This window comes from Streptomyces sp. NPDC051567 (assembly GCF_044454165.1).
Lineage (GTDB): Bacteria > Actinomycetota > Actinomycetes > Streptomycetales > Streptomycetaceae > Streptomyces.
Window position 1 is genome coordinate 127,205 of record NZ_JBITDK010000001.1, and the last position, 55,352, is coordinate 182,556.

Sequence of the window (55,352 nt, forward strand, 5' to 3'; positions counted from 1 at the left end):
GCCGGGAGGCCTCTGACCAGGTTGTATGCGATCCTGCCATCGGGCGGAGGTACGCGATGGAGTCCGATGAGCGCGTTCTCGTCCCCGTGGGACCCGACGCGGCGCGCTGGCGGACCTTCGGCGGCGACCGGACGCTGGTGGTGGCCGCGAGGACCGTGACCTCGCTGGTGCGCGTACTGGACGTCGTACCCGAGGTGGTGCACGACGATCCACGGATCACCGTGGTGTTCGCCTACGATCCGACGTCCGCCTTCAACAACGGCGTGCTCGACCTGCTCAGGTCGCTGGGCTGCCGCACCCTGCCGTGGCCCCAGCTCTCGGAGGTCGCACCCGATCTGCTGATCTCCGCCTCCGAGAACATCCAGGTGCCGCCCGGCGACTGTCCGGTGCTCGTACTGCCGCACGGGGTCGGGTTCCAGAAGCGGGTCCCCGATTCGGCCGGTCCCGGTACCCGGCTCTCCGGGCTGGTCTCCGAGGAGCTGCTGGCGGCCCGGCGGGCCTGGCTCGCGGTGTCGCACCCCGACCAGGCCGCACAGCTGGCTGCCGCCCATCCCGGTACGGTCGGGAGGACGGTCCTGGTCGGCGACCCCTGCTACGACCGGCTCCGGGCCAGTTCCCGCTGGCGGGACCGTTACCGGTCCGCCCTCGGTGTGCTCCCCGGCCAGCGACTGGTCATGGTGAGTTCGACCTGGGGCGAGGGGTCCCTGGCCGGTTCCTGTCCGGGGCTCCCCACGGAGCTGCTGGCCCAGCTGCCGGCCGACGAGTTCCGCGTGGCGCTCGTCCTGCACCCGAACGTCTGGTCCGGCCACGGCGCCTGGCAGGTCCGGATCGTGCAGCAGTCCGCGCTGGAGGCCGGCCTGATCACCGTCGACCCCACGGACGGCTGGCAGCAGACCTTGGTGGCATCGGACCTGGTGATCGGGGACCACGGTTCGGTGACGCTGTACGGGGCCGCGACCGGCCGGCCCGTGCTGCTCGGCGCCTTCGGGTCCGAGGCGGTTCCGGGGACGGCGGGATACGCGCTCCGCACCGCCGCGAAGCGGCTGGAAGCAGGGCGGCCGCTCCGTGCGCAGCTTGAGGCCGCGATGGCCGGGCACCGGCCCGACCGCTTCGCGGAGGTCGCCGCCGGCGCCTTCGCGGAGCCCGGCGAGGCCATGTCACGTCTGCGGGAGCTGGTCTACGGCCTCCTCGGCCTCGCCCGGCCCGAGCACCCGCCGGGCCGCGGCGCCCTCGCGTTCCCCCTCCCTCCCCAGAACACCGCGCGCGCCCGGTCGCTGATGGTGCACACGTCCGTCGCACGGGACACCGCGGGCGAGCTGTGCGTGGACGTCCGGCGCTTCCCGGCCGCCCTGGCCGGGGAGACGGCCGAGAACGACGCCTCGTTCTGGCACCTGGCCTGCGATGTCGACGAGCCGGACACCCGGCTGGTGGAGAGCGCCGCCGTCGTGTGCTCCGCATCGGGCGTCTTCGCCCCGGAGGCGGGACGGCAGGGCCTCGCGCGTCTGCTGGCCGAGTTTCCCGGGGCCCGGGTCGCCGCGCTGCACGGGGAGGACGGTTGTCTGGTCGGGCTGCGCGACGGACGGACGGTGGACGTCAGGACCCCGCACGGAGCGGGCCTGGACCCCGGTACCGCCGCGGCCGCGGTGTACGTCTGTCTACGCCTCGGCACTCCGCTCGACGGCACGGCACTGGTCCTTCGCCACGGCTCGCGCCGGCAGCGGCTCGTACTCCGGATGCCGCGCCCACCTGCGGATCAGCCGGCGGTCAGCCGGGCCAGGACCACCGCTGCCCGCGGGCTGCCGCCTTCCTCGTAGACGGCGAGGGCCCGGCGCAGGCACGCCCGGACCTCCTCCGGTCCGTCCAGGAGGTCCGCCAGGTCCTCCATGGCCCGGGCCTCGTAGTGGAAGGCCTTGCAGTCACGCAGGTCGGCGGCGGCCTTCGACAGGTCGGCGGCGGCCCCGGCGGGGTCACCGAGCCGTGCCCGTGTCCGGCCGACGTCGGCCAGGGACCGCGCCGCCATCCGCCCGTCGCCCAGCGCGAGGAAGGTGGCCCGGGCCTCCGAGAGGGCCGCCAGGGCGGTGGTGTGATCACCGGTGGCGCTCTGCGAGCAGCCCAGGAAGTAGCGGGCCAGGGCCTCGCCGCGGTCCTCCCCGGCCTCGGCGTTGAGCGCGAGCGAGGTGCGGTACGCGTCCACGGCACGGGCGGGGTCGTGCCGGTCCCAGTACCGGCCGAGGAACTCCTGCACGGAGGCCTGGAGGACCAGGTGGCCGGACTCCACGGCGAGCCGCTCGGCGATGTCGAGGTGGGCCTTGGCCTGCGCGTCCTGCTTCAGGTCGAGCAGCGGCCTGGACAACAGGCTCCGCAGCCTGGCCTCGGCCGCGGCGTTGCCGTCGCGTTCGGCGGCGGTGGAGCCCAGTTCGAGCGACTCGCGCCAGTCGGCGAGGTGCCGGTGGTGGAGGAACAGGACGGTGAAGACCTCCGCCAGCTGCCACGCCGGACGGTCGAAGCCGAGCCGGGACGCGGCCCGGAGGACCGCCAGGATGTTGGCGCGTTCGGCCTCCAGCCAGCAGATCGCGTCGCGACCGGGTTCGTCCGAGCCGGCGAACGGGTCATGGGACGGGGCGGCGAGGGCGGCCGGGACGGAACCGGACGTCCCGAGGACGTCTTGCGTCCTCGTGATGCGGAGCCGGTCGGCGCGGACGGCGAGGTCGGCCAGGACGGTCAGCGCGAGGTAGTGGCCGGTGACCCTGCCGGCTGTCTCCCGTGCGGTGCCGGGCGGGTCCTGGGCCTTGGACGTCTCCTGCGCGTGAAGGCGTACCAGGCCGTGCAGGGCGTACCGGCGGTCTTCCAGAACGGAGAGCAGGCTGGCCTCTTCCAGCACACCCAGCGCTTCCTGGGCCTCCCGCGCCGAGTCCAGTCCGGCGGCTGCGGCGGCGACGGCGGCGTCGAAGCTGAGGCCCGGCAGATGGCCGAGCGCCCGGTACATGTGCGCGGCGGCAGCGGGCAGGTCGCGGTAGGCCAGTTCGAGGGCTGCGGACACGGTGCGCTCCTCGTGGGCTGAGGACACGGTGATACGGCTGAGGCGGCTCTGTTCGTCGGACAACTCGTCGACCAGCGCGCTGATCGTCAGGTGTTTCTGTGTCAGCAGTCGGGCGGCGCAGATGCGCACGGCGATCGGCAGGCCGCCGCAGAGCGCGACCAGCCGGGCGGCGGCGTCGGGTTCGTCCGCGATCCGCCGCGGGCCGCACAGGGCCGACAGCAGTTCCACGGCGCTCTCCGTGTCGAGGACGTCGAGCGGGAGCAGGGCCGCGCCGTCGAGGACGAGCTCACCGAGCTGCCAGGTGCTGGTCGCCAGCACGGCGCTGCCCGGCCCCTGGGGCAGCAGAGCGGTCACCTGAGCCGGGCGCGTGACGTCGTCCAGCACCACCAGCACCCGCCGCTCGGCGGACAGGTCCCGGTAGAGGGCCGTCCGCTCGGCGAAGCCTGCGGGAAGGTACTGGTCGTGCACTCCCAGGGCTCTGAGGCAGGTGGCGAGTGCCTCCGAGACGTCCCCACCGGCCCCACCGGCCCCGGAACGGAGCGTGGCGAAGTCGACGAAGATCTGTCCGCCCGGGAACCGCTGCTGGTTGTTGTGGGCCCACTGGCTGGCCGCGGCCGTCTTCCCGATGCCGGGAAGACCGCTGAACACGCCGATCGGGCACCCGACGGCATCCTCGTCCCCGAGTAACCCGTCGAGCGCGGCCAGCGCCCTGCGGCGGTCGACGAAACCCCGGGGCGGTCTCGGAACCTGGTTGGGACGGCGGTGGCCCACCGGCTCCGGCACTCGCGCGGCGTGGTAGTTGAAGGTGATCGGACCGTGGGCAATGCCCACTTGGGCCAGCTGCCCCTCGACGCTGCCCGGGAGGCTGTTCATGATCCCGGGCGCCGCGGGATTCTCCGGATCACCATGCGTGCTCATGGGCCACCACCTCTCCGGACCGCCGACCAAGGTCACCGTACTGGACACCGGACGAGGAGGCAGGTGTTCCGCGGACGCCACCATCAGATCATGTCGTACCGGGCTCGCGGGAACGGCCCCGGACCGGTCGGCGAGTACGTGCCCGCCCGTCCACGGGCCCCCTTGCGGTAGGGGTATGCAGTAGAGGTGACGGCGCTCGGGTTCGCGAGGTCAGCCGTGCGCGCCATGGGTGCGGTGGATGCCGTGGATGCGGTGGATGCGGTGGATGCGGTGGAATCGATGCTTCACGCCGTGGACCCGACCTAAGGTGTGAAGATTCAGACATCGATCGAGGGAGTCCTGGCATGGACCCGATCACGGCAGCAGCACTCGCGGCACTGGCCGGAGGCGTCGGCGGCGAATTCGGCCGCCAGACGTGGCATGGACTCACCGCACTCGTGAGGCGTCCGTTCCGGCGAGGTGGGGCACCGGAGCCGGAAGGAGGCGAATCGCCCGGGATCAGCTCGGGCGAGCTGGAGATCGCCGCCCTGGAGAACGACCCCGCCGACCCGTTGCGCGCCCAGGCGCTGGCGACGGCGCTGGGCGTACGGGCTGCCCTGGACGGGGAGTTCCGCGCACGGCTGGAGGAGTGGTGGCAGCGGGCACAGACCACTTCGGGCGGCGACGTGCACAACACCATCAGCGGCGGAACCCAGAACGGCCCCGTGTTCCAAGGCCGGGAGTTCTCCGGCCTCACCTTCAACATGACGCAGGCGTCGACCACTGACGAGCGCGCGTAGGACGCCTTGAGGATCAGCCCGGCCGTCCGGACCTGTTCCCCCCTCGACCGTGCCCCTGGCGCCGCAGGGCGTGGGCGAGGGGGTTCGGTAGGTTGGGACGTCTTCTTCCCCCGGTGGCAGGTTGTTCCAGGAGGTTCTCCGCATGGGCGGCTCGGTGCGGCACCAGTTGTTCTCCTACGGCACGTTGCAGTTGCGTGAGGTCCAGCTCGCGCGGTTCGGCAGGCTGTTGGAGGGGGCGCCCGACGCGCTGCCCGGGTACCGGACGACCTACATCGAGATCACCGATCCCGAGGTGATCGCGGCCAGCGGAACGGACCGGCATCCCCTCCTGGTCGCCTCGTCCGGTGAGGGCGAGGCCGTCGAGGGCACGGTCTTCTCGATCACCGACGAGGAGCTGGCCTCGGCGGACGGCTACGAGGTCGACGACTACGCCAGGGTCCGGGTCGTCCTGCGCTCGGGCACGAAGGCATGGGCCTACCTCGGCGCGCGGCCGGGGTGGACGGGGTAGGCGGGGTAGACGGGGTGGGGGTCCGCGTCACGCCAGGTCGAGCAGCTGCTCGTGGAAACCGCCGAAGCCGTGCCGCTCGTCGACGAGGTGGATCTCCAGAATCCAGTGGCAGCGCCGGCCCGTGCGGTCGGTGCGGCGCATCGGGTGGTCGTTGTCGGGGGTGACGTACGACTCAACCTTGGCGCCGTCGATGGTCTCGTGCGGGAACTCGCCGACGAGGTGGCCCGCGTGCCAGCCGCCCAGGGTCCAGCCCCGCGCGCTGGCGAGGCGTTCGACTTCCGCGTGCAGCCGCCGGCCGGTGATCTGCGGGTCGGCCCGGAAAACGTGGCGGCCTGCGGCGAAGACGGTCGCGAGGTCGTCGCGGAGACGGTGCTTGACGGGGTCGTCGCCGAAGACGAAGGTGCGGCCGAAGTCCGCCTCGTACTCCTCGAAGATCGGGCCGAAGTCGGCGAAGGCGATGTCGTCCTCGCCGATGATCCGGTCCGGCGGGTTCTCCTTGTACGGGAACATCGTGTGCGGGCCGGAGCGGACGATCCGCTTGTGCCAGTGCTTGGTCGTGCCGAACATCTCGTTCGCGAGGTCCCGAATCCGGTCGCTGACCTCCCGCTCACCGGCTCCGGGGGCGACCAGGCCCCGGGCCTCGATCTCGGCGAAGAGGTGTTCGGCCTTGCGCTGCGCCTCGACGAGACCCAGGGCGCGCAGTTCCTCGCCCGTACGGCCGGATGCTCCCATGGCGCGGTTCCTCTTCCCTCTTCCTCGTCACGTGCCACACGGCATCTACCACGTGTCACGTGCCACATGCCACGTGTCGTCCTCGGCCTCACCTCGACATCCTGCTGTCCATGGGGGCGCTTCCGTGAACCGGGCGGCAGATGCTTGTCAGCTCGACCGGCTCAACCGGCTCAACCGGCCCGACCGTCCCGGCCTGCGGGCTCGCCGATACGGTCTCCGCTTGTGTCTCCGCCTGGCCGCGCCATGGGGCCCTGGTGGTTCGCCCCGCCGGGCGGGGCGGGCGGGGCGGGCGGGGCCTTCGGCGGAACGCTCCGCCCGGGGCGGGCCAATATCTGTGGTGGCCGGATGAGAAATTGATGTGACGCGCGGTGAGAATGTCTCGCGCGACAGGCGGAGTGAAATAACCGACCCCGCCGACCCGGCCTCGGCGTGCTACTGTCGATACCAGTTGCAGTTGTGGTTCCCAAAACTTCAAGCACTTCGGTCGGCTTCCGAGCCGATGGTTGCGCTTATGTATTTCCGGTCTTTCTCCGGTGGGCTAATCATCGCGGCGACACGGCGTCCGCACAGTGTGGACCGCCGGCGCACTGCCCCAAAGGAGATATGACATGGCTGCTGGTACCGTGAAGTGGTTCAACGCGGAAAAGGGCTTCGGCTTCATCGAGCAGGAGGGTGGCGGTCCTGACGTGTTCGCCCACTACTCGAACATCGCCGCCCAGGGCTTCCGCGAGCTGCAGGAAGGCCAGAAGGTCACCTTCGACATCGCGCAGGGCCAGAAGGGCCCGACCGCCGAGAACATCGTTCCGGCCTAATCGCTGACGCGTACTTCGCAGCTGGGGCCCGCATCCTTCGGGGTGCGGGCCCCAGCTGTACGCGTTCCGGGGCGCGGCCCTCCCGTCCTCACCGCCGCCCCCACCGCCGTCCTCACCGCAGCTCTCCCCTCCGCCGCCCCGCAGTGGTTCCACCTGCGGGACGATTCCCGGGAATCCGCGGCCCCGCGTACGGCAGATGCCCCAGGGCTCCGGACGTATTCCGCCGGAGACACACCCCGCCGACCGTACCGGATAATATTTCCGCGCCGCGTCGGGCATTTCAGTAACATCTGATCCATTTCAGCACCCGTGCCCTCAGGAATCTTCCGGCGGCCGGGTTCGCTTTCGCATTTCATTCGGCCCGTTCTCGCGATTCTCCGCGCCGCTCACCGCTGCGGGAATTCCTTGATATGCGCCGCATCGAGGAAGGTTCCGCATGAACCGCACACGTACGAACGACCGTTTCGGCCGCACCCGCAGCAGCAGTGCCGGCTACAACTCCGGCTCCGGATCGGGCTCCGGATCGGGGCAGAGCGGCAGCCGTTTCGGCTCGTCGGGCTCCAGCCGCTCCGGTGCCCCCGCCCGTTCCGGCGGGCAGGGCCGCTCCGGTGGCTACGGGCGCCGGTCCACCGCGCTCCAGGGTGAGTTCGCGCTCCCCAAGACGGTCACCCCCGCGCTGCCCGCCGTCGAGGCGTTCGCCGACCTGGAGATGCCCGGGCAGCTGCTGGCGGCGCTCACCGCCCAGGGCGTGAGCGTGCCGTTCCCGATCCAGGGCGCGACCCTGCCGAACACCCTCGCGGGCCGTGACGTGCTCGGCCGCGGACGGACCGGCTCCGGCAAGACCCTGGCCTTCGGGCTGGCCCTGCTGGCCCGGACGGCCGGACAGCGCGCCGAGTCCTGCCAGCCGCTGGCCCTGGTCCTCGTACCGACCCGCGAGCTCGCCCAGCAGGTCACCGACGCGCTCACCCCCTACGCCCGCTCCCTCAAACTGCGGCTGGCCACGGTCGTCGGCGGGATGCCGATCGGCAGGCAGGCCAGCGCCCTGCGCGGCGGGGCCGAGGTCGTCGTCGCCACGCCCGGACGGCTCAAGGACCTCATCGACCGCGGTGACTGCCGGCTGAACCAGGTGGGCATCACCGTGCTGGACGAGGCCGACCAGATGGCCGACATGGGCTTCATGCCGCAGGTCACCGCGCTGCTCGACCAGGTCCGGCCGGAGGGGCAGCGGATGCTGTTCTCCGCCACCCTGGACCGCAACGTCGACCTGCTGGTCCGCCGCTACCTGACCGACCCGGTGGTCCACTCCGTCGACCCGTCCGCGGGCGCGGTCACCACCATGGAGCACCACGTCCTCCACGTGCACGGCGCGGACAAGCACCGGACGACGACGGAGATCGCGGCGCGCGACGGCCGGGTGATCATGTTCCTGGACACCAAGCACGCCGTCGACCGGCTGACCCAGGACCTGCTCGACAGCGGGGTACGGGCCGCCGCGCTGCACGGCGGGAAGTCGCAGCCGCAGCGCACGCGCACGCTGGCGCAGTTCAAGACCGGGCACGTCACGGTCCTCGTCGCCACGAATGTCGCCGCCCGCGGCATCCACGTCGACAACCTCGACCTCGTCGTCAACGTGGACCCGCCGACCGACCACAAGGACTACCTGCACCGCGGCGGCCGTACCGCCCGCGCGGGCGAGTCCGGCAGCGTGGTCACGCTGGTCACGCCGAACCAGCGCCGCGACATGGTCCGGCTCATGGCCGCCGCCGGCATCACCCCGCAGACCACCCAGGTCCGCGCGGGCGAAGCGGCCCTGCACCGCATCACCGGCGCCCAGGCCCCGTCGGGCGTCCCGGTCGTCATCACCGCCCCGGTGACCGAACGCCCCAAGCGCGCCGGTGTCCCCCGTGCCCGGCGCCGCACCGGCACCGGGCCCCGGCGCACGTCCGTACGGCACTCCGCCTCCGACGCGGCCGCCTGAGGACCGAGACCCGTCCCCACCTCTTCTCTTCCCTGGAGGCACCATGCGCTGCGTCATCGCCCGATTCCCGTTCGACCTGACCAAGAGCGGGGTGCTGGCGTCGATGAAGGACGTCAAGCCCGAGCCGGTCGTGGGTGAGTCCGTGATCATCGGACGCCGTCAGTACCCCGTCAAGCAGGTCGGGCAGGTCATCACCCGCCAGGACCGCCGCGACTTCAGCGCGGGCGAAGTCGTCCGGGCCATGACCCTCCTCGGCTTCACCTGCCGCGGCCTTCCCCAGGCCGCCCCCGAGCCCGCGCGGACCCTCACCCCGGTGCAGAGGGCTTCCGCGCTGCTCGGCAACTCGGTGTCCGCCTGACGGACGGGACGGACGTACGCGTCGTACGGGATGTACGAGGCGTACGAGGCGTACGAGGCGTACGAGGACTGAAGAAGACTGAGGAGGGCCCGACCGGCACACGCCGGCCGGGCCCTCCTCGCGTGTGCGGAGCGGGCCGGCACACCGGGCACCGCACCGGGCCATCGCACCTGGCCCGGGTGCGGGAACAGGGGGTCACGGAAGGTCACGGAAGGTCTGCGCGGTGCTACGGCCGGGGGATGGTGTTGAATTTCCTCCGGGGCCTTGGTGCCGTACGGCACCAAGGCCCCTCGGCACGTTCCCAAGAAGAGGTGCAGATGACAGCGGACGATTCGCTCGGCGGGCGGCTGGACGACGATGACTATCCCGCCTACACGATGGGCCGGGCCGCCGAACTGCTCGGCACCACGCCAGGCTTCCTCCGTGCCATCGGGGAGGCCCGGCTGATCACCCCACTCCGCTCCGAGGGCGGCCACCGCCGCTACTCCCGCTACCAGCTGCGGATCGCGGCCCGCGCCCGGGAACTCGTCGACCAGGGCACCCAGGTCGAGGCCGCCTGCCGCATCGTCATCCTTGAGGACCAGCTCGAAGAGGCCCAGCGCATCAACGCCGAATTCCGCCGCGCCGCCGCCACCTCGCCCGGCGCCTCGCCCGACGGCCCGTCCGACAGCCCTCGCTGACCCCGTCGGGACCGGTCCCGTCAGGGCTGGACCGGTCCCGGGGGGGTACCAGGGTGGCCGGGGTGCCCCGCCGCGGCGCGGGACGGGGCGGCCGGTCGTCGCGGCGGTAGCGGGTGCGTGGGGGACCGGACCGGGGCACACCCTCCGGTTTCGGCCATGGACGCCGTCCGCAAGAGCGTCCAACCAGCCGTCCAGACATCTGAATCCGGCCTTTGTGCGGTCCGGAATCGCTGATCGTTCCATGGTCATTTACGTTGTGTCGACAGACGGCTCCCCAACGTGACCACCATCGAAGGCCCTGGCCAGGACGCCCTTGGCCTGCGGATTCGATGGGCTCAGAGCGGGTGGACGAACGCGACAGGGGGGCGGGATGGTTTTCACGCAGGAGGACTTACCCACCGGAGCGGCCTGGGCGCTGCCCCGGCCGTACGAAGGCGGTACGGGAGAAGGCGGCACGGGAGAAGGTCCGCCGGGGGAAAGCGCGGACGAGGGCGCGGGCGGGGTCCCGCTCACGGGTGCCCGGCTCCTCGCGGTACGGGCCGCCGGGTACGCGGACGTCTGCGTGATCGGCGTGCTCACCGCCGACGCCACCGGCACCTCCTGCGACCTCGCGGTGCGGGCGCCGGACGCCGAGAGCCTGCCGGACGGGGCCCGGCCAGTGATCCTCCGGGGCACCACCGCCTACGGAGCCGCCCTTGCCGACGGCCACGCCGACTGGCTGCCGCTGCGGCGGATCACCGTCGCAGCGGCCGACGGCACCCGCCACGACCTGGCCGGACTCGAAGAGGCGCGGCGCGTGGAGGTGCTCACGCGGGCCGGGCTCGACACCGTCGAGCAGTACGCCGACACCCGCGCGCGGGGACGTACGACCCGCACCGGGGGCTCCCTCCTCACACCCGGGCAGCGCGGCCTGGTGCGCGCGGCCGAACGGGAGACGCTGGTCCCCCTGGCCAAGGGCTGCGGCCTCCTCGCGGCGACCCTCGCCCAGCCGCTCGGCGCCGATGTGGCGGCGCTGCGGCAGCTCCAGGAGCGGTGCCTCGGCCTCTACGGCCGACTGGAGCCGGAACGTGCCCTGGCCTGGGCGCTGGAGGAACTGGGCGAGCTGTCGCAGGCCATGCGGCGCGGTGAGTCGAGCGTACGGCTGGAGGAGGAGCTCGGGCAGGTCCTCGTCTGGGCGCTGTGCCTGGCCAACATCACCCGTACCGACTCCGCGCACGCCTTCGCCAAGGCGTTCTCCTCGGAGCGCGACCGGCAGGTGCGCACGCACGGGGCGGTACGTCCCTACCGCCGGGAGGTGCTCCCGTGCTGAAGCTCGGGCTGCCCAAGGGGCGGCTGCTGGGCCGTTCGCGGGCCGCGGTGGAAGCCTTCGCCGGAGCCGCCGCGGAAACCTTCGGCGGCGCCGCGCCGGGGGGCCGCCCGTACCCCCGGTTCCTGCGGATGCCGGACATCCCCGACCTGGTCGCCGAGGGGCTCCTCGACGTGGGGATCGCGGGCGGGGAGTGGCTGGCGGAGAGCGGCGCGGACGTGGTCCGGGTGGCCCCGCTGTGCTGGTACCACGTACGGATCTGCGCGCTGAGCCCGCCGGGCGGGATACCGGAGGGCGACGGTCCGGTGCGGGTGGTCTCGGAGTACCCGCGCGTCGCCGCCGGGTTCGCCTCCGGACGCTGGGGCTCCGGGTTCACCCAGCGGACCGTGCGCGGGTCGGTGGAGCACTACCTTCCGGATCTCGCCGATGTCGCCGTCGAGTGCGTGGAGACGGGCGAGAGCATGCGCCGCAGGGGGCTGATCGCCGCGCACGTCCTGTTCGCGGCGGACGTCTGGCTGGTCTGCTCACGTGCGGCTGCCTCGGACGCCGGGACCTCGGCGCTGCTGAACCGCTGGGCCGAGGCCATCGCCACGCCCTCACCGGACTGCCCCGAGCAGGACCGTCCCCCGCAGGGCCGTCCCGCACCCGGCTGTTCCGTACCCCACGGACCTTCCGGACCTTCCGGACGACCCGAACACCACGAACTCACCGAACTCACCGAACTCACCGAACTCACCGAACTCACCGAACTGTCCGGACGAACCGCGAAAGGCGGTGACCGTGGAGCCCACCACAGTCTTGCGTGACCTTCCGCCGCACCTGCGGCTGCTGGCCTGGCCCGCGCTCAACGGACGGAGTCCGCTGTCCGGGGTGACCGTGACCGTGCCCGCCGCGCTGGCGGACGGTCCCGTCTCCCTCGCCTGCTACAGCCCGGACACGGCCGTCGCGTTCGCCCCGGGCCACAGGGGCGGGGCCGGGGCGGCGGCGCTGCTGACGGCGCCGGAGTCCGAGGAGCCGCTGGCCGAGCCGCTGCGGCTGGTGGGCACGCTGGCCCTGTGGGACGAGGTCGTCCGGGAGGCCGGCGTGTACGGCGGCAACATCTACCTGGCCGCCGAGGGCTCCGTGGCCCGTCTGCTGCGCACCGCGCACGGCGACGACCTGCCCGGGTCGGTGGAGCCGGCCGAGCTGCTGGAGCAGTTGCACGCCCTGGAGCTCCTCTACCGCTTCCCCGTCGCCTACAAGTTCCGGGGCGCGCACGGGCGGGAACGGCAGTGCCGCGTCAACGGCTGGGGCCGGCTGCTCTTCCGGACGCTCGACGCCACGGACACCGACCCGTACGGGTTCACGGCCGCCCGTGAACGGCTGGTCCGGCACCTCGACACCCATCGGGACGCCTACCTGCGCGGGGTCCGGGCCGCGTCCGCCGCGGCGGACCACGACGGGGCCCGGGTCTGGGAGGACATCCACGCCGAGCAGCCGATACCCGTACTGATCTGAGCCCCGCGCCCCCGCGCCCCCGCGACGACACCGCCGCCGCCGACACCGCCGCCGCCGACGCAGCCGGCAACACCGCTGACGTCACCTCACCGTCGGCATCCGCCCCGCAGAAGGAGTACAGACGTGATACGCGAGACGAACAACCCGGAGTCCCTCTCCGCGATCGGTTACGGGGCCTGGGAGGCGGGCGGCGGCGGGACCTGGGGGCCGAACCCCTCCGACGACCAGGTGGTGCGGTCGATCCACGCCGCCTTCGACGCCGGGGTGAACTGGATCGACACCGCCGAGGTCTACGGCGGAGGCGGCGGCTCCGAGCGGATGGTGGGGGAGGCCGTCGCCGGGCGGCCCGAGGTGAAGGTGTGCACGAAGGTCGCCCCCGAGCAGGAGGAACACTTCACCGACAAGGGGATGCGGGCCGCACTGGAGGAGTCCCTCACCCGGCTGGGCCGCGACCGGGTCGACGTCTACCTGCTGCACTGGCCCTCCGAGTCCCTTCCGGTGGACCGGCCCTGGAAGACGCTGGTCGACCTCAAGGCGGAGGGGCTGGTCGGTGCGATCGGGCTGTCCAACTTCCCGGCGGCCGACGTCGAGCAGTGCGCGGCCACCGGCGAGCTGGACTACCTCCAGATCCAGGCGTCGCTCCTGCACCGCACGGAACTCGCCGAGTTCGGGCCCCTGTGCCGGCGGTACGGGGTCGGTCTGATGGCTTACGGCCCGCTCGCCTACGGCCTGCTCACCGGCGCGATGGACCCGCGGCAGGAACTGACCGACTGGCGCGGCGGCGTGGTCGGCGCGGACGACTTCTTCTGCGTCGAGAACTACGCCCGCTTCTTCGAGCCCACCGCCCGCGCCCGCCACGAGCGCACCGTGGAGGCCCTGCGTCCGCTCGCCGCGGCCAGCGGTCAGGGGCTCTCCCTGCCCGGCATGGCGCTCGCGTGGCTCCTGGCCCAGTCCGGGGTGACCTCCGCGATCGCCGGTACCCGCAACCCCGTGCACGCCGCCGCCAACGCGGCCTCGGCGCACCACACGCTCACCGAGGACGAACTCGCGCGGATCTCCGCACTGCTCGATACGGTTCACACCGTTCACTGACCCCCACCCCCACCGGCCCGTCTCACCGACTTGTCTCACCGGCCTGTCCCACCCGCCCGCCTCACCGGCCCGGCGCCGCCCCGGAGGAGTGCTTGCCATGACCGAACAGCTGCCGGCCGCGACGGCGGTGCGCTCCACCTGGGCACAGCTCCCGGCGCCGGTACGGTCCGCCGTCGAGGACCGGCTCGGCGCCCGGGTCCTCGGCGCGGCGAGCCAGGGCAGCGGTTTCACCGACGGGGTCGCCGCCCGGCTGACCCTCGCCGGTGGCCGCAGGGCGTTCGTCAAGGCACTGGCCACGGGCCACGAGCTGACGCCCGACTACCGCCGTGAGGCGCGGATCGCGGCGGCCCTCCCCGCCCCGGTGCCCGCCTCCCGGCTGAGGTTCAGCCTGGAGACCGCCGGATGGCACGTTCTCGCGTACGAGGACATCGAGGGCCGCCACCCCGACCTGGGCAGGGCCGGGGATCTGGCCGCGGTCCTCACCTGCGTGGAGGAACTGGGCCGGACCCTGACCCCCAACCCGCTCCCCTGGGCGCCGTCCATCGGCGAACAGCTGGGCGGCCTGTACCAGGGGTGGCGGCTGCTGCTGGAAGAGGAGGAGCCCGGGAGCGAGGGCGGTTCCACAACCAGAACCGGAATCAGTAATTCCGATTCTCCCGGCACCGCTACCGGCGCTCCTACCGGCCTCGACCCATGGTCGGCACGGCACCTCCACCGGCTCGCCGAGCTGGAGAGCCGGTGGCCGGTGGCCGCGACCGGCGACACCCTGCTCCACGCCGACCTGCGCCAGGACAACCTGCTGCTCACCGCCGACGGGAGGGCCGTCGCCGTGGACTGGGCCTGGGCGTGCGTGGGGGCGGACTGGGTCGAACTCGTCTTCCTGCTGCCCGCGGTCGCGGCGGCGGGCGGCGACCCGCAGGAGATCGTGACCACCCACCCGGTGACCCGCGGGGCCGATCCCGCCGCCATCGACGCCTTCGTCTGCGCCCTGGCCGGCTTCTACACCCACAGCGGACGCCAGCCGTCACCCTTGTGGTCCCCCCACCTCCGCACCTTCGAACGTCGGTACGGAGAACTGTGCCGCGCCTGGCTGGCCCGCCGCACCGGCTGGTCCTGACGGGCCCCTCCGCCGCCGTACCGCGCACCCACTTCAGGAGAAACACCCCCGATGACCTTCCGCTACCCCGTGATCGCTTTCGATCTCGACGGGACCCTGCTGCGCTCCACCACCACCTCCCTCGTCCTGGCCGAGGCGATGGGCCACAGCGCGGCCGTCGAGGAGCTCGAAGAGCTCTACAGCGCCTACCGCATCGACAACTACGAGTTCGCGACCCGGGAAGCCGCCCTCTTCACCGGCGCCAGTCCCCGGGAGATCCGCGAGCACCTGCGGGGCGCGCCCTGGATCAACGGCCTGAAGGAGACCCTCACCGCCCTCACCGAAGGCGGCTGCACGCTCCTCCTGGCGACCCTGGCCTGGCAGTTCGCCGCCGACGAACTCGAATACCGGCCCTGGTTCGCCGCCGTCTCGGGCGCCGGGATGGATCTCTCCGCCGGGGTGCTCTCCGGGAAGGTGGCCCGGCACATCGACGAGGACGGCAAGCTCGCCTTCGTCGAGTCCTGGTGCCGGGAGCACGGCGTCGACCTCGCCGACGTGGCGGCCGTCGGCGACTCCCGCTCCGACGTCCCGCTCTTCCGCCGGGCGGGAACCGCCATCGCGCTGAACGCCACGGCGGACGCCCGGTCGGTGGCGGACCACGTCCTCGACACGGACGACCTCCGCGACCTCCTGCCGCTGCTGCGGTAGGGCAGGGCCCGCGCCGGGCAGGCGTCGGACGGGCGTCGGACGGGCGTCGGACGGGCGTCGGACGGGCGTCGGACGGGCGTGATCAGTCCGCCCCGGCGGAGCCGGGTGCGGGTGCCGGTGCGGATGTGGGCGCCGGTGTGGGTGCCGGTGTGGGCGCGATGAGGATCTGTGTGGCCTGGGTGATGTTGTCGGCACGGACCGCCTGGGCCATCGCCTCGCGGGCGGCGGTGGCCGTGGTGCCCGGGGGGACCACCAGCAGCGCGAAGTGGTCGTTGTCGCCGCGGGTGACGAGCACGGTGTCGTCGCCCACCGGGAAGGAGTCGAGGTGCACGACCTGGCCCTCGACCAGCAGGCGCGTCGGGAGTCCGTTCCAGGCGCCGGCGTCCAGACCGACCCGGGTGATGGGGCCGAGGTGCCTGGTGAGAGCGGTGATCAGGCCGGGCAGCTCGGTGGCGATGTCCCGGGAGCGGGGCCACCACGCACCGTCGAGGGCCCCTTCCCGGGACCGTGTCGTCTCCAGCCGGAGCAGGGCCGTGCCGGGTTCGACCGCTCGGTGGAGCGCGTCCGGGAGGAGCCTCGGAGGAGTGGAGGCGGAAGCGGAGGCGGAAGGGGAGGCGGAAGGGGAAGGGGAGGGGGGAAGCGGAACGTCGGATGCGGCCATGAGGGGTTCGCCCGTCTGCGCGGTACGGCGACGCCTCCTGCGGCGTCGGTCGCGGCGTACGGCGTCGGGTGGATGGCCGACGTCAGGGCAATGGCTGGCCGGTGACCGGGGAGACACCGCCGTCATTTCACGGTACTCCGTCTGCGCGTGACGGGGTTCGGGGCGGTCTCCGTCCGCCGGTACCGGGGAAATGCGCTGGTCGGAACGGGCTCCGGGACCGGGTACCGGAGTACGGTGAAGGGACCGGGAGTATTTCGCACACCCGCTCCCATGCGGACGTCGTTTCCGGCGATCACTGCACCGGGTCGTTCGCGGACGGCCCGGGGACGGGTTCGCGACATGACCACGATCATGACCCTTGACCGTGCTGCCCCCGGTCTCCTCGCTCCCCCTCGCCCTGTACGTCTGTCCCTCACTCCCGGGACCGCGCTCGCGGGCCAGCTGGACGGCGCCTGGTGGCCGTCCTCCCGGGACCTCGCAGCCGAGCTCCCCGCGCTGGCCGCCGCTCTGGACGAACCCTGGGGACGCATCACCCGTGTCACGGTGAACCCCGCCCCCTGGCCCGTCATCCCGCACAAGGTGCCCGTCGAAGGGCGCTGGGTGCACGTGGGCTGGTTCACCGAACAGGACCCCGACAAGCTGATCCTGCTCTCCGGAACCGTCGGCCGTTGGGACCTCCTGGTCGTCCCGCCCGAGACCGCCCCCGCGCCCGCGGCCCGGCTGATGGCCGCCGCCGCGATCCCGGGAAGCGTCCTCACCGCCCGCGCGCTGATGGCCGCCGAGGCCGTCATCGGCCGCGGCATACGGAACGCCCGGACCAGGGAGGACGACTGGGAGAGCGAAGGCGGGGCCTGCATGTCCCCCTTCGGGGGCCCGGTCGGGCGCCGGTCCCGCCCCGCGCCCGGCGGGACCTGGAGATGAGTGCCGTGGAGCCCCGCACCGTGCCGTCGCTCGGATACGCCGAGGTCAGGATCGTGGCGACCTCACCCGAGGCGGCCCGCGCGGTCGCGGAGGTCCTGCGCCTCCACTTCGCCGGTACGGAGCAGCGCAGCTACCCCGCCCCGGGGTGCGGCACCAGACTCCACCTCACCGTGGACACCGAGGCAGCGGCCGTCCCCGCCCGCTCCTGGCTGACCGCCAGCCGGTCCCCCGTCGGCGCCGGCGCCCACACCGACGAGGTCTGACGGCCCGGAGCCCGGGGCCATCCTCGTCGTGACCAGGAGAGGACGCGGTCATGGCGACACTGCGTGAACGCAAGACCTACCGCGAGCAGGTGCTCCAGGTCCTCTACGAAGCCGTCGAGGGCAACCGCCTGCTCGGGATCACCGGGGCGAAACTGGGGCACGACCTGCGCATGCCGGAACAGGATCTGGCCGCCGCCTGCACCTACCTGGCGGGCGAGGGCCTGATCACCGTCGACTGGGAACCGGGCAACACCCCCGCGATGGTCACGCTGACCCATGAGGGAATCCGGCGCATGGAGGCCGACGAGGAAGAGCGCGGCTGAGTCCCCGGGGTTCCGGAGCGGCCCCACCCGCTGTCCTTGAGGAGGACGGCGCGTTCACCTCGGGTGGACCCGGGTGGACCCGGGTCGCGTCGTGGGGCACGGCGGAGCCCCGGGCCGGTGGCCCGGGGCTCTGCCGTACGGGGTGCGAGGGGCGGGGCGCGGTCAGGACAGGAGTCTCTGCTTCGCCTGGGCGAACTCCTCCGGGGTGATGTCGCCCTTGTCCTTCAGGGCCGAGAGCTTGCTCAGTTCCTCGGCCGCGCTCGGGCCTGCCGGACCGGCCGCGTTCCGGACGTAGTGGCGGAACGCCTCGTCGTTCTCCTTGGCCTGCTTCACGTCCCGTTCGCCCATGCTCCGGCCCCGGGCGATGAGGTAGATGAGGACGCCGATGTACGGGAGGAGCAGGACCAGGACCAGCCAGCCCGCCTTGCCCCAGCCGCCGAGGCTGTGGTCCCTGAAGATGTCCGTGATCACCTTGAAGAGCAGGAAGAACCACAGCACCCAGAGGAAGAGCCACAGCATCGTCCAGAAGAGGTTGAGCAGCGGATATTCGTCCATGCCCGACTCCGATCAGTGGTGCGGGACTTCCATTCATACCGGCGCCCCGGCGAATCCGCATTCCGAACGTAACCGGGATGTACCAGGACAGACGGCCGGACGGACGGACGGGCAAACGTATGGACGTACGGACCGCCCGCCGGCCGCCGCGATGCGGGCCCGGACCGTGGGTGCTGCAATGGCGCCATGAGCGAGGACGGGGGCGGAACCGGGGCCAGGGCCGGGACCGAGGCCGGAACCGGGGCCGGGGTCGAGCGGGCGCGCCGTCGTCGCTTGCTGGCCGTCCACCTGCTCCGCGCCGGAGGCTCCGCCGTCCTGCTGACGGCGCTGTACTTCGCGGTTCCGCTCGACCGTGGCTTCGGCGCGGCCACCGTCGCCGTGCTGGCGGTGGGGCTGCTGCTCTTCGGCGGGCTGATCGCGTGGCAGTTCGCCGCCATCACCCGTTCGGAGTACCCGCGGCTGCGCGCGCTGGAGGCGATGGCCACCGCCGTGCCGGTCTTCCTGCTGCTCTTCTCGGCCGTGTACTTCCTGCTGTCCCTGAACCGGCCGGAGACCTTCACGGAGCCGCTGAGCCGGACCGACGCGCTCTACTTCACCGTCACCGTCTTCGCGACCGTGGGGTTCGGGGACATCGTGCCGGTCACCGAGACCGGGCGCGTGCTGGCCACGGTGCAGATGGCGGCCGACCTGATCGTGGTGGGGATCGTCGTCAAGGTCCTCTTCGGCGCGGCGGAGATCGGGCTGAGCCGCCGCCACGGGGACGGTCCGTGACCCGTTGGCCGGACCGGCCGGACCCGGCGGGGCCGCGTGGGTGAACCCCAGGCCCCGGCCCCCGGGGAGAGCTGTGCGCTCTCCCCGGGAGACGAATGCCCGAGGGATGTTCCTCAGCCGGGTGGCTGTGTCAGATCTTTGTGCGGATGACGCGGCGGACGGGGTTCCTTCAGGGAGATCACCTCCCGCCGCTGTCTCGCTGATCGGCGCGACACCGACAGCGAAGTTGTCCGTGATGGTCCGGCCCCTCACCGGGCTCAGATCTCGTGGCGGACGACGCGGCGCACATTTTTGATCATGGGGATCACCTCCTTCGGTGGGCGGGGCGCGGTCCGTACGGGACGCCGGTGGCGCCGGCGGTGTCGATGGCGCTGATGGTGCTGGTGCCGTACGGACGGCGCGGTACAGGTGGTGCGGGTGGTGCGGGTGGTGCGGGACGGCACGGCTGGGCCGTGCCCTCCGGACCGGGGAGGCCGCCGCCTCCCCCGGCCCGTCAGGGGGTCCGGTCTCCGGGCGCGGCCACTCGGGGCGCGGCTCCGGCCGGGGGGCGACGGTCCCTGCGGACCGCCGCCGTGCGGGGAAGGGCGCGTCCGGGGGAGACGGTGAGGAGCGCGGCGGGTTCTCCGGCCGGGAAGGGTTCAGGGTTCTCGAATTCCCCGGTACGGCGGTGAACGGTCTTCCGCGCGGTGGCGGTCGTGGCGCCGCTCAGCGGCTGCCGACGCGGACCTTCCGACACGGGAACGATTCTGGGCATGCCCTGCCTCCCTTCCAGTCCTTCGACCCTTCCGACTCCTCCGGCCCTTCCGACTCCTCCGGCCTTTCCCGTGGCCGGTCTTCGTCGTGTGGCCAGATTGCCGCTCCCGGGGAGAGAGCGGTGAGCACCGGAGACATGCTGGATCAGGTCGCGTCCGGAAACCCACCGAAACCCGGACCCAAGAAGCCCCTACGGCCCCCTCAGCCCCACCGCGGTCCCACCAGGGCCCGCCAGGGACCGGGTCCGGGGGGGTGCGGTGGGTGAGTTTCGGCCGGACCCCGGCATTCCCACCGGCCGGACCCTTGTGCCGGAGGCCTCGTCCCAGGAGGCTGTGGAGCCGACGAACCGACGGCGAGGGGACCGGTGGGAGATGCCGACGGCGATCCGGGAATGGCGTGGCTGGACGGGCGCGGCCCCGCTCTGGCTGAACGCGTTCCTGCTGCTCCTGGCCCCCTTCACCACGATCACCCTGTTCGCCCAGGCCGGTGTCATCACCGCGCTGGCGGCGCTGGGCGGGCTGGCCCGGCACCTCTGGTCCGGGGACTACGGGCACCCGGCCGTCCACCTCGCCGGCGCCGGAACGGGCGCGGTGGTGGCGGTGCTGATCGTGGCGTGAACGGCCCCGGGCGCGGCCTTTCCACCCGTTCGGCCGTACGGGCCCGGGTACCGGGACCCGGCAGGTGGACCGGCCGTCAACTGCGACGACGCGCAGATCCCGGCCCGACACACCCGTGACGCACCCTCAGCCTCTCGTGTTGCACACGACGGAGGCGGGCAGAGGAGATCCACTGCTCATATGACCCGGCCGTCCGGGCCGGACCAGGAGGGAATCCCATGTCCCGCGCCAAGTGGGTCGTCGGTGCGCTGACGGTGGCTCTGCTCTTCACCGGCATGGGGGTGCTGCACCACTCCGAAGGTGCCCGGCCCTCGGCCACCACCCCCGACGACGCCTTGCCCTCGCGGGCGCTGGGGCTCTCCGGGCACCGCCGTCTCGTCAGGGAGCTGGAGCACTCCGGGGAACACGCGCCCGTCGCGGGCGCCAGGCCCGCGCGGGGCGCGCTCGCGCCCCTGCGGGCCGCACGGCCGCTGCGGCTGCGCATCCCGGCGCTGGGCGTGGACCTGCCGTTGACGGGAGACCGGGAGGGGGCCGTCTGGGACACCGGGAGCCCGGCGCCGGGCGCGGCCGGGACCGCCGTGGTCACCACCGGGTCGGGTCCGCGCCTCGACGGGCTGCGGCGCGGGCAGAGCGTCGAGATCACCCGGGCCGACGGCCGTACCGCCGTCTTCAGCGTCCTGCGGGTCTCCTCCGGCGAGGCGGGCGGACGGGGGAGCCGGGCCGGGCGGGCGCAACTGCGCCTCGTCAGCGGTGAGACCACCGTCCTGGCCCGGCTGACGGGCCAGCGCCGGACCCGCTGACCGGGCGGCGCCGGGCCCCGCCCGCCGGTCGGCCCTCACCTGCCGGTCCGGCGGCGCCGACCCGTCCGCCCTCGTCGGCCGGGCCGTCCCGTATCCACCGGTTCGACCCCCACGTGTCAACCAAATACGTACACAGGCGCTCTTTTCGGTCACTTGTCAGCCGAGGGGGTGTCTCTTCATCCCCCGGTCGGGGGCTTCTTGGGCTCTGCGGGGGAGCCGCCCGGCGTGTCGGGGCAGACCCCCCGCATGAGCGGGACACGGCGCGCACGAACGGCACTGACCAGGGCCCTCACGGTGTCCTGCGTCGTGCTGCTGTGCGTGTTCGGTGCCGGTCCGGCCGCCGCGACGGCCGCCGAGTCCCGCCCGCCCTCCGCCTCCGGCGCCTCGGCCCCCGCTCCCGCTCCCGGGGACCCCGTCGAGGGTCAGTCCGAACCGGCCGCCGATCCGGAAGTGCGCGTCGGGGTACGGACGGTCACGCGCGGGATGCCGGACGGGCGACGCCCGGTTCCGGTCATGTTTCACGTGAAACAGCCCGACGAGCCGGAGTCCGGAACGGTGTCCTGGAGGACCGTCGAACCGGTCCTGTCATCGCGGGCGGTGCGCAGTGTGGTCCTGCGCTGCTGAGCGGGCCGAGCAGCGGCGAGTCCCCCCACACACCCTGAAACACCGCGAGGTTCCGCCATGCCCATCGACCCGTACGCCGCACTGAACGCCATGCTCCGCGCCGAGGCCGCCCGCTTCACCCCGCCGGCCCGCAAGGCAGAGCCTCCGGCTCCGAAGACCCCGCCCGCCGAAACCGATCCCGAAACCGGTCCCGCGAACGCCCCGCAGGAACCCGCCACCGCGGAATCGACGGCGTAACGGCCCCTGCGGACACGGACGGGCGCCGGTTCCCGAGCCCTCGGCCACGCGAGACGCCCACGCGCCGTGCGGCCGAGGCCCGGGGACCGGCGCCCGCGCCGCCCTCGTGCGTTCATGCGTTCGTGCGGCGCCCGTACCGGCCTCGTGCGTGCGGTGCCCGTACCGGCCTCGTGCGTGCGGTGCCCGTTCACTCCTCGTGCGTGTAGTAGCGGTAGAACATCACCACCCCCACACCGGCGGCGACCGCGAGTCCGATACCGGCCGAGCGGAGCACGCTGCCGTTGGTGAGGCTGTGCAGGTAGCCGACGGCGACGCCCGCGAAGACGCCGTACGAGGCGGCGTGGACCTCCCGCTTCAGCCGGGGTCCGACCCGGGCGAGGGCGACCATGCAGACGGCGAAGACCGCGCCGCACAGGATGCCGTAGAAGACGTTGCCCACGTCGACCGGGCCCATGTGGCGGTGGATGAACGCCGCCCAGACGCCGTAGACGAGCCCCAGCAGCAGGGGGGCGGCGAGTGCGCCCCCGCTCAGGTGCCGCGTGTGGGGGGTCCTCCCGTGCCGCGTGGGGACGGTGGGTGCCGCATGTGCCATGACGGGCTCCTCTCTCCCATCCTCCAGGGCACACCCGCCTCCCCCGGCAGGCAAGTGGATCAACCGCCGGGCCCCGCACCACCCGACCGCAGCAACACCGGTCGCGCCCCGCGCCCGCCCGGCTTTCCCTGGTGACGTGCGCACCTTCCTGTCGTCGGTACTGATCGTCCTGGTGGCCCTGCTCGTGCCCGCGAGCGCCGTCGCGTACTGGGCCGACCGCGAACTGGGTGACGCCGACCGCTACACCGCCGCCATGGCCCCGCTCGCCGGGAACCCGGCCGTGCGGGGGGTCGTCGTCGCCCGGGCGACCCGTGCCCTCGCCGGGCAGATCGACGCGGGCCCCTTCCAGGGCGGGGTGGACGCCCTGCTCGGCGAGGCCGTGCGCTCCTTCACCGGCACCCCGGCCTACCGGACCGCCTGGGACGCGGCCAACCGCGCCGCCCACGCCGCGTTCATCGAGGCGCTCACCACCGGGCAGGGCGACGCCGTCACCATCGACCTCGCACCCGTCATCGCCCAGGTCAAGGGGGAACTCGTCGCCGACGGGGTGCCCTTCGCCGACCGCATCCCGGAGACCCACCTCTCCGTGAAGGTCATGGAGTACGACAATCTCGGCGCCCTCCGGAAGGGTTTCCGCATGCTCCAGATCGCCGGTGTCTGGCTCCCCCTGCTCACTCTGGTCCTGGCCGCGACGGCCATCGCCGTCGCCGTCCACCGGCGGCGGGCCGTCATCGCCACCGGGCTCGGGCTCGCGATCGGGGCCGCACTGCTCTGGCTCGCGGTGGACGTCTGCCGCCACCTCACCCTGAACGACCTCCCGGCCGACATCGACCGGCCCGCCGCCGGAGCGGTGTACGACGCCCTCACCGCGTTCCTGCGCACCACGGCCTGGGTGGTGCTGACGCTCGGGCTCGTGGCCGCGCTGGCCGCCTGGCTGACGGGCCGGCTCCGGCGCCGCACCCCGTGAGCGCCGTCCCGCCAGGGATGACGGGACTGCCCTTAGGCTCGGAAGGCAGCGGCGCACGCCGGCCGGGCCGACGCGGTCCCGGCCGGGGGAACCGATTCGCGAGCGACGGCACGGAAGCGGGAATGAGCACCGAACGCACCGACCCCCTACCGTCCGGGCGGGCCCGGAGCCACACACCGGCCCCGCCCTCCTGGCTCCTCAACGGGCTGCGGCCCAGCAGCGCCCCCGTCCCGTGGGCCGCCGTGCTGCGCGCCGCCGTCGCCCTCTCGGTCCCCCTCGCCGTCGGCTTCGCCCTGGACGAGCCCGAGTACGGCGCGCTCGCCTCGATGGGCGCCCTCTCCGGGGTCATCGGCGACACCGCCGACGCCTACCGGATGCGGGTCCTGAACATCGCCGTCCCCCAGCTCTTCGGCGCGGTCGGGGTGACCCTGGGCACCCTGGTCTTCGGGCACGGCTGGCTGGCCGTCGGCGTCCTCACCCTCATCGCCCTGGTCTCCGGGATGATCTCCTCGATCGGTACGGTCGCCTCCGTCTCCGGGCTGCTGCTCCTGCTCAACGCCGTGGTCGGCGCCGGGCTCCCGATGCCCCAGCCCTGGTGGACGGCGCCGCTGCTGATGAGCGCGGGCGGGCTCTTCGTCCTCGTGCTGTCCCTGCTGGGCTGGCCGCTGCGCGGACGGCGGCCGGAACGGGACGCCGTCGCGGTCACCTACCGGGCCCTGGCCGACACCCTGGAGGCCGCGGGCGGTCCCGCGTACGAGGAACGCCGCCAGCAGGTCACCAAGGCCCTGAACGAGGCGTACGACCTCGTCCTGGGCCGCCGGGCCCGGGTGCACGGGCGCAGCCCCTCGCTGGTGCGGATGCTGGCCCAGCTGAACGCGGTGATCCCCCTGGTCGAGGCCGCACCCGCCGCGCACCTGTGCGGGCGGCGCCTGCCCCCGGAGGTTCCGGCCGCCGTACGGGACCTGGCGGCGGCCGTGGCCGAGCGCCGGACCGGAGCGCCCGCCCTCGCCCTGCCCGAGCCGGACGGCCCGGCGGAGCGGGCCATCGACGCGGCCCTGCGCCACGCGGCGGTCACCGTGCACCTGGCCGCGCCGGACCCGGACAACGTCGACGACCGGCTCGGCCGGCCCGCCGCCCTGCGGGTCCGGGCCCGGCGGGCGGTGCGCGACATGGTGCTGTCCGGCGCCTCCTGGCGGTACGGGCTGCGTCTCGCGCTGTGCATCGGGCTCGCGCAGGCCCTCGTCTCGCTGGTGGAGGTCGAGCGGTCCTACTGGGTCGCGCTGACCGTCACCTTCGTCCTGAAACCCGACTTCGGCTCGGTGTTCTCCCGGGCCGTGCTGCGCGCACTGGGCACGGCGGCCGGGCTGGTCGTCGCGGCGGCCGTGCTCGCCGAGGTGGAACGCGGCTGGTGGGACGTGCCGGTGATGATGGTGCTCGCCGCGCTGATCCCGGCCTTCTCCGTCAAGGGGTACGCCTTCCAGACCGCCGCGATCACCCCGGTGATCCTGCTCCTCTCGGACCTCCTCAACCACCAGGGCTTCGACCTGGTCCGTCCCCGGCTGGTGGACAGCCTGATCGGCTGCGCGATCACCCTGGTCGCGGGCTATCTGCTGTGGCCCGAGAGCTGGCGCACGCGGATCGGGGACCGGCTCGCCGACACCGTGGACGACGCCGCCCGCTATGCCGAACGGGCCTTCGCGCCGCCCCCCGAGGAGTCCGCGCTCGCGGCGGCCCGGACGGCCCGGCTCCAGGCCCGGCGGCGGATCTACCGGGACCTGTCGGGTGTCCGGAGCGAGTTCCAGCGGGCGCTGACCGAACCGCCGCCCACCGGGGCGCGGGCCGCCGCGTGGTGGCCGCTGGTGGTCGCCGTCGAGCGGATCGTGGACGCGACCACCGCCGCCCGGGTCCGGGTGGGCCAGGGCGCGGAGCCGCCCGCACCCGCCGAGGTGGAGGCCGTCGCACGGCAGCTCCGTACCCTGGCCGACGGGGTGCGCGGCCTCCCGGCCCCGGCGGAGGCGCAGGCGGTGCCGGAGGACGGCGGTTCGAGCGTGCTGGCCCCGGTCCTCCAGGAGATAGCGGCGGCCCGCGCCGTCACCCGGCCGGACGGCCGTTTCACGTGAAACACAGCACGTGGAACACAGGCGGCTGTTTCACGTGAAACAGCGCCCGGGTGGGCCGTGTTTCACGTGAAACACGGCCCACCCGGTCGTGCGGCCGGTCAGCCGGCCCGGTCAGACACCGATGTCGCGGCCGTCCTTGCGCCACACGGAGACGACCGCCGGCCGGACGATCTTCCCCGGTCCGTCCGGCCAGGAAGACTGCGGCTTCTCGACGGAGGCCCCGTCGACCTCCCCCGGGTGCTGGACGGCGACCAGGACGCGCTTGTCCTGGATCAGCGGCCCGCAGGTCTCGGCGCCGCGCGGAACGGTCAGGAACTGCTTCAGCTCGCCCCGGCGCTCCCCTGCGGTCGCGACGCCGAACAGGCCGTCGTGCGAGCCGAGCTGGTTGCCGTCGGTGGAGATCCACAGGTTGCCGTGCGGGTCGAAGGCCACGTTGTCCGGGCAGGAGATCGGGCTGACCCTGTCCTTCGGGAAGCCCGCGAAGTAGGTGGCCGGGTCGTTCGGGTCACCGGCCACCAGGAAGAGCCGCCAGGCGAACCCGTCGCCCGCCGGGTCGTCGAAGTTCTCGGCGAGTTCGAGGATCTGCCCGTGCTTGTTCACGTTGCGCGGGTTGGCCTCGTCGGCGCCCGGCTTGCCGGGCTTGCCGCGGTCGGAGTTGTTGGTCAGCGCGACGTAGACGCGGCCGGTGCGCGGGGAGGGCTCGACGTCCTCGGGGCGGTCCATCTTCGTCGCGCCCGCCTTGTCGGCGGCGAGCCGGGTGAAGACGTACACCTCCTCGGCGGTCATCCCGGGCACGTGCGAGACGTTGCCGGTGGCCAGCTTGATCCAGCTGCCGGAGCCGTCGAACTCGCCGTCGGCGGGGAGCCTGCCCGCGCCGTCGACCTGCTCGGCGGGGGAGTCGCCGGTGAGCTTGGCGACGTACAGGGTGCCCTCGTCGAGGAGGGTGAGGTTGTGCTCCTTGGCCGCGCGGGAGTCGCCCTTGCGCATCTGCTTGGACGAGACGAACTTGTAGAAGTAGTCGAAGCGCTCGTCGTCGCCCATGTAGACGACCGGGCGGCCGTCCTCGGTGAGGCGGGGCTGCGCAGCCTCGTGCTTGAAGCGGCCGAGCGCGGTGCGCTTGCGCGGGATGGAGTGCGGGTCGTAGGGGTCCAGCTCCACGACCCAGCCGAAGCGGTGCGACTCGTTGGGCTCCCGCACCACGTCGAAGCGCTGGTCGAACCGCTCCCACTTGCGCTCGGTGGCGCCGGACGTCACGCCGTAGCGCTTGAGCCGGGCGGCCCGGACGGGGTCGGTGACCTGGCCCGCGTTGGCGAAGTACTGGTTGAAGTTCTCCTCGCCGTGCAGCGTGGTGCCCCACGGGGTGGTGCCGCCCGCGCAGTTGTTGAGGGTGCCGAGCACCTTGGTGCCGGTGCGGTCGGCCGAGGTCCTGAGGAGTGCGCCACCGGCGGCCGGGCCGGTCATCCGGAACTCGCTGGTGACCGTCAGACGGCGGTTGAGCTGGTGGCGGGAGACCGCGGTGAGCCTGCCGCCGCGGTGGTCCTCCTGGACGACGACCACGGACAGGCCGTGCGCGGCCCAGCCGATCTCGACCTGCGCGCGGGTCGGGTTGGCCGGGTCGTAGCCCTTGAACATGAGGTTCTCGTCCGTGTACTCGTGGTTGGCGACCAGGAGCTGGCGGCGCTCGTAGGCGTCGCCGTACGGGAGAAGGCTCAGGAAGTCGTTGTTGTACCCGAACTGGCCGGCCTGGGCGGCGGCGGTCTGCCGGTCGGGGTGGAAGGCGGGAGCCCCCTTGACGATCGGCTCGCCCCAGCGGATGACCACGTTCTGCTCGTAGCCCTCGGGGACGGTGACCTTGTCGTCGGTGTTCGGCGCGACGGGTCTGAAGCGAAGGCCCCGGGCGCCGTCGCGGAGGGTGCCGGTGGCGGCGCCCTGCGGCTCGGCGGCGGGGACCGCGTTGGCCGGGGAACTGCCCGCGCCGAGGGTGACGGCCGTACCGGCGGCGGAGGCGACCGTGACGACGGCGGCCGTGCGCAGCATCGAACGGCGGGAGTAGGCGCGGGCCATCACATCGCCCGCGTACTCGTTGTCGCTGGTGTTCGGCACCTCCTGGAAGCAGGCGTCCCCGCAGCGGTAGCGGCAGGTGAGAGCGGAACGGCCGCTCCCATGCGGGTTGCCGATGAGCGGCAGGAGCTTGCGCACGAGTGTCCTCCGAATAGCTGCTGGGGCGCCGACACCGTGTCGGGATCAGTCCAGCGGTGACGCTAGGCGCGGGGTGCGCCGCGGCGGCGGCGGGAGGATGAACGGCCGGTGAACCCGGCACGGCGGAGAGGAAGTTCGACGGCCGTACGGGGATCTCCGGAGCCGGACACCACGAAACACGGCCCTGCCGTTGTTCCGGCCAAGGGGCCGATAACCTTACGTGTCCACTCTGGGCAGGGATCTACCCCGCAGCACGGACAAATGACGCACACACTCATGCGAAAGGCCTGGCCCATGGGTATTCGGAGCTTGTTGCGCAAGGTGTTCGGAAAGTCCCCGGAATCGGTTCCGGAAACATCGGAATCCGCTCCGGCGGCGTTCCCGAGCCAGGCGGAACGCACCCCCTTGGACGCGGCGGCCGAACTGGTTGCGGCGTCCTTCGACAACCCGACGGTTCCCTCACAGTCCGCTCCCCGGGACCACGAACCGGGTCCGGTGCTCACCGCCACGCCCCCGGCTCCGGCCCCTGACCCCACCCCGGACCCCACCGTCCCGGAGGCCCGGCGCCCCGCGAAGCCGGAGGACCCGGCCGCCCCCCAGGGCGGAGCCCCGGCCACGACCCCGGCCGCGGCCCCCGCCCCGGAACCGGCCCCGCAGAGCGGGACCGCACCCACCCAGACCGCACCCACCCAGACCGCACCCGCCCAGACCGCACCCGCCGAGGCCGCCGCGCCCACCCTCACCGCGACCGCCACCGAGCCGGAACCCGCGGCCACCGCACCCCGGGCCGAAGCCACCGCACCCGTGGCCGCACCCGAAGCCACCGCCGCGCCGGAGCCCGAGCCCGAAGCCCCGGCCCCCGAGCCGGTGACCGAGCCGCAGCCCGAGCCGGTGACCGCCGAGGCCGCGCCCCCGGCCCCGGCCCCGCAGGACGAGCCCGCCGCCGAGGCCGAGGGCCCCGCGTACGGGCTGGCCCGGGTGAAGCGACGCGCCCCCGCAGTGGCCGGGGCCTACAAGGCCGTCGGACAGGTGCTGCGCGGCAAGGGCAAGGCCGGGGCGCGGGCCAAGGTGTACCTCGTCCTGGACCGGTCCGGGTCGATGCGCGGGTTCTACAAGGACGGCAGCGTCCAGTACCTCGCCGACCACGCCCTCGCACTGGCCGCGCACCTGGACGACGAGGCGACCGTGCACACCGTGTTCTTCTCCACGGACGTGGACGGCGCCGCCGACCTGACCCTCGACAGCCACGAAGACACCTGGATCGAGGCCCGCCACGCCGAGCTGGGCAGGATGGGGCGGACCAGCTACCACCTGGCCGTCGCGGCGGTCGTCGAGCGGTACCGGAAGGACGGCGGCCAGGGCCCGGCCCTCGTCGTCTTCCAGACCGACGGGGCCCCCGACAGCCGGCAGCCCGCCCGGGCGGCCCTGGCCGAGGCCGCCGTCACCGCCCCCGCCCTCCACTGGCAGTTCGTCGCGTTCGGAGACGACGACGCCAAGGCCTTCGACTTCCTGCGCAAGCTGGACGCCGAGAACGCCGGTTTCTTCCACGCCGGACCCGCCCCCCGCACGCTGACCCCGGCCGCCCTGGCCAAGGGCCTGCTCCAGCACTTCTAGACCCTGCCGCCAAAGACCTGCCTGGCCCGTGCCACCCGGCCCACGCCCGGCAGGCGGTACGGCAACGCGAAGGCGGCGCCCCCTTCCACAGGGGGCGCCGCCTTCGTCGTCCGTATCCGGCTCCTAGTCCTGTGACCGGAAAGGTTCACCGGCCCGCGACGCCCGGCACGGCACTAGCCGGCAGCCGGAGCGGCCTTGTTCTCGGACGCCTTCGTCTCCACCGGCTTGCGCAGCGCGATGTTCAGCTCGCGCAGGCGGGACTCCTCCAGCACGGTCGGCGCGCCCATCATCAGGTCCTGCGCGTTGCCGTTCAGCGGGAAGGCGATGGTCTCGCGGATGTTCGGCTCGTCGGCCAGCAGCATCACGATGCGGTCCACGCCCGGGGCGATGCCACCGTGCGGCGGGGCGCCGAGGCGGAAGGCGCGGAGCATTCCCGCGAACTCGCGCTCGACGGTCTCGGCCTCGTAACCGGCGATCTCGAAGGCCTTCAGCATGACCTCGGGCTCGTGGTTGCGGATGGCGCCGGAGGACAGCTCGATGCCGTTGCAGACGATGTCGTACTGCCACGCCAGGATGTCCAGCGGGTCCTTCTCCTCCAGGTCCTTCATCCCGCCCTGCGGCATGGAGAAGGGGTTGTGGGAGAAGTCGATCTTCCCGGTGTCCTCGTCCTTCTCGTACATCGGGAAGTCGACGATCCAGCAGAAGCGGAAGACGTTCTCCTCGAACTGGCCCGCCCGCTTGGCCGCCTCGACGCGCACGCCGGACATGATCTTGGAGACCTCGTCGAACTCGCCCGCGCCGAAGAAGACGGCGTGGCCGGGGACCAGGCCCAGGCGCTCGGTGAGGACCTTGACGTTCTCCTCGGTGAGGAACTTGGCGATCGGGCCGGTCAGGGCACCGTCCTCGCCGACGCGGACCCAGGCCAGGCCCTTCGCGCCCAGCGAGATCGCGTACTCGCCGAGGCCGTCGAAGAACTTGCGCGGCTGGGCGGCGGTGTCCGGGACGGCCAGGGCGCGCACGTGCTTGCCGGCGAACGCCTTGAACTCCGAGCCCGCGAAGACGTCGGTGATGTCGACGAGCTCCAGCTTGGCGCGCAGGTCGGGCTTGTCGTTGCCGTACTTCAGCATCGACTCGCGGAACGGGATGCGCGGGAAGGGGGAGGTGACCGCGCGGCCCTTGCCGAACTCCGTGAAGATCTCGGTCATCAGGCGCTCGATCGGCTGGAAGACGTCCTCCTGCTCGACGAAGGACATCTCCACGTCGAGCTGGTAGAACTCGCCCGGCGAGCGGTCGGCGCGGGCGTCCTCGTCGCGGAAGCAGGGCGCGATCTGGAAGTACCGGTCGAAGCCGGAGATCATCAGCAGCTGCTTGAACTGCTGCGGCGCCTGCGGCAGGGCGTAGAACTTGCCCGGGTTCAGGCGGGACGGCACCACGAAGTCGCGCGCGCCCTCGGGGGAGGTCGCGGTCAGGATCGGGGTCGCCATCTCGTTGAAGCCGAGCGCGACCATCTTGGAGCGGATGGAGGCGATCACGGCCGAGCGCAGCATGATGTTGCGGTGCATGCGCTCGCGGCGCAGGTCGAGGAAGCGGTACTCCAGGCGCCGCTCCTCGTTCACCCCGTCGTCGGTGTTGATGGTGAAGGGCAGCGGGCCCGCCGCGCCGAGCACCTCGACCTCGGAGACCTCGATCTCGATGTCGCCGGTGGGCAGCTCGGAGTTGACGTTGTCCGCGCCGCGCGAGACGACCTTGCCGTCGATGCGGACGACGGTCTCCTTGGTGAGGCTGCTCAGCGCCTCGTTCGCGGCGGTACCGGGACGGGCGACGAGCTGCACGAGACCGTAGTGGTCGCGCAGATCGATGAAGAGGATGCCGCCCAGGTCTCGACGGTTGTGCAGCCAGCCGCTCAGCCGGACGTCGGCGGCGACGTCAGAGGCGCGGAGCTCGCCGCAGGTGTGGGACCTGTACCGATGCATCAGTCATCCAGTTCTTCGCGATATCCAGGGTGGAGTGAACCGTCCCAAGGTTACCGTCCGGGACGGGGCCCGGCCGGGCACGCCCGCCGGGCCCCCGCAGGACAGGCCCGGTGACCCCCGCGGACGGGCACGTCGGGGTGTTCACCTGTAAAGATGACCGGGTGCGCACCGAGGACGTCCTGGCAGCCATCGCGACGGGTCTGTGGCGATGGGACAACGCCTCCGGGACGGTCTCCCTCGACGGCGAGGCCGCCCGGCTGCTCGGGCTGCCCGCCGAGCCCGTGGTCCTGCCGGCGGTCGCCGTGCGCTCCCGGTTCCATCCGGTGGACTGGAACGAGGTCACCGGCATCGTGAACCTCGCCGTGGCCGAGGAGACCCTCGCCGAGGCCCGGCTGCGGATCATGGACGTGGACGGGCGGGTCCTGCGGACCGTACGGAGCCGTTCGAAGCCGCTGGCGAACCGGACGGCGGACGGGCACGTCGACTACGCGCTGGTCGGCACCCTCCAGGAGATCGCCGAGCCGCAGCCCGGGACCACGGCCGTCCACACCCCGATCACCGGTGACTGGCGGCGCTCCCGCGAGGCGTTCCTGCTGGACGCGGGACGGGCGCTGGCGGAGGCCCGGTCCACGGCCGAGGTGCTGCGGGTGGCGGCCTCGCTCTCCATGCCCGGTTTCAGCCCGGACGGGCTGGCCGTCTTCGGGGCCGCCGGGGACCGGCTGAAGGTCATCGGGCACCACGGGCACGGGCCGGGCGCGGAGGCCCCCTTCACGGACATGCGGCTGGAGACGGACTACCCGGCGGCACAGGTCGTCCGGACCGGGCGGGCGATCTACCTGCCGTCCCCCGAGGAGTACCGGCGCAGGTTCCCGGCGACCTGGCCGCTCGCGCAGCGCTTCGGGCGGGAGTCCTGGGCCTTCCTGCCGCTGGTGGTGGCCGGGCGGACGCTGGGCGCGTGGATGGCCGCGTTCAAGCACCCGGTCTCCTTCTCGCCGGACGAGCGGTCCGTGCTGACCACCGTGGCCCGGATGCTGGCGCAGGCGCTCCAGCGCGCCGGGGTGGCGGAGTCCGAGCGGGAGCTGACCACCGGCCTGCAGCGGTCGATGATGCCGCAGCTCGGCCCGGACATCCCGGGCATGACGATCGCCGCGCGGTACGTCCCGACCGGCGGCGGGCTCCAGGTCGGCGGCGACTGGTACGACATGATCCCGCTGCCGTCGGGACGGTTCGCGCTGGTCATCGGGGACGTGCAGGGCCATGACGTGCAGGCCGCCGGGCTGATGGGGCAGTTGCGGATCGCGGTGCGCGCGTACGCCTCGGAGGGCCACCGCCCGGACGCGGTGCTCTCCCGCGCCTCCCGCTTCCTGACCGGCCTCACCGACTCGTACGAGGACTCCGACGTCCGCAGCCCGCGCTTCGCGACCTGCCTGTACGTGGAGTGCGACCCGGCGACCGGGATGCTGGAGGTGGCCCGCGCCGGGCACCCCGACCCGGCCGTCCGGATGACGGACGGCACCGTGCTGATGCGCCCCACCGCGGGCGGGCTGCCGCTGGGGATCGTCCCGGACACCGACTACCCGACCTCCCGGTTCACGCTGGAACCCGGCGAGACGATGATGCTCTGCACCGACGGGCTCATCGAGACCGGCGGCCACGACCTGGACACGGGCTGGGCGCGGCTGCGCGCGATCCTGGAGTCCGACCCGCACCGCCCGCACGACCCCGGAAGCCCGCACGACCCCGGAAGCCCGGAGGGTGCCGAGGGGACTGCGGGTGCCGAGGACCCCGAGAGCCTGGAGAAGCTGGCCGATCTGCTGGTCCAGGCGGTGCACGGGCCCTCCTCGCACCACACCACCGGCCCGCTGGCCGACCGGCGCGAGGACGACATAGCCGTGGTCCTGCTCCGCCGGGAGGGCGCGGGCGGAGCCGGGGCCCTCCCGCGTTCCCCGGCCCGGCGCACCATGCTGACCGTGGCCCAGGCGGAGCCGGAACGGATCGCGGGCGCACGCCGGCAGGTCCGCGAGCTGCTGCACGACTGGGCCGGTGCGGACCAGGTCGACGCGGCGGTGCTGATGGTCTCCGAGATGGTCACCAACGTCCTCACCCACACCGACGGCGACGCCCTGCTGGTCGCGGAGGCCGTGGGGGAACCGGGCGTACGCCGGCTGCGCGTGGAGGTCGCGGACGCCAGCGACGAGCTGCCGCACATGCGCGACCCCGGCGAGATGGCGTCGAGCGGCCGGGGCGTGCTGCTGATGGAGATGCTGGCCGACCGCTGGGGCGTGGACCCGCGCGGCGAGGGCAAGTCGATCTGGTTCGAACTCGACGAACGGACGGAGGACGGACGGGCCGAACCGGGACAGGCCGAACCGGGACCGGGCCCCGGCACGCCTGCCTGAGGCCGAACGGAAGGTACGGAAGGGCCGTGCTCAGGCGGTCCGGGAAGCTCCGGGAAGGGCTCGGGGAGACCGTGTTCGCCCCCGGTCCGGGGCGGCCGTGGTTGGATACAGCGATGTCGACTCCCCTGCTGCCCGAACCCGCGCGGCGACTCGCCGCCTGGTGTGCCGTGATCCTGCTGGTCACGGGTGTGGCCGCGGTAGCCGTATGGCTGTGCATCGTCTTCAAGACCGCCGTCACGCCCGTACTGCTCGCGCTGCTCGGAACGGCCCTGCTCGGGCCCATGCACCGGCGGCTGGTGCGGATGAAGGTGAACCGATCCCTCGCCGCCGCGCTCACCTGCCTCGCCGTCGTGGCCGTCGTCGGCGGCGCCTCGTACGTCGTCGTCCAGGCCCTGATCGGGACCGGCGACCAGATCGTCAGTTCGCTGCGGCGCGCGGGCGAGGACCTCACCGCGCACTTCGGGGCCGCCGGGACCTCGCTGGAGGACCTGGCCGCCAACGCCAAGGACCTGCTCGCCAAGTTCGGTGGTACGGCCGCCTCCGGCGTCATCACCGGGATCAGCGTCGTCGGTCAGATGATCGCCGCCGCCGTCCTCGCGCTCCTGCTGATCTTCTTCTTCCTGCGCGACTCCGACCGCGCCGCCGGCACCCTGCGCGCGCTCGCGCCGCGCACCACCGGGGACACCGTCGAGGCCATGGCCCGCCGGGCCTTCGAGGCGGTCGAGGGGTTCATGCGCGGGACCACCTTCATCGCCGCGATCGACGCCATCTGCATCACGGCCGGTCTGCTGGTGCTCCAGGTCCCGGGCGCGGTCGGGCTCGGCGCGCTCGTCTTCGTCGGCGCCTACATCCCCTATCTGGGCGCCTTCATCTCCGGCGCCGTCGCCGTCCTCGTGGCCTTCGCGGACCGGGGCTGGATCATCGGGCTGTGGGCGCTGGGCGTGGTCCTCGCCGTGCAGGTGCTGGAGGGGCACGTCCTCCAGCCCATGATCCAGAGCCGGACCGTGCAGATGCACCCGGCCGTGGTCATGCTGGCCATCACGGCCGGGGCCGGGGTCGCCGGAATCCTGGGCATGCTGCTCGCCGTGCCGCTGACGGCCGCCGCCTTCGGCGTCCTCTCGGAGCTGCGGGCCCGGTACGGGACGCCGCCCTCCGAGGAGGCCCCGCCCGGGACCCGGGCGGGGACCGGCGCGGAAACGCCGCCCGCCACGGCCGCCGGGGCCTGAGCCCCTGGTCAACCGGCCGGAGCCTGAACGAGGACGGACCCCGCGCGCGAACGGACCCCGCACGCGAACGAGAACGGACCCGGGCGTTTCGCCCGGGTCCGTTCGCCGTCTCCACGCTCGCGCGCGTCCCGCCGCGCTCGCGCGCCGCCCGCCGTTACTTCGTGCGCTCCGTGGTGGGTATGGTCCCCAGCCGGCCCGCCTGGAAGTCGTCGAACGCCTGCTGGAGCTCGTCCTTGCTGTTCATCACGAACGGCCCGTAGTGGGCCATCGGCTCCCGGATCGGGCGTCCGCCGAGGATGACGACTTCCAGGTCCGGGGTGTTCGAGTCCTGGGACTCGTCCGCCCGCACCGTGAGCGAGCCGCCCTCGCCGAAGACGACCGTCTGCCCGGTGTGGACCGGACGCCGGTCCTCGCCGACCGTGCCGCGCCCGGCCATGACGTAGACGAGGGCGTTGAAGTCCTCGCGCCACGGCAGGGTGACCTGCGCACCCGGGGTGACGGTCGCGTGGATCATCGTGATCGGGGTGTGGGTGATGCCCGGACCCTCGTGACCGTCCAGCTCACCGGCGATGACGCGGAGCAGCGCGCCGCCGTCCGGGGTGGTCAGGAGCTGGACCTCGCCGCCACCGATGTCCTGGTAGCGCGGGGGCATCATCTTGTCGGAGGCCGGGAGGTTGACCCACAGCTGGAGGCCGTGGAAGAGCCCGCCGCTGAGGACCAGCGACTCCGGCGGGGCCTCGATGTGCAGGAGGCCCGCCCCGGCGGTCATCCACTGGGTGTCGCCGCCGTTGATGACTCCGCCGCCGCCGTTGCTGTCCTGGTGGACGAAGGTTCCGTCGATCAGGTACGTGACGGTCTCGAAGCCGCGGTGGGGGTGCCACGGGGTGCCCTTGGGCTCGCCCGGGGCGTACTCCACCTCGCCCATCTGGTCCATCATGATGAACGGGTCGAGGTGCTTGTAGTTGATCCCGGCGAACGCTCGGCGCACCGGGAATCCCTCGCCCTCGAATCCGCCGGGAGCGGTCGTGACGGCCAGCACCTTGCGGGGGGCGATCGTCTGCGGCTCGGCCACACGGGGAAGGGTCAACGGGTTCTCAACAGTCACTGCGGGCATGTCGGGCCTCCTTCTGCGTCGAGTTTAGTTGAAAGTCGAACTTTCTGCCACACCCGACAGAACAGCACCCCCACCCGGGACATTCCCGAGCCCTTTCCCGGGCGGTCCCGCAACCCCGACAACCCTCCTGACCGGGCCGTTCCTCCCCGAACCAGCCACAGAACCCGCTCCGCCCGGAATCCTCCTCCGGTATGACAACCCGACGATCCCCGGGAGGGTCTGTCCGGGCATGGAGACCCGCACCCCCTTCAACCCTGACCTCGGCCCGCGCGCCGCGCCCGCCGAGGACACCGCCGAGGACACCGCCGCCGACGCCTCCGGCACCGGCCTCCGCAAGCGGTGGAAGCGGTGGAAGGCACCCACGCCGCTGCGCGTCGCCGGCTGGGCGGCGTTCGTCACCGCCGGGACCGTGGCCCTGGGGTGGGCCGCCCAGCACTGGGCGGCGACGGGCCTGCCGCTGGAACCCCTCCCCGGCTCGCCCTGGCCCTACCTCACCGCCTGGGCCGTCCTGGGCTTCGCCGCCTGCCTGCTGCTGCGCGGGGCGACCCGCCGGATGGAGCTGGAGGATCGCGGCGAGGTCATCGGCGTCCCCCTGTTCTGCGCGATCCGCGTCAGCCTGGCCCACCGCCCGGAGCTGGAACTCCTCTACGCGTACGGAGCCCTGGCCCTGGTACTGGCCGCCCTGGCCCTCGCCGGGTGGGAACTGCGCCACCGCAGGCGCGGCGCCCGCACCGACACCCCGGCCGCCGGCTGAACGCGAAGCGGCGGGCCGGGAATCTCCCCCGGCCCGCCGCGACGCGTCTCCCCGTACACACCTACGTGCGCACACCTACGTACACACCTGCGTGCGCACGGACGAACTCCTAGCCGTACATGCGGCGCATCGCCCAGTCGACCATCTGCTCGACCGCCTTCGCGTCGAAGACCATCCGGTGGTCGCCCTCCATGTCGAGGACGAAGCCGTACCCGGTCGGCAGCAGGTCGATCACCTCGGCGCCGGTGATGACGAAGTACTTGGACTCCTTGCCCGCGTACCGGCGCAGCTCCTTGAGCGTGGTGAACATCGGGATGACCGGGTGCTGCGTGTTGTGCAGCGCCAGGAAGCCGGGGTTCTCACCGCGCGGGCAGTAGACCTTCGAGTTGGCGAAGATCTGCTGGAAGTCCTCGGGCGACAGCGACCCCGTGGTGAAGGCCCGGACCGCGTCGGCGAGCGACGGCGGCGAGGGCTCGGGGTACAGCGGCTGCTCGCCGTACCCGCCGCCCATCTGCTGCGGGGCGGCGTACTGCTGCCCTGCGCTCACGTTCTGGTCGTAGCCGTACATGGACCGAAGCCTACCGAGCGGCTGCCGCCGTGGGGACGGGTACGGGCCACCGCCGTCCGGCGGCGGCCGGGCGCGCACCGGCCGCCATCGGAAAGGACGAGGTCAGCCGCTCAGGTGCCCGGCCTTCAACGCCCCGACGAAGGGAACCCAGGCACCGGCCGTGACGATCACGGCGGGCCCGCCCGCCACCTTGGAGTCCCGGACGGGAACTACCCCGGTGCAACCATCGGCCACCTCGACGCAGTCGCCGCCGCTTGAGTTGCTGTGGCTGCTCTTGCGCCAAGTCGCGGCACTCAAGTCAAATCCGGTGCTTGCCATTTCGGTAGTCCTCTGCCGCAACTTCGAGAAGGGTCAGGGACGCCTCCGGCGGCAAAGCGGCGGCCCTCAGAAGATCGTAAGACCTTCGGTAGTCCTTCACGAGGGCCGGATAGTCGATGAGTTGACCACTGTGGAGGCCTTCCGTGTACGCCAGGGGCGGTGCGCCCGGGAAGGTCATCAACTTGATCATGCCCATCATGAGGGGGTAGGCAGTGGTTTTTTCCGGGAGGATCTGCAAAACCCCCTGAGCCTCTGTGATCAGTTCGATTATGTGGGCCAGCTGGTCGGCCATCTGCTTCGGCGGCAGCAGCGGCCTGCGGATCATGGATTCGTGCAGGATCACCCAGACCGCGGGCGGGCACTCCTTCTCCCACAGCGCGGCACGCTCCATCCGTGCGCTGACCTGCTTCTCCACCGCCGCCGGACGCAGCCAGGGGCTCCCGGTCCGGATCACCGTCTCCGCATACACCTTCGTCTGGAGCAGACCAGGGATGAGCATCGGCGCCCATTCCTCGATGCTCTCGGCCGACGGCTCCATCTCCACGACGTCCGCGAAGTACTCCGCGTGGCCCGACTGCTTCGCCTTGCGCGCGTCCTCGCAGCGGCGCTCGAAGAAGCCGTCCGTCTTCAGCTTCGCGTCCACGTACCTGGCCAGGTCGATCGGCATGCGGCGTTCGCCGCGTTCGATCTGGCTCAGGTGCGCGATGCTCCGGTAGCTGCCTTCCAGGAGCTGCTCCAGCGTGAGCCCGGCGGCTTCCCGCCTGTAGCGCAACTCGGCGCCGTAGAAAGAGGGGACGTTCGCCGACGCGTCGGGTTCTTTGCGAGAGGGCACAACTGATCACCGCCGTTTGTCACTTGGCCAGCACAACCGGAAACCCTTCACACGCTACCCCTGGCGACGCCACGCTGTGAGGAGTTCGTCACACTCCGCACATCAGAAGGACCAGCCCCCCATGAGTGACCACGCCAACGACCGTCTGGCCGCCGAAGCCCTCGGCCGGCTCCGTGACGCGCTCGCCGCGCACGGGATCACCCTCCCCTCGCTCGACCTGCACCTCCCCTCCTACGCGGGCGGCTACGACACCCCGCCGCTGCTCTCCCTCGGCAACTGCAACGTCGCCACCGCGCACCGGCTGGCCGACGTACTGGACGAGGTCTCGAACGGAATTGCGAACAGGGGTGTGGAGCGGTGAAGCCGTTCCGCATCGGGCTGCTCGCCCTGCCCCAGGAGGTCTCCGCGCTGCGGCACGCCGTACGGGCGCATCTGGCCGCGCCCTGCGCCGATCTCGAACTGTGCGTGAGCGAGCTGGTCAGCAATGTGATCGTGCACGTCGGCGAGGGCACCCCCGTCACCCTGGTCATCACCCGCACCGCCGCAGGCCGCACGCGGGTGGAGGTCACCGACCCCGATCCCCGCGTGTGGCCCGTACTGCGGCAGGCCACCGACGAGGACGAGGGCGGCCGGGGGCTCGCGCTGCTCGACGCCGTGGCCGCGCGGTGGGGCGTGTTCCCCGGGCCGTACACCGGCAAGACGGTCTGGGCGGAACTCCCCCACCCCTGACCGGCGGGCGTCAGCGGTCGAGGTGGGCGTTCACCACGGAACGCGGCTCCGTCAGCGGCGTCTCGGCCTGGCGGAGCACCTCGGGCCCCCACCTGGCCTTCGGCGCCGGTCCGCACTTCCGCGTCGGGCGTGCCCTTCCACGCGCTGCGCCTGGCCGGCCCCGGCGGCCTGGTGGGCGGCTGCCGGGGGGGCAACCGGCGCGGCGGCGCTCGGACGGTCCTCAAGCGTTTCTGGCTTGATGCTGGTCACAGTCGCCGAGAAGGGTTGATTCTTATTACCCGTGGGTAGCATCATCAGGGCGTTACCGATTGGTATGTACGAGGAACCTGTCTTCCCGAGCCTTAACGGAGCCGTCGCCATGGGGCACTACAAGTCGAATCTCCGCGACATCGAGTTCAACCTCTTCGAGGTGCTCGGACGCGACAAGCTGTACGGCACCGGCCCGTTCGGTGAGATGGACACCGAGACCGCCAAGAGCATCCTGTCCGAGCTGGCCCGCCTCGCCGAGAACGAGCTGGCCGCCTCCTTCGAGGACGCCGACCGCAACCCGCCGGTCTTCGACCCGGCCACCCACACCGCGCCGGTCCCGGCCTCCTTCAAGAAGAGCTACCAGGCCTTCATGGACTCCGAGTACTGGCGTCTGGGCCTGCCCGAGGAGATCGGCGGCACCACCTCGCCCCGCTCCCTCATCTGGGGTTACGCGGAGCTGCTGCTCGGCGCCAACCCGGCCATCTGGATGTACTCCTCGGGCCCGGCGTTCGCCGGAGTCCTCTTCGAGGAGGGCAACGAGGCGCAGAAGAAGATCGCCGCGCTCGCCGTCGAGAAGCAGTGGGGCTCGACCATGGTCCTCACCGAGCCGGACGCCGGCTCGGACGTCGGCGCGGGCCGCACCAAGGCCGTCCAGCAGGCCGACGGCTCCTGGCACATCGAGGGCGTGAAGCGGTTCATCACGTCCGGCGAGCACGACATGTCGGAGAACATCCTCCACTACGTCCTCGCCCGCCCCGAGGGCCACGGACCGGGCACCAAGGGCCTCTCCCTCTTCCTCGTCCCGAAGTTCCACTTCGACGCGGAGACCGGCGAGCTGGGCGAGCGCAACGGCGTCTACGCCACGAACGTCGAGCACAAGATGGGCCTCAAGGCCTCCAACACCTGCGAGATGACCTTCGGCGACCAGCACCCCGCCAAGGGCTGGCTGATCGGCGACAAGCACGACGGCATCCGCCAGATGTTCATGATCATCGAGTTCGCCCGGATGATGGTCGGCACGAAGGCCATCGCCACCCTCTCCACCGGCTACCTCAACGCGCTGGAGTACGCCAAGGAGCGCGTGCAGGGCCCGGACCTGGCCAACTTCATGGACAAGGCCGCACCCAAGGTCACCATCACGCACCACCCCGACGTGCGCCGCTCGCTCATGACGCAGAAGGCGTACGCCGAGGGCATGCGCGCCCTGGTCCTGTACACCGCCTCCGTCCAGGACGCGATCCAGGTCAAGCAGGCGGCGGGCGAGGACGCCTCCGCCGAGATCGGCCTGAACGACCTGCTGCTGCCGATCGTGAAGGGCTACGGCTCGGAGAAGTCCTACGAGCAGCTCGCCCAGTCCCTGCAGACCTTCGGCGGCTCCGGTTACCTCCAGGAGTACCCGGTCGAGCAGTACATCCGGGACGCCAAGATCGACACCCTCTACGAGGGCACCACGGCCATCCAGGGCCAGGACTTCTTCTTCCGCAAGATCGTCCGCGACCAGGGCGCCTCGCTGAACGTCCTCTCCGAGACGATCAAGAAGTTCCTCGCCGAGGCCGTGGGCGACGACCTGGCCCCCGCCCGCGACGCGCTCGCCAAGGCCGCCGTGGACCTGGAGGCCATCGTCGGCCAGATGATCGTCGACCTCACCGCGACCGGCGAGGACGTCAAGAACATCTACAAGGTCGGCCAGAACACCACCCGCCTGCTGATGGCCTCCGGCGACGTGGTCGTCGGATACCTGCTGCTCAAGGGCGCGGCCGTGGCCGCCGCGAAGCTGGACTCCGCCGCCCCGAAGGACGTGCCGTTCTACACCGGCAAGATCGCCGCCGCGAAGTTCTTCGCCGCGCAGGTCCTGCCGGGCGTCTCGGTCCAGCGCCAGCTGGCCGAGGCCGTCGACAACTCCCTCATGGAGCTGGACGAGGCCGCCTTCTAGGCCGTCCCTTCCGGACCGGGCCCGCAGACGGGGTCCGGACCGCCGGACGGACGGCAGACACCGGACGGGCGGCAGACACCGGACGGACGGCGGACGACGGACGGACGGCGGACGACGTGCGACGGACAGGCAGTGGCCGGGCCCCGGGGCGGGGGTCCGGCCACTGTTGTCGGCGGTTCATGGCACGCTCGTAGGTATGAGCCCACAGGAGCAGCAGCACAGCAGGGGGTACTCCGTCCCGACCGGGCGGCCGTACGCCCTCAAGGAGCTGCAGGCGAACGTGGGCGCGCTCGGCGACCGGGTCACGGACCTGTACGAGGGCGCCCACCCCGCCGAGTACGACGGCGTCGCCGACGCCCTCTACATCGCCTTCCGGACGGCCTCGGCGCTGGCACCCGCCAAGAGCTACACCGGCTGCGCGGAACACCCCAACGGCGCCCTCGACCCCGAGGCGCCCGACGGCTGGGGCCGCTGCCTGATCTGCAACGACCGCCGCCGCCTCGGCGGGCGGCTGCACGGCGCCCGGCCCGCCGCCCCCTCCGCCGCCGCTCAGCGGCGCACCGGCTACCCCGTCCCGGAGCCCCCGTACAGCCTCCAGGTGCTGCGGGAGTACCTGCGCGCCATCGACGAGCAGCGCTTCCACCTCACCCTCGGCTCGGCCGACCAGGACTTCGTACGGATCGCGGACGACCTGCACCGCGCCTTCATCGTGGCCCGCGAACTGTCCCGGCCCCGGGGCGCCTCGGGATGCTCCGAACACCCCGGCGCACCCGTGGACCCCGACGCGCCCGCGGGCGAGGCATGTATCTTCTGCGCCGGACGCAAAAGACGCGCACAGCGCTCCGCGCAGACCCCGGAGATGCTCCCGCGCATCCGCCGCGGCGAGCGCAGACAACTACAGCGCCGCTTCGAACGGCCACCCGGCTGATCCCTGACAAGGCCGCAGACCACACGGGAGCGGCCCCCGGCCCCTCCGGCTGTGCGCCACTGTCCGGAACATGGCGAACACGACCGTCGTTAAGGTGAACCACATGAGCTCTCCCGCCCGCTTCGACCGCGGCCACACCGACGATCTGATGACCTTCCTGACGGCGAGCCCGTCGCCGTACCACGCCGTGGCCAACGCGGCCGAGCGGCTGGAGAAGGCAGGCTTCAGGCAGTTGTCGGAAACGGACGCCTGGGACGCGAGCACCGGGGGCAAGTTCGTGCTCCGCGGCGGCGCGCTCATCGCCTGGTACGTCCCGGAGGGTGCTTCTGCTCACACTCCGTTCCGGATCGTCGGCGCGCACACCGACTCCCCCAACCTGCGGGTCAAGCCGCTCCCGGACACCGGATCGCAGGGCTGGCGCCAGATCGCCGTCGAAATCTACGGCGGCACCCTCCTCAACACCTGGCTCGACCGGGACCTGGGCCTGGCCGGGCGGGTGACCCTGCGCGACGGCAGTGACCGTCTGGTCAACGTGGACCGCCCGCTGCTGCGCGTCCCGCAGCTCGCCGTCCACCTGGACCGCTCGGTCAACACCGAGGGCCTCAAGCTCGACAAGCAGCGGCACATGCAGCCGATCTGGGGCCTGGGCGAGGTCCAGGAGGGCGACCTGATCGCCTTCCTGGAGGAGGAGGAAGGGCTCGCTCCGGGCTCGGTGGCGGGCTGGGACCTGATGGTCCACTCCATCGAACCGCCCGCCTACCTCGGCCGTGACCGCGAGCTGCTCGCCGGTCCCCGGATGGACAACCTGCTGTCGGTCCACGCGGGCATCGCGGCGCTGGCCGCCGTCTCCGCCGTGGGCGCGGCGGACCGGCTCGGCCACATCCCGGTGCTGGCCGCGTTCGACCACGAGGAGAACGGCTCGCAGTCGGACACCGGCGCGGACGGCCCGCTGCTGGGCAACGTGCTGGAGCGTTCCGTCTTCTCGCGCGGCGGCTCGTACGAGGACCGCGCGCGGGCCTTCGCCGGCACCATCTGTCTGTCCTCCGACACCGGCCACGCCGTGCACCCCAACTACGCCGAGCGCCACGACCCCTCGCACCACCCGCGCGCCAACGGCGGCCCGATCCTGAAGGTCAACGTCAACCAGCGGTACGCGACGGACGGCAGCGGGCGCGCGGTGTTCGCGGGCGCCTGCGAGCGGGCCGGCGTGCCGTGGCAGACCTTCGTCTCCAACAACTCGATGCCGTGCGGCACGACGATCGGCCCCATCACGGCCGCCCGCCACGGCATCCAGACCGTGGACATCGGCGTCGCGATCCTCTCGATGCACAGCGCCCGCGAACTGTGCGGCGCGGACGACCCGTACCTCCTCGCGAACGCCCTGGTCGCCTTCCTCGAAGGCTGACCCCTTCCAGGAACTCCAGGAACTCCAGGAACCCCAGGAACCCCAGGTAGGCCGCCCGGTCGCCCGGCCCGCCTACCGGGCCCCCGCCCCTTCGCGGGGCGGGGCCCGGCGGGGCCGGACCGGGAGGAGACGCCCTACCCGGCGTCGAGTCCGGTGTCGCCCGCGCCGAGTCCGGTGTCGAGTCCCGCGTCGAGTCCGGCGAGGACCAGCGGCAGCCGGGTCACGCCCCCGGCGGTGACGCGTACGGGTACGCCCCAGTCCTGCTGGTGGACGTGGCAGGCCGGGTACTCGTTGGCCGGGTCGTCGTCGCAAGACGCCGCCATCGCCGAGACGTGCAGGACCCCCTCGGTCACCCCGGGGGCCAGCTCCAGCTCGCGGAAGAGGTCCGTCCCGGCGCCGTCCCCGGCCGCCAGCAGGCCCGGCGGCGTCGAGGAGACCAGCAGCCGGGTCGAGGGCCCGTACCGGGTGTCCAGCTTCTGGCCCGTGGGCGCCTGGAAGACCACGTCGAGCCGGAGACCGCCGGGCGCCACGTCGGTCGCGGCCCGCCGCGTACGGTGCGCCACGGACTCGACGCGGACCGCCTCCTCCGGCAGCCGCAGCCGGGTCAGCCGGTGCCGGGCCGACTCGACGACCACGATCTCCCCGCCGTCCACCACCGCGTCACTGGGCTCGCGCAGGTCCGTGGCCAGCGTCGAGACCTCCCCGGTGGCCGGGTCGTAGCGGCGCAGCGCGTGGTTGTACGTGTCGCACACCGCCACCGAGCCGTCCGGCAGCGCGGTGACCCCGAGCGGGTGCTGGAGCAGCGCCTGCCCGGCGGGGCCGTCGCGGTGGCCGAAGTCGAACAGGCCGGTCCCGACGGCGGTGCGGATCGCGTAGCCGCCCCCGGGGACGGCCTCCACGTACCGCAGGGCGCTGGTCTCGGAGTCGGCGATCCACAGCCGGTCCCCGGCCGCTTCGAGCCCGGACGGCTGGGCGAACCACGCCTCGGCCGCGGGCCCGTCCAGCAGCCCCTCGTTGGTGGTGCCCGCGGCGACCTCCACGGTGCCCGTCCCCGGGTCCCAGGTCCACAGCTGGTGGACGCCGGCCATGGCGATCCACACCCGGCCCCGCCACCAGGCCACGTCCCACGGCGAGGACAGGTCGACCTCCAGGGCGGGCCCGGAGGTGGGCGACCCCTGCCACCACTGGCGTCCGGTGCCGGCGACGGTCTCCACGGCCCCGGTCTCCAGGTCGAGGACGCGCAGCGCGTGGTTGACGGTGTCCGCGACCACGACCCGCCCGCCCGTGGAGCCCCCGGTTGCCGAAGGGTCCTCCGGCAGCAGGGCCAGGCCCTGGGGCTCGCTGAAACGGTCCGCGGTGAACCCGCGTTCGCCGCTGCCGATCCGGCGCACGACGCTCTCCCCGTCCGCCGCCAGCTCCACCAGCTGGTGCCGCGTCGAGTCCGAGACCAGGAGGTTCCCGGACGGCAGCCGCAGCGCCTTCCCGGGGAAGCGCAGGTCGCCCGCGACCGGTTCGGGCGCCACGTACGGCCCGTCCCCGCGCCGCAGGGTCCCCTTGGCCTCGTGCTCGGCCTCCAGCTCCGCCACGAGCCGCTCGATGGCGTGCGCGTGCCCCTCCCCGGCGTGCTGCGCGACGATATACCCCTCGGGGTCGATCACGACGAGCGTGGGCCAGGCCCGTACGGCGTACTGCTTCCAGGTCACGAGGTCGGGATCGTCCAGCACGGGGTGGTGCACCCCGTACCGCTCGACGGCGTCCACGACGGCCTCGTGGTCGGCCTCGTGCACGAACTTCGGCGAGTGGACACCGACGATCACGACGGTGTCGCGGTGCTTCTCCTCCAGCTCGCGCAGCTCGTCGAGGACGTGCAGGCAGTTCACGCAGCAGAAGGTCCAGAAGTCGAGGATCGTGATCCGTCCCCGCAGGTCGGCGAGGGTGAGTTCCTTCCCGCCGGTGTTCAGCCACCCTCCCCTGCCGATCAGCTCGGGAGCACGGACACGGGCACGTCGGGACACGGGCGCGGCGGTGGGCGCCGGGGCGGCATCGTTCATGCGTCAAGGGTGCCATCCACCCACGAACCCCCTGCCCCGACCGTACGCACCGCACCCCCACCGCGGGCCGCAACGGCACCCGCCCCAGGTGAACCCACAAGGGTGACGACGGGCCCGGACCTGCGTGGGAGCCTGGCCGCAGGCAGCGAAGGAGGCGTCCGACATGACCACCGCGCGCGACTACGGCCAGGGCATCGATCCCGAGCACGCGCTGAAGTACGCCGTTCAGCACCACGGCGGGGACCGTACCGAGATCGTCGAGGGCCGCGTCCGTGACGTGACACCGGGCTGGGACCACGAGAACGCGGCCGAAGAGATCCGTGACCAGATCAGGCCGCGGGTCAAGGCGCTGGGCTGCGTCACCGGCTCCGGCAACCTCGACCTGCCGGGATCGTCGAACTGGTACGTCCCCGACCTCGCCGTCGTCCCGAAGGAGCTGGCGAAGGGCGGCGGAGCCCTCCTTCCGGATCAGGCGCTGCTCGTCGTCGAGATCACCTCCGAGTCCGACGCGGAGACCGACCGCGTCGTCAAGCGCAAGCGGTACGCCGAGTACGGCGCGCCCCTCTACCTCCTGGTCGACCGGATGGAACGGACCGTCACCCTGTTCGCCGGTCCGGGACGGCTCGGGTACACCGAGGTCGACGGTCCCCACCCCTTCGGGGTTCCCGTGCGGCTGCCCGAGCCGTTCGGGGTGCAGCTCGACACCGGGGGACTGTAGGCGCGGCTCGTGGACCGGCACCCGACCCCGGCGCCCCGGTGCCCCGATCAGGTGTGGTCGGGGCCCGTGAGGAGGGCGCTCAGGCGGGGGAGGCGGGAGGTCATCTCCTCGGTGTCGTCGAAGTCGAAGCCCCAGGACGGGTCCAGGGCCGGATACCTGATGGTGAAGGAGCCGTCGGGGAGTTCGCGGCCGGTGGCGGTTTTATAGGCGCTCCAGGCGATGGAGAGGGTCCCCTCGTCCCACAGGTCGAGGCCCTCGGCCGCCGCCGCACGGACCCCGGGGTGGTCCGCGAGGGAGTCCGGGTCGGTCAGGGCCCGGGTGAAGACCTCTTCGCCCTGGACGAGGAGCCAGCCGCGGAAGTAGTCGAAGCCGTCGTCCGAGCAGCCGCCGTTGATCAGGTAGGCGGCGGCCCACAGCGGGCTGCGGTAGGACTCCGCGAGCAGGTCCCACAGCACCTGCTGGGCCTCGGCTATCTCCGCGGGCGGGAACGCGGCGAGCAAGGTGGCGGCGCGCACCGCCACCTCGTCCGGCGGGGTGTCCGTACGGGCGGTCTCGATCAGTTTCCAGAACGTCTGCGTGTCCATGTGACGAGCCTGGCACCCGGGTCTGACATCCGGTCGGGAAGCGGCGGGAGAACCGGTCGGGAACCGGTGGGGGAGACCGGTCGGGAACCGGTGGGAGGACCGCCGGGGAGGCCGGAGCGCGGGGCGCGCCCACGGAAGGGGTACGCGAGGGGTACACATGGTCGGCTGGTCCCCCTGCGACCAGGCATGGTCGCCGTTCGGCGCGGGCAGCGATGACCTCATGAAATACCTTGTCCGGGACAAAATGCTCGCCATCGGGGACGACTACTGGATCGAGGACGAGAACGGCCGGTACGCCTTCCTCGTCGACGGCAAGGCCCTGCGGCTCCGGGACACCCTGGAGCTCAAGGACCCGGACGGGCGCATCCTGATCACCCTGCGCGAGAAGATGTTCAGCTTCCGCGACACGATGACGCTGGAGCGCGACGACCGCCAACTGGCGGTGATCCGCAGGAAACGGCTCTCGCTGCTGCGCAACCACTACCGCGTGACCCTGGTCGAGGGCACGGCGCTCGACGTCAGCGGGCGGCCCCTGGAGCGGGAGTTCAAGGTCGAGTACGACGGGGAACTGCTCGCCCTGGTCTCGCGGCAGTGGTACCGGCTCCGCGAGACCTACGCCGTGGACGTGGTCCGGGAGGACGCGGACGCGGCGCTGCTGATCGCGGTGGCCGTGTGCGTGATCCGGATGACCGAGAAGGAACGGGACGGGGAGCGGGACGAACGGGAGGAGGAGAACAGGGTGGTCCGCGCGGGGGCGTGAGCGCGGAGCCGTAAGGGGGAACGGACGGCGGGGAACGGACGGCGGGGTGGCTGCGGACCGCGCGTGGGGGTGGGAACGCGTTCCGGGCGGGCCTCGCGGCACAGGCATCAAAGGGTCAAAGGGTCAAGGAATCAAGGGATCACGTGGTGGTCACGGCGACCACCCGGCACGGGCTTGAGGAGGCGTCAGCATGCGGGACAGCGACGACGACCGGCGCGACGACGACCAGCGCTTCGAACTGCTCACACCGGAATTCTTCCAGGACCCCTACCCCGCCTACGCGCGGCTGCGGGAGAGGGCCCCCGTCCACTTCCACGAACCGCTCAACGCCTGGCTGCTCAGCCGGTACGAGGACGTCGACCTGCTGCTGCGCGACCGCCGCACCTCCGCCGACCGGGTCGGGCCGCTGCTCGCGCAGGCCCCGGCGGAGCTGCGCGAGGACGCCCTGCTGCTCGGCCGGTTCCTCGGGGACTGGATGCCCTTCACGGACGCCCCCGGGCACACCCGGCTGCGCGGGCTGATGACGCGGACCTTCTCGGCCCGGACCATCGCGGGGCTGCGCGGCTTCATCGAGCGCACCACCGACGAACTGCTCGACGCCGCCGCCCGCAAGGGAGAGTTCGACCTGCTCAAGGACCTGGCGATACCGCTGCCGCTGCGGGTCATCGGGCACGTCCTCGGCATCCGCGACCGCGATCTGGACGACTTCAAGCGGTGGTCGACGGATCTGATGGCCGTGCCGATGATGAGCGGCGACCCGGCCGCGCGGTACGGGCGCGCGATCGCCGCCGTCCGCGCCGTGGAGTCGCTGTGCGGGGAGCTGATCGCCGACCGGCGGGCCCGGCCGGGCGCCTACCCCGACCTGCTGGCGCACCTGGTCGCCGCCGAGGTGGACGGGCAGTCGCTGACCGACGAGGAACTCACCGCGTGCTGCGCGCTGATCATGGTCGGCGGCCACGAGACCACCTCGTACGCCATCACCAACGCGGTGCTCGCCCTCCTCGAACACCCCGAACAGCTGGCGGCGCTGCGGGAGGACCCGGCCGGGCTGGCCGGGGCGGCCGTGGAGGAGTCGCTGCGCTGGAACACCCTCTCAGGGTGGATGGGCCGGATCGCCACCGAGGACCTGGAGATCGGGGGCCAGCCCATCCCGGCGGGCAGCCTGGTCTTCGGACTCACCGGCTCGGCCAACCGCGACGAACGGGCGTACGAGAACCCCGAGCGCTTCGACATCCGCCGCCGGACGGCCGGGGCCCGGCGGCACCTGACCTTCGGGTACGGCCTGCACATGTGCCTGGGCGCCGCGCTGGCCCGGATGGAGGCCGGGATCTGCCTGGAGCGGCTGATCACCCGGATGCCGGAACTGCGGCCGGCCACGGACCGGGTGCGGTGGATCGAGGGGATCGCGCTGCGCGGCCCGGTGACGTTCCCGGTGCACTGCGGGCGGGAGCGGTAGCGGGAGTACGGGAGACGGGAGTAACAGCCGGAGCGGTAGCGGAGCAGTAGCGGAATCAGAAACGGAGGGACGGGAGCGGCCCGTGTCAGGGCCGCTCCCGTCCCGCTTCCCGCTTCCCGCTTCCCGCTTCCCGCTCAGGCTCCGGCGGGCACCCCGCCCGTGCCCAGGCGGCGGTCCTTGAGGGCCGGGAACTGCTCCCGGGTCTCGGCGACCTTGGCCGGGTCCAGGTCCACGGTGAGAACGGTCTCCCCCGGACCCGCCTCCGCCAGGACCTCGCCCCACGGGTCGATCACCAGGCTGTGCCCGGCCTGCTCGACGCCCGCGTGGGTACCGGCCAGGCCGCACGCGAGGACGTACGCCTGGTCCTCCACGGCCCGCGCCCGGTTCAGCAGGTTCCAGTGGGCGCGGCGGCGGGCCGGCCAGCCCGCCGAGACGACCAGCGTGGTCGCCCCGGCGTCGACCAGGCCCCGGAACAGCTCCGGGAAGCGCAGGTCGTAGCAGGTGGCGAGGCCGAGGGTCTGTTCCGGCAGGGTCACCGTGGTCAGGGAGTCGCCGGCCGACATCAGCACCGCCTCGCCCTGGTCGAAGCCGAAGCGGTGGATCTTGCGGTAGGTGGCGGCGAGTTCGCCCGCCGGGGAGAGGACGAGGGCGGTGTTGTAGAGCGAGCCGTCCCCGGCGCGCTCCACGAACGAGCCCGCGTGGAGCCAGACCCCGGCCTCACGCGCCGCCCGGGACATGGCCGCGTAGGTCGGGCCGTCCAGCGGCTCGGCCTCGGTCTCGAACTGCTCGTAGGAGAAGGCCCCCACGGTCCACAGCTCGGGCAGGACGACGAGATCCGACCCGGCCTGTTCCCGTACGAGACCGGCCGCCCGGGAGCGCCGGGAGTCGACCGACTCCCCTTCGTTCACCGCGAATTGGATCAGAGAGGCGCGCACACTACCACCGTTCTGGCGTTCAAGCCGTCAACTCGGACCTACGATCGTCACACGAAAGCACTGCCGGGGTGTTCACCGGCAGCGTAGTTTTGGAGTCCAGTCCCACACCTTCCAGAACGCGCCATCGAACAGCACGCGAGGGGTCCCGTTGACCGTCCATCCACATCCCAGTCTCCAGCCTCATGCCGACGCGTGGACGCACTCCATCGAGGCGGTGTCCGAGCTGGTCGCGGATCTGACGGAGCGTGAGTGGAACCGGGCGACCCCGTGCCCGGCCTGGTCGGTCCGTGACGTCGTGTCACACATCATCGGGATAGAGACCGAGCAGCTCGGCGATCCCCGGCCGATCCACACCCTGCCGAGGGACCTGCGGCACGTGGTGGACGAGTTCACCCGGTACATGGAAGTCCAGGTTGACGTCCGGCGCCACCACACCGCCGCCGAGATGACCTCGGAGCTGGAGTACACCGTCATCCGCCGTTCCCGGCAGTTGCGGAACGAGAAGCGGAATCCGGCCACGATGGTGCGCGGCCCGCTGGGCGACCAGGTGACGCTGGAGGACGCGCTGCGGCTGCGCGCGTTCGACGTGTGGATTCACGAGCAGGATCTGCGGGCGGCGCTGGGCGTGCCGGGCAACTGGGACTCCCCGGGCGCGTACGTGGTCCGGGACCTGCTGCTGGCCGGGCTGCCGAAGGTCGTCGCGAAGTCGGCCGGCGCGCCCGCGGGCTCGGCGGTGGTGCTCGACGTGCACGGCGAGGTCGAGTTCATGCGGACGGTACGGGTCGACGCCTCGGGCCGGGCGACCCTGGAGAAGTCCCCGTCGCTGGGCCCGGTGGTGACGCTGGCCATGGACTGGCCGACGTACGTACGCCTCGCGGCGGGGCGGGTCCGCCCGCACGCCGTCGCCGACCGGGTGAAGGCCGAGGGCGACGCGGCGCTGGCGGAGGCCATCCTGGCGCACTTCGCCGTCACCCCGTAGCGACCGGCCGGGCATCGGGCGCGGGCGGGCCCGTGGGCGGGACCACGCCCTGGGCGTGCCGCTCCTGCTCCCGTTCGCGGTCCCGTTCCCGTTCCCGTTCCCGTTCGCGGTCCCGTTCCCGTTCGCGGTCACGCTCCCGCTCGCGGGACAGGGCGTGGGGGCGCAGGCGCAGGATCTGGGTGATGCCCAGGGCCTCCACCACGAAGACCGCCGAGAAGGCGATCCGGTAGTTGCCGTCCGTCGCGTCCAGCAGGACGCCCACCGCCAGCAGGGTCACCATCGTCGCGAGGAAACCGCCCATGTTGGTGCAGCCCGAGGCGGTGCCCTGGCGCTCGGGCGGATTGGCCGGGCGGGCGAAGTCGAAGCCGATCATCGACGCCGGGCCGCAGGTTCCCAGGACCAGGCAGAGGGTGACGAGCAGCCACATCGGCGCCCGGTCCCCCGGGTAGGCCAGGATCGCCGCCCACAGCGTGGCGGTGATCCCGATCGTGCCCAGCGCCAGCGGAATCCGCGCCGACCGGCGGCGGCCGACGAGCTGGCCGTAGACCAGTCCGAGGGCCATGTTCGAGACGACCACCAAGGTCAGCAGGGTGCCCGCGGTGGTCCGTGACAGCCCCTGCGCCTCGACCAGGAACGGCATCCCCCACAGCAGCAGGAAGACCAGCGCCGGGAACTGCGTCGTGAAGTGCACCCAGAGGCCGAGCCGGGTGCCGGGCTCCCGCCAGGAGTCGGCTGTCTGACGGCGGACGAATCCCCGGCCGCGCGCGACGGGCGCGGGCTCGTGCCCCTCGGGATGGTCCCGCAGGAACAACACCAGCGGCACCAGCACCACCAGCCCCGCCACCGCACTGCCCGCGAAGGCCGGGACCCAGCCGACCTCGTGCAGGACGGGCGCGAGGACCAGGGTCGAGACGAGGTTGCCCGCCATGCCGACCAGCGCGGCCAGTTGCGCCATCAGCGGCGCGCGCCGGGCCGGGAACCAGCGGGTGCCCAGGCGCAGTACGGAGATGAAGGTCATCGCGTCGCCGCAGCCCAGCAGCGCGCGGGCCGCCAGGGCCATTCCGTAGGAGGGGGAGAGGGCGAAACAGAGCTGGCCGGCGGTGAAGAGCACCGCCCCCAGGGTCAGCACCTTCTTGGTGCCGAACCGGTCCACCAGCAACCCCACGGGTATCTGCATCCCCGCGTACACCAGCAGTTGCAGAAGGGAGAAGGTCGACAGTGCCGAGGCGTTGACGTGGAAGCGGTCGGCGGCGTCGAGTCCGGCCACGCCCAGGCTGGTGCGGAAGACCACCGCCACGAAGTAGACGGCGACCCCGACGCACCAGACCAGCACGGCCCTCCGCCCGCCCGGCGGGTCCTTGACCAGGCCCCGGTACGTGTCCGGGTCCCCGGCGTCCTTGACTGTGCCCGTGGTGGTGATCGCGGCCGGCATGATGCTCAGGATAGATACCCGGACAGGCGTACGAATAGGTAGGCAGGCGGGCGCGACGGGCGCACGGACAGACGCACGATGACGTCTGCGCGCCTCCCGGTCCACCACCCCGCCCCCCTCGGTCTCCTCACACCGGGCCACTCACACCGGGCCGATGACCGGCCCTTCGTGCCAGCCCGCGCCATCGCGCCAGTAGTGCTGGAGACGGCGGTCGGTGCGCAGGGCGACGACCTCCAGGTTGAAGCCGAAACTGCCCTGGAGCATCCCGGTGACCGTGAGTGCGTCGTGTCCGAAGACCCCGCCCCGGCGCCAGGCCGAGCCGGCCGAGCCCGGCCGCCACCAGTGTTCGATGCGGCCGCCGACCCCGGTCACGCACAGCTCGTAGTTCCCGGCGGTGTCCTCGTCCGAGGCGCCGTGCTGGCTTTCGATCAGGCAGGGCGCGGAGGTGATCCCGCTGCCGAAGACCTCGCCGGGGCGCCAGACGAAGCCGTTCGAGGCGTCGTCGCGCCACCACAACTGCATCCGGGCGTCCGCGCGGGTGGCGACGAGGTCGAGGTGGCGGCCCCGGGTCTGCACGAGCGCGGGGCCGTAGTGGGCGATGCCGGAGGCGAAGCGTCCGCCGTCGTTCCAGGTCCAGGGGGCGCCGTTGATCCGCCACCAGTGGTTGAGGCGGCCGTCCGCCGTCCGGACGACGGCCTCCAGGTTGCCGGGCTTGCCGTAGTCGCTCTGGATCAGGGCAGGGGTCGAGCCGACGGCGGCGTCGCCCGGCCCGAAGGCGCCGCCGTCGCGCCAGGTCCCGCGGGACTGTTCGTAGTACCAGTGGCGCAGCCGCCCGCCGGGGGTGACGTGCAGGGACTCCATGTTCCGGTTGTAGGTGGTGCTCGTGAGGGAGGGCTGACCGGAGGCGTCGCGCGCGAAGACGGCGGCGCGGGACCACCGGAAGGGCGCGTCGCCGTCGCGCCACCAGTGCTGGAGCCGGCTGCCCTGACGGGCGGACACGGACGCGGACACGGACGCCGCGGGAATGGCGGCGGCGGGGGCGAGGGTGGCGCCGGGGCCGGGGCCGGCGCCGTGGACGTGGCTGTGGCCGTTGAGGGAGGCGGCGGTGAGGGGGGCGGCGGGCATGGTCATGGCGGCGGGCGGGATCGCGGCGGCGGTGGCCGTGGCGAGGAGTTCGAAGTTGCGGTGGGCGCGGCCGTTGCCGCTCTCGTAGACGTTGCCCGCGTGCAGGCGGCGCTTGCTCCACGGGTCGATGCTGGTGCCGCTCACCCCGTACTTGGCCCAGTGGTCGACGCCCGCCTCGCCGTAGGCGATCCGGCCGTGGCCGTCGACGTGGTGGCCCGTGCCCCACGAGTTCTTGAAGAGCCAGCACCCGGCCGCGTCGTCGTAGCCGGTGATCAGCACGCAGTGGCCGCCCACGGGCCGGCCGCCGGTCCGGTGGTAGACGCCGGAGCCGAGGCCGAAGAAGTCCTCGTACACGTCGAGGCAGGCGATGAGCGGGCCGACCGCGTCCAGCCACACCTTCTGCTGCCCGGTGTCCCCGAGCCGGACGTGGCCGGTGATCCGGACGGTCCGGCCCGAGCGGTCCCAGCTCGGCGTGTACTCGGCGCGCCACGCCTCGCGGCGCTCGGCGGGCAGTCCAGCGGGCGGGGGCGAGTACGGCCAGCAGCCCGGGTCGGCGAGCCCGCCGCTGTCCCTGATCCAGTCGAGCGCGGCCTCGGGGTCCGAGCCCTGGCCGCAGGCGGACTTCAGCCCGTCGTGCACGTCCCCTTCGGACCGTTTCGCCCAGACGCCGTGTTCGATGCGGGCCATGGACTCGACCAGCCCGGCGGCGGCGAAGGCCCAGGAGGCCGCGCAGGGGTTCTGGTCCTTCACCTTGGTGATCCAAGGCCGCCCCCAGCGACTGCGCCAGTCGACGGCGACGAGCCCTCCGGGGGTGGGGGCGGCCGGGGCGGCGGGAGCTTCGGCGGCGGCCTGGGTGGCGGGCCGGACCCGGGTGGCGGGGGCGGCCTGCGGGTACGGGTCCCCGGGCCGCCGGTACGGGGTCTCCGACCGGTACGGGTCCCCGGGCCGGCCGGGCCGCTGGGCGCCGGGCGGCAGCAGCCCGTGCGCGGCCCTGCGCCGGGTCAGGTGCGGGTTGGCGCTCTCCCGGCCGACGAGCGCCCGCAGATCGACGAGTCCCGCCTCGGCGGCGGTGACCGGACGGGCCCCGGCGGCCAGGCCGAGCGCGGGCCTCGGCAGCGGGTCCTCGTCGGCCAGGTGCTCAAGGACCGACCACCGCGCCCGGCACCGCGCGAGCCGCGCCCGCAGCTCCCCCGCCGACTGGACATAGTCCTCCGGCATACCGTCCCCCAGGTGCCACCGTCGTTCTTGTGCGAGCGCCGGGAGCGTCTCCTTTGCCGCCGAACCGGGTCAAGGGGGTCCGCCCGGTCGCGCGGAGGCACGGGGGGCTCGTGCGGCTCGGTACCAGGCCCGGGACGAGGGGGGA

Annotated in this window: 51 protein-coding genes; 35 read left to right on the plus strand and 16 right to left on the minus strand. The window is 72.6% G+C overall.

Annotated elements, in window-relative coordinates:
- Positions 1-56 precede the first annotated feature (56 nt).
- Entirely contained in the window at positions 57-1,814 is a 1,758-nt protein-coding gene (locus ACIA5F_RS00540) for a hypothetical protein (protein WP_399347564.1), read from the plus strand.
- Here the strand turns inward: ACIA5F_RS00540 and ACIA5F_RS00545 are convergent.
- A complete protein-coding gene (locus ACIA5F_RS00545; protein WP_399347566.1) occupies positions 1,754-3,958 on the minus strand; it encodes an NB-ARC domain-containing protein in 2,205 nt (734 codons plus the stop codon). The two genes, ACIA5F_RS00540 and ACIA5F_RS00545, sit on opposite strands and share 61 nt — an antisense overlap.
- Before the next feature lie 344 nt (positions 3,959-4,302).
- On the opposite strand from ACIA5F_RS00545, the gene ACIA5F_RS00550 reads away from it, so the two are divergent.
- Positions 4,303-4,737, plus strand: coding sequence for a hypothetical protein (locus ACIA5F_RS00550; protein ID WP_399347568.1), 435 nt, complete (start codon positions 4,303-4,305; stop codon positions 4,735-4,737).
- Positions 4,738-4,879: 142 nt separating this feature from the next.
- Positions 4,880-5,245 (plus strand): gamma-glutamylcyclotransferase family protein, encoded by a 366-nt coding sequence (locus ACIA5F_RS00555; RefSeq protein ID WP_399347570.1) that lies wholly within the window; start codon positions 4,880-4,882, stop codon positions 5,243-5,245.
- 27 nt (positions 5,246-5,272) lie between these two features.
- On the opposite strand, the gene ACIA5F_RS00560 is transcribed toward ACIA5F_RS00555, so the two are convergent.
- Positions 5,273-5,977, minus strand: a complete 705-nt coding sequence (locus ACIA5F_RS00560; protein WP_399347572.1) for a M24 family metallopeptidase — start codon at positions 5,975-5,977, stop codon at positions 5,273-5,275.
- Positions 5,978-6,585: 608 nt separating this feature from the next.
- Here ACIA5F_RS00560 and ACIA5F_RS00565 point away from each other — a divergent pair.
- The 10 genes from ACIA5F_RS00565 (at position 6,586) to ACIA5F_RS00610 (ending at position 15,504) form a co-directional block, all read left to right on the plus strand.
- Positions 6,586-6,789, plus strand: a complete 204-nt coding sequence (locus tag ACIA5F_RS00565) for a cold-shock protein (RefSeq protein WP_190093980.1) — start codon at positions 6,586-6,588, stop codon at positions 6,787-6,789.
- Between the two features lie 436 nt (positions 6,790-7,225).
- A complete protein-coding gene (locus ACIA5F_RS00570) occupies positions 7,226-8,767 on the plus strand; it encodes a DEAD/DEAH box helicase (RefSeq protein WP_399347574.1) in 1,542 nt (513 codons plus the stop codon).
- A gap of 43 nt (positions 8,768-8,810) precedes the next feature.
- A complete protein-coding gene (locus ACIA5F_RS00575) occupies positions 8,811-9,125 on the plus strand; it encodes an SCO5918 family protein (RefSeq protein WP_399347576.1) in 315 nt (104 codons plus the stop codon).
- A gap of 317 nt (positions 9,126-9,442) precedes the next feature.
- Positions 9,443-9,805, plus strand: coding sequence for a MerR family transcriptional regulator (locus ACIA5F_RS00580; RefSeq protein WP_399347578.1), 363 nt, complete (start codon positions 9,443-9,445; stop codon positions 9,803-9,805).
- A gap of 370 nt (positions 9,806-10,175) precedes the next feature.
- Positions 10,176-11,114 (plus strand): MazG nucleotide pyrophosphohydrolase domain-containing protein, encoded by a 939-nt coding sequence (locus ACIA5F_RS00585; RefSeq protein WP_399347580.1) that lies wholly within the window; start codon positions 10,176-10,178, stop codon positions 11,112-11,114.
- Entirely contained in the window at positions 11,108-11,917 is an 810-nt protein-coding gene (locus ACIA5F_RS00590) for a hypothetical protein (RefSeq protein WP_399347582.1), read from the plus strand. The genes ACIA5F_RS00585 and ACIA5F_RS00590 overlap by 7 nt, the downstream gene beginning before the upstream one ends.
- Positions 11,910-12,608, plus strand: coding sequence for a hypothetical protein (locus ACIA5F_RS00595; RefSeq protein WP_399347584.1), 699 nt, complete (start codon positions 11,910-11,912; stop codon positions 12,606-12,608). Before ACIA5F_RS00590 ends, ACIA5F_RS00595 begins: the two co-directional genes overlap by 8 nt.
- 123 nt (positions 12,609-12,731) lie before the next feature.
- The gene (locus ACIA5F_RS00600; RefSeq protein WP_399347586.1) at positions 12,732-13,700 is read left to right on the plus strand and encodes an aldo/keto reductase; all 969 of its coding nucleotides are present in this window, start codon (positions 12,732-12,734) and stop codon (positions 13,698-13,700) included.
- Positions 13,701-13,797: 97 nt separating this feature from the next.
- A complete protein-coding gene (locus tag ACIA5F_RS00605; RefSeq protein WP_399347588.1) occupies positions 13,798-14,817 on the plus strand; it encodes a phosphotransferase family protein in 1,020 nt (339 codons plus the stop codon).
- Positions 14,818-14,868: 51 nt separating this feature from the next.
- Positions 14,869-15,504, plus strand: coding sequence for an HAD family hydrolase (locus tag ACIA5F_RS00610; RefSeq protein ID WP_399347590.1), 636 nt, complete (start codon positions 14,869-14,871; stop codon positions 15,502-15,504).
- A gap of 82 nt (positions 15,505-15,586) precedes the next feature.
- Here the strand turns inward: ACIA5F_RS00610 and ACIA5F_RS00615 are convergent, their stop codons facing one another.
- On the minus strand, positions 15,587-16,165 hold the full coding sequence (locus ACIA5F_RS00615) for a DUF5994 family protein (protein WP_399347592.1): 579 nt from the start codon (positions 16,163-16,165) through the stop codon (positions 15,587-15,589).
- Positions 16,166-16,504: 339 nt separating this feature from the next.
- On the opposite strand from ACIA5F_RS00615, the gene ACIA5F_RS00620 reads away from it, so the two are divergent.
- The 3 genes from ACIA5F_RS00620 to ACIA5F_RS00630 are packed head-to-tail and all read left to right on the plus strand — an operon-like array spanning position 16,505 to position 17,672.
- On the plus strand, positions 16,505-17,086 hold the full coding sequence (locus ACIA5F_RS00620; protein ID WP_399347594.1) for a DUF5994 family protein: 582 nt from the start codon (positions 16,505-16,507) through the stop codon (positions 17,084-17,086).
- Positions 17,083-17,349, plus strand: a complete 267-nt coding sequence (locus ACIA5F_RS00625; RefSeq protein ID WP_399347596.1) for a hypothetical protein — start codon at positions 17,083-17,085, stop codon at positions 17,347-17,349. The genes ACIA5F_RS00620 and ACIA5F_RS00625 overlap by 4 nt, the downstream gene beginning before the upstream one ends.
- Before the next feature lie 50 nt (positions 17,350-17,399).
- A complete protein-coding gene (locus ACIA5F_RS00630) occupies positions 17,400-17,672 on the plus strand; it encodes a hypothetical protein (RefSeq protein ID WP_399347598.1) in 273 nt (90 codons plus the stop codon).
- A 162-nt stretch (positions 17,673-17,834) separates the two neighbouring features.
- Here ACIA5F_RS00630 and ACIA5F_RS00635 read toward each other — a convergent pair whose 3' ends face one another.
- Positions 17,835-18,227 carry an SHOCT domain-containing protein gene (locus ACIA5F_RS00635; RefSeq protein WP_399347600.1) on the minus strand — a complete coding sequence of 131 codons (393 nt, stop codon included), beginning with the start codon at positions 18,225-18,227 and terminating at the stop codon, positions 17,835-17,837.
- A 186-nt stretch (positions 18,228-18,413) separates the two neighbouring features.
- Here ACIA5F_RS00635 and ACIA5F_RS00640 point away from each other — a divergent pair, with 186 nt between their 5' ends.
- The 4 genes from ACIA5F_RS00640 (at position 18,414) to ACIA5F_RS00655 (ending at position 22,029) form a co-directional block, all read left to right on the plus strand.
- Positions 18,414-18,998, plus strand: coding sequence for a potassium channel family protein (locus tag ACIA5F_RS00640; RefSeq protein WP_399347602.1), 585 nt, complete (start codon positions 18,414-18,416; stop codon positions 18,996-18,998).
- Between the two features lie 1,124 nt (positions 18,999-20,122).
- Positions 20,123-20,368 carry a hypothetical protein gene (locus tag ACIA5F_RS00645; RefSeq protein ID WP_399347604.1) on the plus strand — a complete coding sequence of 82 codons (246 nt, stop codon included), beginning with the start codon at positions 20,123-20,125 and terminating at the stop codon, positions 20,366-20,368.
- 218 nt (positions 20,369-20,586) lie between these two features.
- On the plus strand, positions 20,587-21,168 hold the full coding sequence (locus ACIA5F_RS00650; RefSeq protein WP_399347606.1) for a class F sortase: 582 nt from the start codon (positions 20,587-20,589) through the stop codon (positions 21,166-21,168).
- 681 nt (positions 21,169-21,849) lie between these two features.
- Positions 21,850-22,029, plus strand: coding sequence for a hypothetical protein (locus ACIA5F_RS00655; RefSeq protein ID WP_399347608.1), 180 nt, complete (start codon positions 21,850-21,852; stop codon positions 22,027-22,029).
- A 187-nt stretch (positions 22,030-22,216) separates the two neighbouring features.
- Here ACIA5F_RS00655 and ACIA5F_RS00660 read toward each other — a convergent pair whose 3' ends face one another.
- On the minus strand, positions 22,217-22,621 hold the full coding sequence (locus ACIA5F_RS00660; protein WP_399347610.1) for a hypothetical protein: 405 nt from the start codon (positions 22,619-22,621) through the stop codon (positions 22,217-22,219).
- A gap of 136 nt (positions 22,622-22,757) precedes the next feature.
- On the opposite strand from ACIA5F_RS00660, the gene ACIA5F_RS00665 reads away from it, so the two are divergent.
- Complete coding sequence (locus ACIA5F_RS00665) at positions 22,758-23,588, plus strand: hypothetical protein (protein WP_399347612.1); 831 nt, start codon at positions 22,758-22,760, stop codon at positions 23,586-23,588.
- 122 nt (positions 23,589-23,710) lie between these two features.
- Complete coding sequence (locus tag ACIA5F_RS00670; protein ID WP_399347614.1) at positions 23,711-25,708, plus strand: FUSC family protein; 1,998 nt, start codon at positions 23,711-23,713, stop codon at positions 25,706-25,708.
- 111 nt (positions 25,709-25,819) lie between these two features.
- On the opposite strand, the gene ACIA5F_RS00675 is transcribed toward ACIA5F_RS00670, so the two are convergent.
- Entirely contained in the window at positions 25,820-27,907 is a 2,088-nt protein-coding gene (locus ACIA5F_RS00675) for a PhoX family protein (protein ID WP_399347616.1), read from the minus strand.
- 495 nt (positions 27,908-28,402) lie between these two features.
- On the opposite strand from ACIA5F_RS00675, the gene ACIA5F_RS00680 reads away from it, so the two are divergent.
- Complete coding sequence (locus ACIA5F_RS00680) at positions 28,403-29,521, plus strand: VWA domain-containing protein (protein WP_399347618.1); 1,119 nt, start codon at positions 28,403-28,405, stop codon at positions 29,519-29,521.
- Between the two features lie 173 nt (positions 29,522-29,694).
- Here ACIA5F_RS00680 and aspS read toward each other — a convergent pair whose 3' ends face one another.
- Complete coding sequence (aspS, locus tag ACIA5F_RS00685) at positions 29,695-31,494, minus strand: aspartate--tRNA ligase (RefSeq protein WP_399347620.1); 1,800 nt, start codon at positions 31,492-31,494, stop codon at positions 29,695-29,697.
- A 161-nt stretch (positions 31,495-31,655) separates the two neighbouring features.
- Between aspS and ACIA5F_RS00690 the strand changes: the two genes are divergently transcribed.
- Positions 31,656-33,893, plus strand: a complete 2,238-nt coding sequence (locus ACIA5F_RS00690) for a SpoIIE family protein phosphatase (protein ID WP_399347622.1) — start codon at positions 31,656-31,658, stop codon at positions 33,891-33,893.
- Positions 33,894-34,006: 113 nt separating this feature from the next.
- On the plus strand, positions 34,007-35,119 hold the full coding sequence (locus ACIA5F_RS00695; RefSeq protein WP_399347623.1) for an AI-2E family transporter: 1,113 nt from the start codon (positions 34,007-34,009) through the stop codon (positions 35,117-35,119).
- Positions 35,120-35,273: 154 nt separating this feature from the next.
- Here the strand turns inward: ACIA5F_RS00695 and ACIA5F_RS00700 are convergent, their stop codons facing one another.
- Positions 35,274-36,233 carry a pirin family protein gene (locus tag ACIA5F_RS00700; RefSeq protein WP_399347624.1) on the minus strand — a complete coding sequence of 320 codons (960 nt, stop codon included), beginning with the start codon at positions 36,231-36,233 and terminating at the stop codon, positions 35,274-35,276.
- Between the two features lie 229 nt (positions 36,234-36,462).
- Here ACIA5F_RS00700 and ACIA5F_RS00705 point away from each other — a divergent pair, with 229 nt between their 5' ends.
- The gene (locus tag ACIA5F_RS00705; RefSeq protein ID WP_399347625.1) at positions 36,463-36,987 is read left to right on the plus strand and encodes a hypothetical protein; all 525 of its coding nucleotides are present in this window, start codon (positions 36,463-36,465) and stop codon (positions 36,985-36,987) included.
- 109 nt (positions 36,988-37,096) lie between these two features.
- Here the strand turns inward: ACIA5F_RS00705 and ACIA5F_RS00710 are convergent, their stop codons facing one another.
- The 3 genes from ACIA5F_RS00710 to ACIA5F_RS00720 form a co-directional block, all read right to left on the minus strand.
- On the minus strand, positions 37,097-37,555 hold the full coding sequence (locus ACIA5F_RS00710) for an SseB family protein (protein ID WP_399347626.1): 459 nt from the start codon (positions 37,553-37,555) through the stop codon (positions 37,097-37,099).
- Positions 37,556-37,657: 102 nt separating this feature from the next.
- Positions 37,658-37,852: a DUF397 domain-containing protein gene (locus ACIA5F_RS00715; protein ID WP_399347627.1), complete on the minus strand. Its 195-nt coding sequence runs from the start codon at positions 37,850-37,852 to the stop codon at positions 37,658-37,660.
- 1 nt (position 37,853) lies between these two features.
- A complete protein-coding gene (locus ACIA5F_RS00720) occupies positions 37,854-38,705 on the minus strand; it encodes a helix-turn-helix domain-containing protein (RefSeq protein WP_399347629.1) in 852 nt (283 codons plus the stop codon).
- A 121-nt stretch (positions 38,706-38,826) separates the two neighbouring features.
- Here ACIA5F_RS00720 and ACIA5F_RS00725 point away from each other — a divergent pair, with 121 nt between their 5' ends.
- The 5 genes from ACIA5F_RS00725 (at position 38,827) to ACIA5F_RS00745 (ending at position 43,949) form a co-directional block, all read left to right on the plus strand.
- A complete protein-coding gene (locus tag ACIA5F_RS00725; RefSeq protein WP_399347631.1) occupies positions 38,827-39,066 on the plus strand; it encodes a hypothetical protein in 240 nt (79 codons plus the stop codon).
- Positions 39,063-39,434: an ATP-binding protein gene (locus tag ACIA5F_RS00730; RefSeq protein WP_399347632.1), complete on the plus strand. Its 372-nt coding sequence runs from the start codon at positions 39,063-39,065 to the stop codon at positions 39,432-39,434. Before ACIA5F_RS00725 ends, ACIA5F_RS00730 begins: the two co-directional genes overlap by 4 nt.
- Before the next feature lie 358 nt (positions 39,435-39,792).
- Positions 39,793-41,616: an acyl-CoA dehydrogenase gene (locus ACIA5F_RS00735; protein ID WP_399347634.1), complete on the plus strand. Its 1,824-nt coding sequence runs from the start codon at positions 39,793-39,795 to the stop codon at positions 41,614-41,616.
- A 196-nt stretch (positions 41,617-41,812) separates the two neighbouring features.
- Positions 41,813-42,544 (plus strand): hypothetical protein, encoded by a 732-nt coding sequence (locus ACIA5F_RS00740; RefSeq protein ID WP_399347636.1) that lies wholly within the window; start codon positions 41,813-41,815, stop codon positions 42,542-42,544.
- 103 nt (positions 42,545-42,647) lie between these two features.
- Complete coding sequence (locus ACIA5F_RS00745) at positions 42,648-43,949, plus strand: M18 family aminopeptidase (RefSeq protein ID WP_399347638.1); 1,302 nt, start codon at positions 42,648-42,650, stop codon at positions 43,947-43,949.
- Positions 43,950-44,083: 134 nt separating this feature from the next.
- On the opposite strand, the gene ACIA5F_RS00750 is transcribed toward ACIA5F_RS00745, so the two are convergent.
- The gene (locus ACIA5F_RS00750) at positions 44,084-46,000 is read right to left on the minus strand and encodes an NHL domain-containing thioredoxin family protein (RefSeq protein ID WP_399347640.1); all 1,917 of its coding nucleotides are present in this window, start codon (positions 45,998-46,000) and stop codon (positions 44,084-44,086) included.
- Positions 46,001-46,163: 163 nt separating this feature from the next.
- Here ACIA5F_RS00750 and ACIA5F_RS00755 point away from each other — a divergent pair, with 163 nt between their 5' ends.
- Positions 46,164-46,718 carry a Uma2 family endonuclease gene (locus ACIA5F_RS00755; RefSeq protein ID WP_399347642.1) on the plus strand — a complete coding sequence of 185 codons (555 nt, stop codon included), beginning with the start codon at positions 46,164-46,166 and terminating at the stop codon, positions 46,716-46,718.
- Between the two features lie 47 nt (positions 46,719-46,765).
- Here the strand turns inward: ACIA5F_RS00755 and ACIA5F_RS00760 are convergent, their stop codons facing one another.
- Positions 46,766-47,302 (minus strand): DUF4240 domain-containing protein, encoded by a 537-nt coding sequence (locus ACIA5F_RS00760; protein ID WP_399347644.1) that lies wholly within the window; start codon positions 47,300-47,302, stop codon positions 46,766-46,768.
- Between the two features lie 220 nt (positions 47,303-47,522).
- Here ACIA5F_RS00760 and ACIA5F_RS00765 point away from each other — a divergent pair, with 220 nt between their 5' ends.
- Together ACIA5F_RS00765 and ACIA5F_RS00770 are read left to right on the plus strand one after the other, a co-directional pair.
- Positions 47,523-48,062 carry an LURP-one-related/scramblase family protein gene (locus ACIA5F_RS00765; protein WP_399347646.1) on the plus strand — a complete coding sequence of 180 codons (540 nt, stop codon included), beginning with the start codon at positions 47,523-47,525 and terminating at the stop codon, positions 48,060-48,062.
- Between the two features lie 190 nt (positions 48,063-48,252).
- A complete protein-coding gene (locus ACIA5F_RS00770) occupies positions 48,253-49,518 on the plus strand; it encodes a cytochrome P450 (RefSeq protein WP_399347648.1) in 1,266 nt (421 codons plus the stop codon).
- Between the two features lie 134 nt (positions 49,519-49,652).
- Here ACIA5F_RS00770 and ACIA5F_RS00775 read toward each other — a convergent pair whose 3' ends face one another.
- The gene (locus ACIA5F_RS00775; protein WP_399347650.1) at positions 49,653-50,453 is read right to left on the minus strand and encodes a carbon-nitrogen family hydrolase; all 801 of its coding nucleotides are present in this window, start codon (positions 50,451-50,453) and stop codon (positions 49,653-49,655) included.
- Between the two features lie 148 nt (positions 50,454-50,601).
- Here ACIA5F_RS00775 and ACIA5F_RS00780 point away from each other — a divergent pair, with 148 nt between their 5' ends.
- Positions 50,602-51,432, plus strand: coding sequence for a maleylpyruvate isomerase family mycothiol-dependent enzyme (locus tag ACIA5F_RS00780; protein ID WP_399347652.1), 831 nt, complete (start codon positions 50,602-50,604; stop codon positions 51,430-51,432).
- Here ACIA5F_RS00780 and ACIA5F_RS00785 read toward each other — a convergent pair.
- Together ACIA5F_RS00785 and ACIA5F_RS00790 are read right to left on the minus strand one after the other, a co-directional pair.
- Positions 51,422-52,798, minus strand: a complete 1,377-nt coding sequence (locus tag ACIA5F_RS00785; protein WP_399348148.1) for a nitrate/nitrite transporter — start codon at positions 52,796-52,798, stop codon at positions 51,422-51,424. The two genes, ACIA5F_RS00780 and ACIA5F_RS00785, sit on opposite strands and share 11 nt — an antisense overlap.
- 207 nt (positions 52,799-53,005) lie before the next feature.
- Positions 53,006-55,207, minus strand: coding sequence for a C1 family peptidase (locus ACIA5F_RS00790; protein ID WP_399347654.1), 2,202 nt, complete (start codon positions 55,205-55,207; stop codon positions 53,006-53,008).
- Positions 55,208-55,352: the final 145 nt, after the last annotated feature.

Bases quoted from the DNA above. Each gene is read 5' to 3' on its own strand.
- ACIA5F_RS00540 (WP_399347564.1), top strand. From the start codon at position 57: ATGGAGTCCGATGAGCGCGTTCTCGTCCCCGTGGGACCCGACGCGGCG.
- ACIA5F_RS00545 (WP_399347566.1), bottom strand. From the start codon at position 3,958: ATGAGCACGCATGGTGATCCGGAGAATCCCGCGGCGCCCGGGATCATG.
- ACIA5F_RS00550 (WP_399347568.1), top strand. From the start codon at position 4,303: ATGGACCCGATCACGGCAGCAGCACTCGCGGCACTGGCCGGAGGCGTC.
- ACIA5F_RS00555 (WP_399347570.1), top strand. From the start codon at position 4,880: ATGGGCGGCTCGGTGCGGCACCAGTTGTTCTCCTACGGCACGTTGCAG.
- ACIA5F_RS00560 (WP_399347572.1), bottom strand. From the start codon at position 5,977: ATGGGAGCATCCGGCCGTACGGGCGAGGAACTGCGCGCCCTGGGTCTC.
- ACIA5F_RS00565 (WP_190093980.1), top strand. From the start codon at position 6,586: ATGGCTGCTGGTACCGTGAAGTGGTTCAACGCGGAAAAGGGCTTCGGC.
- ACIA5F_RS00570 (WP_399347574.1), top strand. From the start codon at position 7,226: ATGAACCGCACACGTACGAACGACCGTTTCGGCCGCACCCGCAGCAGC.
- ACIA5F_RS00575 (WP_399347576.1), top strand. From the start codon at position 8,811: ATGCGCTGCGTCATCGCCCGATTCCCGTTCGACCTGACCAAGAGCGGG.
- ACIA5F_RS00580 (WP_399347578.1), top strand. From the start codon at position 9,443: ATGACAGCGGACGATTCGCTCGGCGGGCGGCTGGACGACGATGACTAT.
- ACIA5F_RS00585 (WP_399347580.1), top strand. From the start codon at position 10,176: ATGGTTTTCACGCAGGAGGACTTACCCACCGGAGCGGCCTGGGCGCTG.
- ACIA5F_RS00605 (WP_399347588.1), top strand. From the start codon at position 13,798: ATGACCGAACAGCTGCCGGCCGCGACGGCGGTGCGCTCCACCTGGGCA.
- ACIA5F_RS00610 (WP_399347590.1), top strand. From the start codon at position 14,869: ATGACCTTCCGCTACCCCGTGATCGCTTTCGATCTCGACGGGACCCTG.
- ACIA5F_RS00615 (WP_399347592.1), bottom strand. From the start codon at position 16,165: ATGGCCGCATCCGACGTTCCGCTTCCCCCCTCCCCTTCCCCTTCCGCC.
- ACIA5F_RS00620 (WP_399347594.1), top strand. From the start codon at position 16,505: ATGACCACGATCATGACCCTTGACCGTGCTGCCCCCGGTCTCCTCGCT.
- ACIA5F_RS00625 (WP_399347596.1), top strand. From the start codon at position 17,083: ATGAGTGCCGTGGAGCCCCGCACCGTGCCGTCGCTCGGATACGCCGAG.
- ACIA5F_RS00630 (WP_399347598.1), top strand. From the start codon at position 17,400: ATGGCGACACTGCGTGAACGCAAGACCTACCGCGAGCAGGTGCTCCAG.
- ACIA5F_RS00635 (WP_399347600.1), bottom strand. From the start codon at position 18,227: ATGGACGAATATCCGCTGCTCAACCTCTTCTGGACGATGCTGTGGCTC.
- ACIA5F_RS00640 (WP_399347602.1), top strand. From the start codon at position 18,414: ATGAGCGAGGACGGGGGCGGAACCGGGGCCAGGGCCGGGACCGAGGCC.
- ACIA5F_RS00645 (WP_399347604.1), top strand. From the start codon at position 20,123: ATGCCGACGGCGATCCGGGAATGGCGTGGCTGGACGGGCGCGGCCCCG.
- ACIA5F_RS00650 (WP_399347606.1), top strand. From the start codon at position 20,587: ATGTCCCGCGCCAAGTGGGTCGTCGGTGCGCTGACGGTGGCTCTGCTC.
- ACIA5F_RS00655 (WP_399347608.1), top strand. From the start codon at position 21,850: ATGCCCATCGACCCGTACGCCGCACTGAACGCCATGCTCCGCGCCGAG.
- ACIA5F_RS00660 (WP_399347610.1), bottom strand. From the start codon at position 22,621: ATGGCACATGCGGCACCCACCGTCCCCACGCGGCACGGGAGGACCCCC.
- ACIA5F_RS00670 (WP_399347614.1), top strand. From the start codon at position 23,711: ATGAGCACCGAACGCACCGACCCCCTACCGTCCGGGCGGGCCCGGAGC.
- aspS (WP_399347620.1), bottom strand. From the start codon at position 31,494: ATGCATCGGTACAGGTCCCACACCTGCGGCGAGCTCCGCGCCTCTGAC.
- ACIA5F_RS00695 (WP_399347623.1), top strand. From the start codon at position 34,007: ATGTCGACTCCCCTGCTGCCCGAACCCGCGCGGCGACTCGCCGCCTGG.
- ACIA5F_RS00700 (WP_399347624.1), bottom strand. From the start codon at position 36,233: ATGCCCGCAGTGACTGTTGAGAACCCGTTGACCCTTCCCCGTGTGGCC.
- ACIA5F_RS00705 (WP_399347625.1), top strand. From the start codon at position 36,463: ATGGAGACCCGCACCCCCTTCAACCCTGACCTCGGCCCGCGCGCCGCG.
- ACIA5F_RS00710 (WP_399347626.1), bottom strand. From the start codon at position 37,555: ATGTACGGCTACGACCAGAACGTGAGCGCAGGGCAGCAGTACGCCGCC.
- ACIA5F_RS00725 (WP_399347631.1), top strand. From the start codon at position 38,827: ATGAGTGACCACGCCAACGACCGTCTGGCCGCCGAAGCCCTCGGCCGG.
- ACIA5F_RS00735 (WP_399347634.1), top strand. From the start codon at position 39,793: ATGGGGCACTACAAGTCGAATCTCCGCGACATCGAGTTCAACCTCTTC.
- ACIA5F_RS00740 (WP_399347636.1), top strand. From the start codon at position 41,813: ATGAGCCCACAGGAGCAGCAGCACAGCAGGGGGTACTCCGTCCCGACC.
- ACIA5F_RS00745 (WP_399347638.1), top strand. From the start codon at position 42,648: ATGAGCTCTCCCGCCCGCTTCGACCGCGGCCACACCGACGATCTGATG.
- ACIA5F_RS00750 (WP_399347640.1), bottom strand. From the start codon at position 46,000: ATGAACGATGCCGCCCCGGCGCCCACCGCCGCGCCCGTGTCCCGACGT.
- ACIA5F_RS00755 (WP_399347642.1), top strand. From the start codon at position 46,164: ATGACCACCGCGCGCGACTACGGCCAGGGCATCGATCCCGAGCACGCG.
- ACIA5F_RS00760 (WP_399347644.1), bottom strand. From the start codon at position 47,302: ATGGACACGCAGACGTTCTGGAAACTGATCGAGACCGCCCGTACGGAC.
- ACIA5F_RS00765 (WP_399347646.1), top strand. From the start codon at position 47,523: ATGAAATACCTTGTCCGGGACAAAATGCTCGCCATCGGGGACGACTAC.
- ACIA5F_RS00770 (WP_399347648.1), top strand. From the start codon at position 48,253: ATGCGGGACAGCGACGACGACCGGCGCGACGACGACCAGCGCTTCGAA.
- ACIA5F_RS00790 (WP_399347654.1), bottom strand. From the start codon at position 55,207: ATGCCGGAGGACTATGTCCAGTCGGCGGGGGAGCTGCGGGCGCGGCTC.